The 48,455-nt window shown below is 68.6% G+C and carries 49 protein-coding genes (2 of these 49 only partly in view); 21 read left to right on the top strand and 28 right to left on the bottom strand.

The genetic code is table 11. From position 1 onward, the window contains the following. A partial coding sequence (locus MFF55_RS12160; RefSeq protein ID WP_238244351.1) for a porin occupies positions 1-331 on the bottom strand: 331 nt, incomplete at its 3' end. Between the two features lie 548 nt (positions 332-879). Further along, positions 880-1,515, bottom strand: a complete 636-nt coding sequence (locus tag MFF55_RS12155; RefSeq protein ID WP_238244350.1) for a helix-turn-helix domain-containing protein — start codon at positions 1,513-1,515, stop codon at positions 880-882. Positions 1,516-2,661: 1,146 nt separating this feature from the next. Between MFF55_RS12155 and MFF55_RS12150 the strand changes: the two genes are divergently transcribed. Genes MFF55_RS12150 through MFF55_RS12140 form a run of 3 tightly spaced genes read left to right on the top strand, consistent with a single transcriptional unit; the run spans position 2,662 to position 3,581 of the window. Beyond that, on the top strand, positions 2,662-2,892 hold the full coding sequence (locus MFF55_RS12150; protein ID WP_238244349.1) for a hypothetical protein: 231 nt from the start codon (positions 2,662-2,664) through the stop codon (positions 2,890-2,892). A gap of 57 nt (positions 2,893-2,949) precedes the next feature. Further along, a complete protein-coding gene (locus tag MFF55_RS12145) occupies positions 2,950-3,285 on the top strand; it encodes an SH3 domain-containing protein (protein WP_238244348.1) in 336 nt (111 codons plus the stop codon). 32 nt (positions 3,286-3,317) lie between these two features. After that, positions 3,318-3,581 carry a hypothetical protein gene (locus tag MFF55_RS12140; protein ID WP_238244347.1) on the top strand — a complete coding sequence of 88 codons (264 nt, stop codon included), beginning with the start codon at positions 3,318-3,320 and terminating at the stop codon, positions 3,579-3,581. A 104-nt stretch (positions 3,582-3,685) separates the two neighbouring features. Here MFF55_RS12140 and MFF55_RS12135 read toward each other — a convergent pair whose 3' ends face one another. Beyond that, on the bottom strand, positions 3,686-3,943 hold the full coding sequence (locus MFF55_RS12135; RefSeq protein WP_238244346.1) for a DUF6894 family protein: 258 nt from the start codon (positions 3,941-3,943) through the stop codon (positions 3,686-3,688). Positions 3,944-3,953: 10 nt separating this feature from the next. Continuing rightward, positions 3,954-4,196 carry a hypothetical protein gene (locus MFF55_RS12130; protein WP_238244345.1) on the bottom strand — a complete coding sequence of 81 codons (243 nt, stop codon included), beginning with the start codon at positions 4,194-4,196 and terminating at the stop codon, positions 3,954-3,956. Positions 4,197-4,314: 118 nt separating this feature from the next. On the opposite strand from MFF55_RS12130, the gene MFF55_RS12125 reads away from it, so the two are divergent. Together MFF55_RS12125 and MFF55_RS12120 are read left to right on the top strand one after the other, a co-directional pair. Next, positions 4,315-5,601 (top strand): cation:proton antiporter, encoded by a 1,287-nt coding sequence (locus tag MFF55_RS12125; protein WP_238244344.1) that lies wholly within the window; start codon positions 4,315-4,317, stop codon positions 5,599-5,601. 212 nt (positions 5,602-5,813) lie between these two features. Further along, positions 5,814-6,206 (top strand): hypothetical protein, encoded by a 393-nt coding sequence (locus tag MFF55_RS12120; RefSeq protein WP_238244343.1) that lies wholly within the window; start codon positions 5,814-5,816, stop codon positions 6,204-6,206. A 45-nt stretch (positions 6,207-6,251) separates the two neighbouring features. On the opposite strand, the gene MFF55_RS12115 is transcribed toward MFF55_RS12120, so the two are convergent. Further along, a complete protein-coding gene (locus MFF55_RS12115; RefSeq protein ID WP_238244342.1) occupies positions 6,252-6,788 on the bottom strand; it encodes a phosphoglycerate mutase family protein in 537 nt (178 codons plus the stop codon). 653 nt (positions 6,789-7,441) lie between these two features. On the opposite strand from MFF55_RS12115, the gene MFF55_RS12110 reads away from it, so the two are divergent. From MFF55_RS12110 to MFF55_RS12095, 4 genes are all read left to right on the top strand, one after another. Next, positions 7,442-7,624 (top strand): DUF2735 domain-containing protein, encoded by a 183-nt coding sequence (locus MFF55_RS12110; RefSeq protein WP_238244341.1) that lies wholly within the window; start codon positions 7,442-7,444, stop codon positions 7,622-7,624. Positions 7,625-7,748: 124 nt separating this feature from the next. Next, on the top strand, positions 7,749-8,165 hold the full coding sequence (locus MFF55_RS12105) for a YciI family protein (RefSeq protein ID WP_238244340.1): 417 nt from the start codon (positions 7,749-7,751) through the stop codon (positions 8,163-8,165). Continuing rightward, positions 8,162-9,361 (top strand): RNA polymerase sigma factor, encoded by a 1,200-nt coding sequence (locus tag MFF55_RS12100; protein WP_238244339.1) that lies wholly within the window; start codon positions 8,162-8,164, stop codon positions 9,359-9,361. Before MFF55_RS12105 ends, MFF55_RS12100 begins: the two co-directional genes overlap by 4 nt. Before the next feature lie 155 nt (positions 9,362-9,516). Beyond that, a complete protein-coding gene (locus MFF55_RS12095) occupies positions 9,517-10,662 on the top strand; it encodes an endonuclease/exonuclease/phosphatase family protein (protein WP_238244338.1) in 1,146 nt (381 codons plus the stop codon). A 23-nt stretch (positions 10,663-10,685) separates the two neighbouring features. Here the strand turns inward: MFF55_RS12095 and eat are convergent, their stop codons facing one another. Continuing rightward, complete coding sequence (gene eat / locus MFF55_RS12090) at positions 10,686-12,053, bottom strand: ethanolamine permease (RefSeq protein ID WP_238244337.1); 1,368 nt, start codon at positions 12,051-12,053, stop codon at positions 10,686-10,688. An 81-nt stretch (positions 12,054-12,134) separates the two neighbouring features. After that, entirely contained in the window at positions 12,135-13,295 is a 1,161-nt protein-coding gene (locus tag MFF55_RS12085) for a ceramide glucosyltransferase (protein ID WP_238244336.1), read from the bottom strand. A gap of 203 nt (positions 13,296-13,498) precedes the next feature. Here MFF55_RS12085 and MFF55_RS12080 point away from each other — a divergent pair, with 203 nt between their 5' ends. Together MFF55_RS12080 and MFF55_RS12075 are read left to right on the top strand one after the other, a co-directional pair. Next, positions 13,499-14,452 (top strand): NAD(P)/FAD-dependent oxidoreductase, encoded by a 954-nt coding sequence (locus MFF55_RS12080; RefSeq protein ID WP_238244335.1) that lies wholly within the window; start codon positions 13,499-13,501, stop codon positions 14,450-14,452. Then, positions 14,449-15,348 carry a histone deacetylase family protein gene (locus MFF55_RS12075; protein ID WP_238244334.1) on the top strand — a complete coding sequence of 300 codons (900 nt, stop codon included), beginning with the start codon at positions 14,449-14,451 and terminating at the stop codon, positions 15,346-15,348. Before MFF55_RS12080 ends, MFF55_RS12075 begins: the two co-directional genes overlap by 4 nt. Before the next feature lie 36 nt (positions 15,349-15,384). Here the strand turns inward: MFF55_RS12075 and MFF55_RS12070 are convergent, their stop codons facing one another. From MFF55_RS12070 to MFF55_RS12045, 6 genes are all read right to left on the bottom strand, one after another. Beyond that, the gene (locus MFF55_RS12070) at positions 15,385-19,500 is read right to left on the bottom strand and encodes a PAS domain S-box protein (RefSeq protein ID WP_238244333.1); all 4,116 of its coding nucleotides are present in this window, start codon (positions 19,498-19,500) and stop codon (positions 15,385-15,387) included. A gap of 145 nt (positions 19,501-19,645) precedes the next feature. After that, positions 19,646-21,451 carry a sensor histidine kinase gene (locus MFF55_RS12065; RefSeq protein WP_238244332.1) on the bottom strand — a complete coding sequence of 602 codons (1,806 nt, stop codon included), beginning with the start codon at positions 21,449-21,451 and terminating at the stop codon, positions 19,646-19,648. A gap of 477 nt (positions 21,452-21,928) precedes the next feature. Beyond that, positions 21,929-22,915, bottom strand: coding sequence for a tripartite tricarboxylate transporter substrate-binding protein (locus tag MFF55_RS12060; RefSeq protein ID WP_238244331.1), 987 nt, complete (start codon positions 22,913-22,915; stop codon positions 21,929-21,931). A gap of 42 nt (positions 22,916-22,957) precedes the next feature. Beyond that, positions 22,958-24,463 carry a tripartite tricarboxylate transporter permease gene (locus MFF55_RS12055; RefSeq protein ID WP_238244330.1) on the bottom strand — a complete coding sequence of 502 codons (1,506 nt, stop codon included), beginning with the start codon at positions 24,461-24,463 and terminating at the stop codon, positions 22,958-22,960. A 15-nt stretch (positions 24,464-24,478) separates the two neighbouring features. Beyond that, a complete protein-coding gene (locus tag MFF55_RS12050; RefSeq protein WP_238244329.1) occupies positions 24,479-25,138 on the bottom strand; it encodes a tripartite tricarboxylate transporter TctB family protein in 660 nt (219 codons plus the stop codon). Between the two features lie 143 nt (positions 25,139-25,281). Then, positions 25,282-26,277 carry a Bug family tripartite tricarboxylate transporter substrate binding protein gene (locus MFF55_RS12045; RefSeq protein ID WP_238244328.1) on the bottom strand — a complete coding sequence of 332 codons (996 nt, stop codon included), beginning with the start codon at positions 26,275-26,277 and terminating at the stop codon, positions 25,282-25,284. Between the two features lie 183 nt (positions 26,278-26,460). Between MFF55_RS12045 and MFF55_RS12040 the strand changes: the two genes are divergently transcribed. Then, positions 26,461-27,591 (top strand): asparaginase, encoded by a 1,131-nt coding sequence (locus MFF55_RS12040; protein WP_238244327.1) that lies wholly within the window; start codon positions 26,461-26,463, stop codon positions 27,589-27,591. 36 nt (positions 27,592-27,627) lie between these two features. Here the strand turns inward: MFF55_RS12040 and trpS are convergent, their stop codons facing one another. From trpS to MFF55_RS12015, 5 genes are all read right to left on the bottom strand, one after another. Next, positions 27,628-28,689 carry a tryptophan--tRNA ligase gene (gene trpS / locus MFF55_RS12035; protein ID WP_238244326.1) on the bottom strand — a complete coding sequence of 354 codons (1,062 nt, stop codon included), beginning with the start codon at positions 28,687-28,689 and terminating at the stop codon, positions 27,628-27,630. A 128-nt stretch (positions 28,690-28,817) separates the two neighbouring features. Beyond that, a complete protein-coding gene (locus tag MFF55_RS12030; protein ID WP_238244325.1) occupies positions 28,818-29,609 on the bottom strand; it encodes an endonuclease III domain-containing protein in 792 nt (263 codons plus the stop codon). Between the two features lie 83 nt (positions 29,610-29,692). Beyond that, a complete protein-coding gene (gene ycaC / locus MFF55_RS12025) occupies positions 29,693-30,337 on the bottom strand; it encodes an isochorismate family cysteine hydrolase YcaC (RefSeq protein ID WP_238244324.1) in 645 nt (214 codons plus the stop codon). 42 nt (positions 30,338-30,379) lie between these two features. After that, positions 30,380-31,009, bottom strand: a complete 630-nt coding sequence (locus MFF55_RS12020; RefSeq protein WP_238244323.1) for an alpha/beta hydrolase — start codon at positions 31,007-31,009, stop codon at positions 30,380-30,382. Between the two features lie 62 nt (positions 31,010-31,071). Continuing rightward, on the bottom strand, positions 31,072-32,001 hold the full coding sequence (locus MFF55_RS12015; RefSeq protein WP_238244322.1) for a ring-cleaving dioxygenase: 930 nt from the start codon (positions 31,999-32,001) through the stop codon (positions 31,072-31,074). A 124-nt stretch (positions 32,002-32,125) separates the two neighbouring features. Between MFF55_RS12015 and MFF55_RS12010 the strand changes: the two genes are divergently transcribed. Further along, positions 32,126-33,046, top strand: coding sequence for a LysR family transcriptional regulator (locus tag MFF55_RS12010; RefSeq protein WP_238244321.1), 921 nt, complete (start codon positions 32,126-32,128; stop codon positions 33,044-33,046). 12 nt (positions 33,047-33,058) lie between these two features. Here MFF55_RS12010 and MFF55_RS12005 read toward each other — a convergent pair whose 3' ends face one another. Continuing rightward, on the bottom strand, positions 33,059-33,787 hold the full coding sequence (locus tag MFF55_RS12005; RefSeq protein ID WP_238244320.1) for a GyrI-like domain-containing protein: 729 nt from the start codon (positions 33,785-33,787) through the stop codon (positions 33,059-33,061). A gap of 231 nt (positions 33,788-34,018) precedes the next feature. On the opposite strand from MFF55_RS12005, the gene dapF reads away from it, so the two are divergent. The 5 genes from dapF (at position 34,019) to MFF55_RS11980 (ending at position 39,487) form a co-directional block, all read left to right on the top strand. Then, on the top strand, positions 34,019-34,906 hold the full coding sequence (gene dapF, locus MFF55_RS12000; RefSeq protein ID WP_238244319.1) for a diaminopimelate epimerase: 888 nt from the start codon (positions 34,019-34,021) through the stop codon (positions 34,904-34,906). Further along, positions 34,907-36,139, top strand: coding sequence for a tRNA (N(6)-L-threonylcarbamoyladenosine(37)-C(2))-methylthiotransferase MtaB (gene mtaB / locus MFF55_RS11995; RefSeq protein ID WP_238244318.1), 1,233 nt, complete (start codon positions 34,907-34,909; stop codon positions 36,137-36,139). Between the two features lie 116 nt (positions 36,140-36,255). Beyond that, positions 36,256-36,939, top strand: a complete 684-nt coding sequence (locus MFF55_RS11990) for a hypothetical protein (protein WP_238244317.1) — start codon at positions 36,256-36,258, stop codon at positions 36,937-36,939. A 183-nt stretch (positions 36,940-37,122) separates the two neighbouring features. Next, on the top strand, positions 37,123-38,841 hold the full coding sequence (locus MFF55_RS11985) for an L-lactate permease (RefSeq protein WP_238244316.1): 1,719 nt from the start codon (positions 37,123-37,125) through the stop codon (positions 38,839-38,841). Positions 38,842-38,959: 118 nt separating this feature from the next. Further along, positions 38,960-39,487, top strand: coding sequence for a GNAT family N-acetyltransferase (locus MFF55_RS11980; RefSeq protein WP_238244315.1), 528 nt, complete (start codon positions 38,960-38,962; stop codon positions 39,485-39,487). Between the two features lie 66 nt (positions 39,488-39,553). Here the strand turns inward: MFF55_RS11980 and MFF55_RS11975 are convergent, their stop codons facing one another. The 9 genes from MFF55_RS11975 to coxB all read right to left on the bottom strand — a co-directional run bounded on the left by MFF55_RS11975 (position 39,554) and on the right by coxB (position 46,664). Continuing rightward, positions 39,554-39,970 carry a DUF4864 domain-containing protein gene (locus MFF55_RS11975; protein WP_238244314.1) on the bottom strand — a complete coding sequence of 139 codons (417 nt, stop codon included), beginning with the start codon at positions 39,968-39,970 and terminating at the stop codon, positions 39,554-39,556. A 95-nt stretch (positions 39,971-40,065) separates the two neighbouring features. Next, the gene (locus MFF55_RS11970; protein ID WP_238244313.1) at positions 40,066-40,830 is read right to left on the bottom strand and encodes an SURF1 family protein; all 765 of its coding nucleotides are present in this window, start codon (positions 40,828-40,830) and stop codon (positions 40,066-40,068) included. Next, positions 40,827-41,165: a DUF983 domain-containing protein gene (locus tag MFF55_RS11965; RefSeq protein WP_238244359.1), complete on the bottom strand. Its 339-nt coding sequence runs from the start codon at positions 41,163-41,165 to the stop codon at positions 40,827-40,829. Before MFF55_RS11965 ends, MFF55_RS11970 begins: the two co-directional genes overlap by 4 nt. Positions 41,166-41,328: 163 nt before the next feature. Next, on the bottom strand, positions 41,329-42,186 hold the full coding sequence (locus MFF55_RS11960) for a cytochrome c oxidase subunit 3 (protein WP_238244312.1): 858 nt from the start codon (positions 42,184-42,186) through the stop codon (positions 41,329-41,331). A 101-nt stretch (positions 42,187-42,287) separates the two neighbouring features. Then, entirely contained in the window at positions 42,288-42,890 is a 603-nt protein-coding gene (locus tag MFF55_RS11955) for a cytochrome c oxidase assembly protein (RefSeq protein WP_238244311.1), read from the bottom strand. A gap of 14 nt (positions 42,891-42,904) precedes the next feature. Further along, positions 42,905-43,078 carry a cytochrome c oxidase system small membrane protein gene (locus MFF55_RS11950; protein WP_238244310.1) on the bottom strand — a complete coding sequence of 58 codons (174 nt, stop codon included), beginning with the start codon at positions 43,076-43,078 and terminating at the stop codon, positions 42,905-42,907. After that, positions 43,075-44,025: a heme o synthase gene (locus tag MFF55_RS11945; RefSeq protein WP_238244309.1), complete on the bottom strand. Its 951-nt coding sequence runs from the start codon at positions 44,023-44,025 to the stop codon at positions 43,075-43,077. Before MFF55_RS11945 ends, MFF55_RS11950 begins: the two co-directional genes overlap by 4 nt. A 114-nt stretch (positions 44,026-44,139) precedes the next feature. Then, positions 44,140-45,765, bottom strand: coding sequence for a cytochrome c oxidase subunit I (ctaD, locus tag MFF55_RS11940; RefSeq protein ID WP_238244308.1), 1,626 nt, complete (start codon positions 45,763-45,765; stop codon positions 44,140-44,142). Between the two features lie 59 nt (positions 45,766-45,824). Beyond that, a complete protein-coding gene (gene coxB, locus MFF55_RS11935) occupies positions 45,825-46,664 on the bottom strand; it encodes a cytochrome c oxidase subunit II (RefSeq protein ID WP_238244307.1) in 840 nt (279 codons plus the stop codon). Positions 46,665-46,950: 286 nt separating this feature from the next. On the opposite strand from coxB, the gene MFF55_RS11930 reads away from it, so the two are divergent. Then, entirely contained in the window at positions 46,951-47,859 is a 909-nt protein-coding gene (locus MFF55_RS11930; protein WP_238244306.1) for a LysR family transcriptional regulator, read from the top strand. 124 nt (positions 47,860-47,983) lie between these two features. Then, positions 47,984-48,455: the 5' portion of a formate dehydrogenase subunit gamma gene (locus MFF55_RS11925; protein ID WP_238244305.1), read on the top strand. It continues 2 nt past the right edge of the window; the window shows 472 of its 474 coding nt (coding positions 1-472); its start codon is at positions 47,984-47,986; its stop codon straddles the right edge of the window (only 1 of its three bases is visible, at position 48,455). Continuing rightward, on the top strand, positions 48,454-48,455 hold a 2-nt sliver of the coding sequence (locus MFF55_RS11920) for a formate dehydrogenase beta subunit (RefSeq protein WP_238244304.1). It continues 1,558 nt past the right edge of the window; just 2 of its 1,560 coding nucleotides fall inside the window; only part of the start codon is in view: it crosses the right edge, with 2 bases visible at positions 48,454-48,455; its stop codon lies beyond the right edge, outside the window. Before MFF55_RS11925 ends, MFF55_RS11920 begins: the two co-directional genes overlap by 4 nt.

Raw genomic sequence — 48,455 nt, 5'->3', positions numbered from 1 at the left:
GACGCGTGAAGGCGCGCAGCGTGCCGTAGCCGGTCTGGGTGCGGGCATCGAGGTTGATGCGGGCGAGGCCGCGGTAGCCAACGAGATCGCCGTTGCCGGTACCGGTCCGGCTGTCAGTCGGCGCGTAACCGACCTCGAAGCGGGCACGGCCCGAAACGCGAAGGCAGGTGTCGGTGCCCGGGATGTAGAAGAAGCCGGCTCCGTAGGCGGAGCAGACGCGGACGTATTCGACCGGCACGGCCTTCTTGACCGGCAGATCAGCTGCTTGCGCTCCGGCTACCGCGACAACCCCCGCGACAGACCCAAGGAGCGAGCTCTTTAAGAGCCTCATTGTTATCTCCAGAGTTTTCGAGACCAAAGGAACCGCGACGGCCGACAACGGACTGTGTCTTCGAGACGGCGTTACGGGTGTTATTGTCCGACGAGCCTCGCCGGGTTTGTTGTCCACGCTGGTGATGCCCCAGTGCCGTCACACTCTGACTGATGCCCCCGGTGCGGAGCAACACGGATTCGTGACTCCGGCCGAGGTTGTCGGCCAATGTTGCCGCCCTGCAACGGAGTTGAGGCGACTAACAGCCTTCGGCTCTTGAGGGATTTCGCGTTTTGGTGAGGCTGGACAAGCGCTTGAGGAGACTCTGGTATGCCAAGTCGATGAGTTGCCATTTCTCATCGAGGTCAGCAGGCCAGCCGCCGTTTGGTCTTATGCCGTTCGAGATTGGGTGGGCGGACGCGATGAGCGTCGTCACTTCGGGAAGGTGGCAGACCAGTGGCTTTTTCGAGCCCTGTTGATTTTTCTAATGGTCCTCAGGACCGGGCGACACTTCTGGCGAGCGACTTGCCTATTCGTATATGGTCGCGGAATGATCCTCCTACTCACGCTCAATCGCTCTTGCGTTCCCAACCATTCTTCCGTTTTTTCGTGCCACCAAGTACTGTGAGGTAGTTCTTCGAAGATCTGTCTTGGGAGAATGGAACGCAAACCCTGATGATTTTAGCTCCTTTGTCTGAGCTTATGTCGTACGCTTGCCGATTGCCAGGCAAGGTAAAAATCTCACCGGCAGAATAGTCTTCTTCAAGGCCATTCTGATAAACTATTTTGCAGCTACCCTTAATTACGAGTATATTCTCTTCAAAAGCTCGCCTCAGTTGCAGGCTTACGGTAGACCCTGCTTCCACTTCCTCTACTTCCGCTGCAACTGCTGCACGTCCCGTGAAGTTCATTCGCTGAAACTTAAATCCATTTCCCAACTCTCCCGTGTCAACTACTGCGTTGGTAAATTTATTTGCCCTATCAGGGAGAAAAAAGTCAGTAGTAACGGACATAAACTTATACAATCGCACGAATGTTTCAAATGATGGCGCAGTTTGGCCGTTTTCTATTCTAGACAAAATTGATTTGGAAATGCCTGTTTGCTTTGTAATTCCTTCGTAACTGAGCTGCAGCTTATTCCTGTGATGGCGCAAGTTGGCACCAAAGATCGTTAAGTATTCCAGAAGTTCATCCTTGGTCAGCATTAACTTACGTCCTATGCGGTCGCATACTCAGGCCGCAACACTCGCGGCATTCTTGGAAATGGACCTAGCCTATCGGTACTAGAGCTCTGGGAATATGAATCTCACGCACCGGCCCGAAGCTCCTCGACCGTCACGACGGTAAAGCGATCCGTAGTGTGTAAGAAGTACCGTTGAACAGGAGCGTGTCCAGCTTCATGGTGACAGGTGAAGCGGCGCCGGCCCTTCGTCCTAGCCATGCTTAGCAACCTGGCTTAGATCCTCGCTGCGGATACGGGCACCGCCGCCGGATTTTTAGGGCGGTAGGTCACCCCGCTTTGCTGGCCATCGCGCCATCGATGGTCGGAAGCCCAATCACGTCACAGGACGGATGTCCGGGAGCAATTTGGCCCTGGAACGAGCGACCTCGTCGGTCAGAATATGCGAGAGGCGGCCCTGCATCATCTCTGACGCTTCAGTCCGCATGAGGCCTTAATCGAGGACGACCCGAGTCATGGCGCGTGCAGCCATCTCGATCATGACGACGGGCGGTTCAAGCGGACCATGATAGGCGGAATCGAAGAGGTGCGAGATCAGCCAGCCGCCATGATTGGCTCAGCTGCCACAGTTGTAAGCTATGGAGGCAGCTTCAACGGCGCGCCGCTAAGGTAGCGATCAGCCACTTTCCAGCCGGCACGCAACGTGGTACACAGAGGCAATCAGTTTCTGGCACAAAGCGTCGATTTTGCTGAATAAATTTCTTTGCGAACACAATCCTTTCCTGGGCACCAATCGCTGAAATCGCTCCCGATTTCCTTTGCGGTTTTCCTCTTGAAGGTCCTGCTGCCCCGCGAAGTTGGGGGAAGACGGACGGACTTTCATCCCTTACGATCCAAGTTGATCCGGTGCATGGCACCGCCGCCGAGACTCCTCTGCTCGATCTTACGAAGGAATGCGCGGCCGTCTTTGCGCTACGCCGCCCTGCATCGCCGTGAGCTCCCGTTCAGTCAGAGGTGATGGCGGCGATGGCTGCCGCCTCGGCGCGGCCGATCCGGATCATAGCCTCGGCCAACCGGCTATGATGCCGTCATGAGCAATGTGATTCGACCAACCTTCGGAGGCAGGAAGCCTTCCGAAGCGCCATCACCTGGGGAGTACGCCCCGCTTCGCGTGTTCGGTGACGCCGCAGGCTATGCGGTGGCGATGATTCGGGACGAAGCCGCACCGGAAGGTCCTGCGATCCGGGTCGTGGTCGGCGCGCTCTCCGGAAACGAGGTCGAGCCGGTGGCGACCTATCCGGCGACCCCGGAGGGCGAGGCGGATGCTGAGACCGCCGCCTTCGCGATCCTGCGAACGCTGGAGCTGGTCGGGACTCGCGGGGAGGCGCCGGATACGGCCTGACGCTGCCGGCGGAAATGGCATATGAGGCGTGAGGATGCCGTTCTGGGGAAGGTTGGAATGAACCCCTTTGTGCGGGCCGCTGCGATAGCGGTCTCTCTCACGGTCGCGACCGGTTCAGAGGCACAGGTCACCCTGCGGGTCATCGACACCGCGCCCAACGACGTGCTGAACGTCCGGGAATTGCCGACGACGGATTCCCGCATCGTCGGCGTCATTCCTCCGGACGGGCGGGGGATCGTTCCGAGCGGCGAGCGGAACGGCAACTGGGTGTTTGTCCGCTACCGGAAGGTCGAGGGTTGGGTGTCGAGCCGGTTCGTGTATCCGGAGGCCCCGCCCGTGCGGCGCGGGCGCAATCTCGACGAGGGCAACGCGGCCGGAACGCCGGCGGAGTAGCACCCGTTGACGGCACCACCTGAAGGCGAGGGTTGTTCGACGTGAGCGGCGGGACGGGTGAGGGGTCGGGTGCGCCCACGGACGCGCGGCTGTCCGAAATCGTCCGCCTGACGAACCTTCTTGCCGACCGCGTGCTCGATGCGCGGATCATGGGCGACCCGGTTGACGAGGCCGACATCGAGGCGCTGCTGAAGGCCTCTCTCCTGCTGAGCGAATTCGGACAGGAAGCCCCCCCGTTGCTCGACCGGCTCATCCGGAATCTCAGGGCGGAAGTGGCCGAGCGGGAACCCCGATGACGACGGCACCCTGATCATGCGGGGAGCCCATCTGCATGGGCTGGCAAGCGCGTCCTCCAAGGCCGCACCCTCGCGATAGGCCGGATGCTTCCGCGGATGAGGGCCTAATGGACGGTGGGGTCCCTCGGGCCGGGCGGCATGACGGCCTCCGCGAACGGAAATTCGAAGACCACCTCGCCGGCTTCGTCCGTCACGACGAGGCTGGCGGTCATCAGTCTCGTCTGGTTCTTCGGGTCGCTGAGGCTGGCCCGGATGGTGGCCCCGGCAGCCTCCCAGGCACGATCCGCATCGGCGAGCTCCGCCCCGTTGAGATCGGCGATGACGTCCTCGCCGATATGGGTGTGGAAGAAGTAGCGAGGCATGCGGCGTCCCCTATCGTCCGCCGCCTCTCATGCTCCTGAACCGGCAGGTGCGGCCGTTATCCTCGTAGCCTGCCGGACAGCGACGAACGCAGGCGCCCGCCGCGAATTTCAGGGGCGGGGGGCACGCCCGGCCGAGCTGCTGCTCCTGGAACAGGTAGGACTTGGACGGGCTCTGCGCCGCGGCCGGGATCGTTGTGCCGAGGGGCGACGCGACGGCGAGCAGGAGGAGGGCTGCGGTGAGAGGGCGGATCATGGATCGTTCCGGGGATGAGAGCGGATGATCAACCCGCATCGGCGCGGCATGTTCAACCTCGAACGATGCCCGAACCGGAAACGGGGAACTCCCGTTGCCGGCTCGGGTTCGCGGTTCAATGGAAGCCTACATCATCGCCCTGGCCGGGTTCGGAGCGCTCGTCCTTCTCACGGCCTGGCTGCCGATGGTGCTGCGGCAACTGCCCCTGTCCCTGCCGATCTTCTGCGTCGGGATCGGTGCGGCGCTCTCCACCGTCACCGTCGCCTCGGGCCTGACGCCCCATCCCCACTTGCACCTGCCGGTCGTCGAGCGCCTGACGGAACTCGTCGTCATCGTCTCCCTCATGGGGGCGGGGCTGAAGCTCGATCGTCAGATCGGCTGGCGGCGATGGATCGTGACCTGGCGCATGCTCGGCCTTGCCATGCCGCTCACGATCCTGGCCCTGGTTGGCCTGGCCTCGACCCTGCTGGGTCTCGGATTGGCCGCGGCGCTGCTCCTCGCCTCGGCGCTCGCGCCCACCGATCCCGTTCTCGCCTCCGACGTCCAGGTCGGCCCGCCCTCGGAGGGCGAGGAGGACGAGATGCGCTTCGCGCTGACCTCCGAGGCGGGATTGAACGACGGCCTGGCCTTCCCCTTCGTCCATCTCGCCATCGCGCTCGCCTCGGCCAGCGCGTTCGGCGCCTGGGAGCTGGGGCAGTGGTTCGCCCTGAACGTCGTCTGGAAGATCGCCGTCGGCGTTGCCCTCGGCGTGCTCATCGGCCGAGGGCTGGGCTGGCTCATGTTCCACCTGCCGAACCCGGCCCGGCTGTCGCGGACCGGTGACGGCTTCGTCGCCCTCGGCGTGACCTGCCTGACCTACGCCGCGGTGGAGGTGGCTCATGGCTACGGCTTCATCGGCGTCTTCGTGGCGGCGCTGTCGCTGCGCGGGACGAAGCGCGGCCACGAGTACCACCAGAAGCTCCACGAATACGCCGAGGAGCTCGAGCGGCTCCTGATGATGGTCCTGCTGGTCGGGTTCGGGGCCGCTCTCCTCGGCGGCGGATTGCTCAAGGCGCTGACATGGCCGAGCGTCGCCTTCGCGCTGCTCGCCCTCTTCGTCGTGCGGCCCTTGAGCGGCTGGATCAGCCTCCTGGGTTCGGGGCGCCCCACGGACGAGCGGGTCGTGATCAGCTTCTTCGGCATCCGCGGCCTCGGTACGGTCTATTACCTGGCCTACGCCCTCAACCACGCCCCGTTCACGCAGGCCGACATTCTCTGGAGCACGGCCGCGCTGACCATCCTCGTCTCGATCGTCCTGCACGGGACCACGATCACGCCGGTGCTGCGCTTCATCGACCGCCGCAGCGGGCGCGATACGGAGAGCGCGCAGCTCGACCTGAAGCTGCCCTCCGCCAAGAGCGCGTAGCCGCGCAGGCGACGCTCGGCCGGTGCGTTAGCCGCTCAGTCCTGTCGACGGCGTTTCGCAGGATGCGTTAACGGAGCCTTAACCATGTTCCCCGAGGTTCTTCCTGTCCTGGGACAGGCAATCGTCGCAGGCCACGGTTCAGCGATGCCCCGAAAGGCCGGGTGTTCGTCGAGATCCGCATCGCACCAACATCCACGAAGGGGAGATGTTGAATGCCCGCCCGTCGACCCGCCCTGGGCAGGAGATCCCTGCTGGCGCTGATCGGAGGCGCAGCCGCGTCGCCGCTTGCCGCGCTCGCCGAGGAGCGGCCGCCGCCGCGCGTCGGGCGCTGGTTCATCCAGGTCTGGTTCGAGGGCAATTTTCCGATCGAGCTCGACCCCTCGGCAAATCCCGGCCGCTTGGAGGTTTCCATCGGGGGCGAGTTCGTCGCCTGCGCGCTCGCCGGGGTGGCGCAATCGAAGCAGGGGCAGATGTGGCTCGCGCCCCTCTCGATCGGCGCCTCCGCCCTCGGCCGCCGGGAGGACATCAAGGTCGAGGTCTTCGGCGAGCTGAAGCGGGTCGCCCGGCCCGTCATCAAGATCACGGAGATCGAGGGGAAGGCCTGAGGCCTACCGGGCTTCGGGATAACCGAGCGCTCCCTCAATCAGGGATCACAGCCGCAGGCGCGAGACGATTGGCGCTTGCCCCTGACGGGGAACGACGAACCAGAGCCCGTTGAACTCCGTCTTCCCCACCGGCGCCGCCGTCGGGTGACCCCAGAGCTTGAGCAAGGCGGGAATCGTGTCGGAATGCGCAACGATGAGGACGGTGTCGCTGCCGTGCTCCGTGCGGAGACGTTCCGACAGCGCCGTCAGGTCATCCTTCGGCGCGGTCCGGACCTCGAGGTTGAGCGCCTGCGCCAGGGGCGCCGCCGTCTCCCGCGAGCGCAGGTACTGGCTCGCATAGATCGCGCTGACGCCCGCATCCTTGAGCAGGCCGACCAGGGATTGGGCGCGCCGCGTCCCGTCCTCCGTGAGCGGCGGGTCGCCGTCCATCATCCCGCCGACGAGGGCCTGTTCCGCGTGACGCACGAGGATGACCGCCTGCTGCGCGAAGGCGGGCGCGAGGCCGGTTCCCAGCAGCAGTGCAGCGAGGAACGCGCCTCGGACGGTGCGGGTCCCAAGGATCGGTGAGACAGAAGGCTTCAAGTCCGACCTCCACCCTACGGACCGAGGCCGAGGCAGAACGACTCGGATCGCCCGCGACGCTACCACAGAGCCGGATACCTGTCCCATCGACCGCAAAGCCGCCCGGGAGCGGATCGACGTTGGTGACCAGGGCCAAGGGACCGCGCGGACGACCCTCCGTCAGCCTGATGCGGTCCGCCGGAACCAACTCTCCCCCTCTCGCCTTTCCCGCGAGGGCGTGCAGGGGCGCCTCCGCAAGCCTTTGGCCCAGTCAAAACGCCGGGCAACGCGGCGCATGTATGTCTACGTCCGAAACGACAGAAATAAAATTGTAGTATTTCTTGGATCGACGGGGCATGCGACGCATAGGGTGCGTCAAACGAAAAACAGGCTTCCAGGCGCATAGAGGCGCGTTTCGGAGCCAAAAAAACGGAAAACTGGTGGCTGTCTTGACCGGATCGGCGTCGGACCGGCACGAAAACCGCGATTTTCATCCCGGAAGCGCGAAAGCACCCGGTCGACACTGCGTCCAAATGCAATCGAATTCATCACGCACATAATGCTGGCACCGGTCGATTTAGACTGTGCGTATTCTGGAAATCGGCGAGGTGGGCTGCTATATGCGCGAGAGACGCCGCACGCGAATGTGCGGCCTCGCGTGAAAGGGACGCCCGATGGCCATGGGTTCGCAGCAGGAGACGGCAAGAATCTACGATTTCGCCAAGGCGCGCGCCCGCCGCGACGCCGTCAGGCCCGCCTCCGATCCGCAGGCGCCGAAGGTCGTCGCGAGCGATTTCGGCAGCGGCTGGTACCACGAGGCCGCCATCCAGGAGGCCGATCGGCCCCGCAAGAACTAGCGGAATTGGGGGCAGGCGAAGAAAATCTCGCCGCGTCTGTCGATTTCCCTCCGTCTCCCGGCTCATCTCCTGCAAGCGCGGATGGTCTGCGCTGACGGGTCAGCTCGCCGAGAGGAAACGCATCGTGCCGTTCTCATCGGCCGCCCGGCCCGGTCCATACTGGAAGGTGGGAATCGAGCCGATGCAGTACATGCTGATCTACAAGGAGACCGACGCGCAATTCGCCGAGCGTGAGGACCCCGAGAAGGCGGGCCCCTATTGGGGTGCCTGGACGGCCTATATCGGCGCCATTGCCCAGGCGGGCGTGATGGTCAGCGGCAACGGCCTCCAAGGTCCCCATGCGGCTACGACGATCCGCGTGCGCGATGGGCGCCGCGAGGTCCAGGATGGTCCCTACGCGGATGCCAAGGAGCAGCTCGGCGGCTACGTCATCGTTGAGGCGCCCGATCTCGACGCGGCCCTCGAATGGGCGGCCCGCGCGCCGAGCGCCGCTTACGCCTCCGTCGAGGTGCGACCGGTTCTCCCGCCACCGGCCCCGTGATGGCCGACGCGCGCCAGGCCGCCGAGGGCGTGGCGCGCGCCTCCTACGGCCGGCTCGTCGCCCTGCTCTCCGCGCGGACCCGCGACATCGCCGCGGCCGAGGACGCCCTCGCGGAGGCGTTCCGCGCCGCCCTGGAGACCTGGTCCGTTCGGGGCGTCCCCGAGCGGCCAGAGGCCTGGTTGTTGATCGCGGCCCGGCGCGCGTTCGGTCACACGCTCCGCCACCGCGCCGTCCGTGATGCCGCCGCGGCGACGCTGAGCCTGCTCGAGGCGGAGACCCACGGCGAGGCCTCTCCCGTCTTCCCCGACGAGCGGCTGAAGCTGCTCTTCGTCTGCGCGCATCCGGCGATCGATGGGGCTGCGCGCACGCCCCTCATGCTCCAGACGGTGCTCGGCCTCGATGCCGGCAGGATCGCGGCGGCCTTCGTGACCGCGCCCGCGACGATGGCCCAGCGCCTGGTGCGAGCCAAGGCGAAGATCCGCGATGCCGGCATTCGGTTCGAGGAGCCGGACGCCGACGCGCTGCCGGCGCGCCTCGCCTCGGTCCTCTCGGCGATCTATGCGGCTTACGGCACGGGCTGGGACGAGGGGCTCGGCACCGGCCTGACCGGTGAGGCGATCTTCCTCGGGCGCCTGCTCGTGGCGCTTCAGCCCGATGCGCCGGAGGCGCGGGGTCTGCTCGCGCTGATGCTCCATTGCGAGGCGCGGGCGCAGGCCCGACGAGGCCCGGATGGCGCCTACGTGCGCCTCGCCGAGCAGGATACCCGACTCTGGTCACCGGAGCTCATCGCCGAGGCCGAAGGACATCTGATCGTGGCTGCGCGCCGGGCAACCTTCGGCCGTTTCCAGACCGAAGCCGCCATCCAGTCGGTGCATGCGCAGCGCGCCGTGACCGGCACCACGGATCTGCGCGCGCTCTGCACCCTTTACGATCTTCTCGCCGAGCATGCGCCGACGATCGGCGTCCTGGTCAGCCGCGCCGCCATCCACGGCGAGGCGAGCGGGCCGGAGATCGGGCTCGCCCTTCTCGACGCACTCGATTCGGACAGGGTGGCGAGTTACCAATCCTTCTGGGCGGTGCGGGCACATCTCTTGAGAGCCGCAGGTCGGCGGGCGGAAGCGGCGCCGGCCCTCGACCGCGCCATCGGCCTCTCGGACGACCCGGCCGTCAGGGCCTACCTTGCCAGGCAACGCTGAGCGGCGGGAAAGCCGGCTCAATATTTCGCAATACTGCCGAGAAGGGACCGTGCAGCCGCCAGAGAAGTCGAAATCGGGTCGATGGATGCGCTTTACGCTGGCGAATACCATCCATCGTGCTAGGCTCAACCGCAGCCGGTCAAAGCGAGGCCAGCATGCGAGTCGTCGCCTTCAACGTTGAGAACCTGTTCGAGCGGGCCCGGGCCCTGAACCGGGACGAGTGGGTCGACGAGCCGGGCTCTGATCCCTCGCGATGGTCGGCCGGACGGGCTGCCCTGGAAGGCTATTCCAAGCTGAATGCCCTCCTGCGCAAGACGACCTACGACGCTGCCGACAAGGCCGCGATCGTGGAGCACCTCAAGGCGCTCGGGCTGGAGCGGAACGACGAGAGCAAGCTCGTCGTCCTGCGCAAGAACAGGGGTGCGCTCCTCAAGCGTCCGCGTAGCGGCGGGATCGAGGTCGTCGCCAACGGCCGGGACGATTGGATCGGCTGGCTCGAACTGAAGCGGGAGCCCGTCGACGAGGTCGCGACCCGCAACACGGCCCGGGTGCTCGCGGCTCTCGATGCCGACGTCGTCGTGGTGGTCGAGGCGGAGCACCGCATCTCGCTGTGCCGGTTCAACGAGCAGGTCATCGAGGCGGTAGGCGGCCGGCCCTACGACCACGTCATGCTGATCGACGGCAACGACGAGCGCGGGATCGATGTCGGCCTGATGACGCGGGCCGGTGCCGCCATCGATCACGTCCGCAGCCACGTCGACGACCGGGAGGGCAAGCAGACGATCTTCAGCCGCGACTGCCCGGAGTTCCACCTCCGGCTGGCCTCGGGCGAGCGGCTCGTGATCCTCGCCAACCACCTCAAGAGCAAGGGTTATGGCGGCGCCGCGCAATCGGCGGCTCGGCGCGAGATGCAGGCCCGGCGGATCCGCGGGATCTATGACGGGCTGCGGGCCGACGGCATCGAGCACGTCGCGATCGCCGGCGACCTCAACGACACGCCCGACAGCAAGCCGCTGGCACCGCTCCTCGCCGACGGGTCCGACCTCAAGGACATCAGCGCCCATCCGAGCTTCGACGACGGCGGCCGCCCCGGCACCTACGGTAACAGTACCAAGAGCAACAAGATCGATTACATCCTGCTCTCGCCCGCGCTCTTCGCGAAGGTGACGGCCGGGGGCATCGACCGCCGCGGCGTCTGGGGCGGCAGGAACGGCACGCTCTGGCCGATCTTTCCCGAGATCACCGAGGCCCACGAGGCCGCCTCCGACCACGCCGCGATCTGGGCCGACCTGGACATCTGACCTCGCCTGCGCTCACGCCGAGGTCAGATCGCCGGATCGAAGCTCGCGCCCGCTGCGCCCCCGGCCCTGAGGCGGGAGGCGAGGACGGCGACGGTCATGATGGTGGCGAAGATCGCGAAAATGATCGGATTGAAGATCACCAGTGCGACGAAGCAGATCGCCGCCATCGCGAGCGCGAAGGCCGGCGCGGCGGGATAGAGCGGCGCCCGGTAGGGCCGCGCCAGGTTCGGCTCCGAGTGGCGCAGCTTGAACAGGCTCGCCATGCTCATCGCGTACATGACGAGCGCCCCGAACACCGCCATGGTCACGATGCTGGCGGTGAGCGACTGCCCGGCGATGGTGATGAGATTGTCGCTGTAGATCGCGCCGATCCCGATCGCGCCCCCGGCCAGCGTCGCGATGTGCGGCGTCCGGAAGCGCGGATGCACGCGCGCGAGCACCCGCGGCAGGAAGCCGGCCCGCGACAGGGCGAAGATCTGGCGGGCATAGCCCATGATGATGCCGTGGAACGAGGCGACAAGGCCGAACAGCCCGAGCCAGACCAACATGTGCAGCCAGCCGCTCGACTCGCCGACCACGCCTTTCATCGCCTGGGGGAGGGGGTCGTTGAGGTTGCTGAGCGCCTTCCAGTCGCCGGCCCCGCCCGCGAAGATCATCACGCCGAAGGCGAGCACCGTCAGGGTCAGGACCCCCGTGATGTAGGCGATGGGAATGGTGCGCTTCGGCTCCTTCGCCTCCTCCGCCGCCATTGCGACGCCCTCGATCGCCAGGAAGAACCAGATCGCGAAGGGGATGGCCGCGAAGATCCCGCCGATGGCAGCCGACCCGAAGGTGTCGCTGCCGGCCCAGCCCCCTGCCGTAAAGTTGGCGAGGCTGAAGGCCGGCGCCACGACGCCCATGAAGACGAGGAGTTCGCCGACGGCCAGGACCGTGACGAAGAGCTCGAAGGTCGCGGCGATCCGCACCCCGACGATGTTGAGGGTGACGAAGAGGATGTAGGCGCCGAGTGCTGCCAGCTTCGGGTCGAGGCTCGGAAACTGGACATTGAGGTAAGCGCCGATGGCGAGCGCGATGGCCGGCGGGGCGAAGACGAACTCGATGAGCGTGGCGAAGCCGGCGATGGCGCCGCCCGTCGGCCCGAAGGCGCGCAGGCTGTAGGCGAAGGGCCCGCCCGCCTGCGGGATCGCGGTCGTCAGCTCCGTGAAGCTGAAGATGAAGGCGACGTACATCGCCGCGATGAAGATGGTCGTGATCAGGAAGCCCAGCGTGCCGGCGCTGGCCCAGCCGTAGCTCCACCCGAAGTACTCGCCCGAGATGACGAGGCCGACGGCGATGCCCCAGAGGTGGAAGGCGTTCAGGCTCTTGTCGAGGGCAGGGGTCTGACTCTGCATGCTCGGGTCCTCGCTCGGCCGTGTTCGGCGATAAGGCCAAGCAAGAGTGCTGCCGCGCCGAGCGCGGCGCAAGCGCGGCGTTCAGGCTGCCGTGGCGCGGGGGCGGAGGCGGCCCGTCTCCTTCGGCCGGATCTCCATGGTGTTGCCGCGCCAGACGATGGCGCTCTGCATCCAGGCGCTCGCCCACATCGCCGGGAACACGACGTCGCGCACCAGGAAGGCGAGGACGAGGCGCGGCGAGCGGAACCAGCCGGCGCGGATCGCCAGCGCATATTCGGCGCCGTACCAGAGGAAGGCGAGCGCCAGCAGGCAGAGGCCGACCGTGAGGGTCGGCACCGCCGCGAAGGCGATCAGGAAGGGCAACACCGCGCCGGTGCCGATCTCGGGAGCGAAGAACAGTGGGAAGGTGACGCGGCGCAGGCGCGCCCAGCGCACCTGGCGCGACCAGATCTCCGCGAAGGTGCGGCGCCCCAGCGGCTGGTCGAAGGGCGAGGCGACGAGGTGGACGCGGCGCCCGGCCTGGCGGACGAGCTTGGTCGCCGCGGCATCCTCGGCGATCTCGGCGGCCAGCGCCCGGATGCCGCCATGCGCCTCGAGGAAGGGCTTGTGCCAGAGCATGCTTTTGCCCTGCGCGAAGCCGAGGCCCAGGCTCTCGCCGGTATATTGCCAGCGCGCCTGCAGGGTGTTGAGGAAGGCGCATTCGAGCTCGGCGAAGAAGCCGTAGGGCCGCGCGCCCACCGGCGTCGAGCAGACGAGGCCGGTCTCCGCCCGCCAGGCGGCCTGGAGCTGCTGCAGGTAGTCCGGTGGCATCAGCACGTTGGAATCGGCGAGCACGACCCAGTCGTGGCGCGCCGCCTCCCAGCCCCGCACGCAATTGTTGAGCTTCGGATTGTCGCTCACCCGCTCGTCGCCGACGATGAGGCGCGCCGGCACATGCGGGTGCGCCCTCATCAGGCGGTCGAGGAGGGGCACGATCGGGTCGGCGCCGTCGGCCACGCAGAAGATGAGCTCGTAGGTCGGGTAGTCCAGGCGGAAGCCGTGGGTCAGCATCTCCTCGCTGAAGGCTTCGAGGCCGCAGACTGGGCGGACCAGGGAGACGGGGGCGCCGGTCGGGAAGGTCGAGGTGCCGCGCTTGCGCCCGAGCCTTCGACCCGCGATGGCGAGGCTCGTCAGGTTGATCAGCGTCAGGACGGCGCACAACGACAGGGCGAGGATGGTGCCGCTCTCGACCTCGCCCGTCATTCGCCCTCTCTCCCTTCGCCGGGACGCACCGCGCCCGTTCCGCTGCGGCGGTCCGCGATGTCTTCGAGCCCGGGCGTCGTCGAGACCCAAGGTTGCCCGTGGCATCCGACGTCGCGCAATCCAACGCCCCTAACAGGCGCGGTGTTTCAGTCGTATGACAAGCTGTTGACCGGCGAGGGCTGCCGGCGCGTGGAGGCCAAGGCTTGGGCAAGCTGACGAGCGTCGCCGTCCTGGGGGCGGGCCTTTCCGGCGCGGTCGCCGCCCGCCGGCTCGCCGAGGCCGGCCTCGCCGTCACGGTCCTCGACAAGGGGAGGGGCGTCGGCGGGCGCCTGGCGACCCGGCGAAGTTCGGACCCCGCACTCGCCTTCGATCACGGCGCGCAGTTCATGCGGGCGCGCGGACCCGCCTTCGCCGCATGCCTCGCCGACTGGGAGGCCCGGGGCATCGTTGCGCCCTGGAGCGAGTCCGGCCGCTTCGTCGGTACGCCGGGAATGACGGCACCGGTGCGCGACCTCCTCGCCGGCCTCACGGTTCGGTCCGGACTGACCGTGACGGGCCTGACCCGGGACGCCGACGGCTGGAGCCTCGCGACGACCGAGGCACCGCTTCCGGGCCGCTTCGACGCCCTCGTCGTCAGCTTTCCCGCGCCGCAGATCCGCCGCCTGCTGGAGTCGAGCGGCCGCTCGTTGCCGGGGCTCGGCATCCCGGTCTATGCACCCTGCTGGTCGCTGATGCTCGCCCTCCAAGGGCCGGCTCCGTTCGAAGGGCCCGACCTGGCATTCGAAGCCGAGCCGATCGCCTACGTCGCGCGCGACGATTCCAAGCCGGGCCGGCTGCCGGGGCCGGTCCGCCTCGTCGTCCACGCCGCGCCGGACTGGTCGCGAACCCACCTCGAGGACGACCGGGACAGCGTCGCGACCGCCCTGGTCCACGAACTCGGACGCCTGCTCGGCGCGCCGGTGACGCCGATCCATGCGAGCGTGCATCGCTGGCGCTACGCCATGGTCGAGACGCCGCTCGGCCAGGATTGCCTCTACGATCCCGGCCAGCGCCTCGGCGCCTGCGGGGATTGGTGCCTCGGCGGACGCGTCGAGGCGGCGTTCGACAGCGGCGCGGCCGTGGCGGCCCGGCTCCTCGCCGGCCACGAGGCGGGATGACGCCCCCGATCGTGTTTCACCCGGCCTACGAGGTGGCCCTCCCGGAGGGACACCGCTTCCCCATGCGCAAGTATGGCCGCCTGGCCGAGGTGCTGCGCGCCCGGGGTCTCGCTCCCAACGGCTTCGTTCGTCCGGAGCCCGCGGATGCAGCCCTGATCGCGCAGGCGCACGATCCGGGCTACGTCACTTCCGTCTTCGATCTGACGGTGCCGAGGGCGGTCGAGCGGGAGATCGGCCTGCCGATCGATGCCGGCGTCGCGGCCCGCGCCCGCGCCTCGGCGGGGGGAACGCTCGCCGCCGCGCGCCTCGCCCTGGCGGAGGGGCTCGCGGGAAGCGCCGCCGGCGGCAGCCACCACGCGAGGCGGGACAGCGGGGCCGGCTTTTGCATCTTCAACGACGTCGCGGTCGCCGCGCGCGCCCTCCAGGGCGAGGGCGCGATCCGGCGCGCGCTGATCGTCGATCTCGACGTCCACCAGGGCGACGGCACCGCCGATTGCCTCCGCGACGCCCCCGACCTGTTCACGCTCTCGCTCCACGGCGAGAACAACTATCCCACGCGCAAGATCCCCGGCGACCTCGATATCGGTCTGCCCGACGGTCTCGAGGATGCCGGCTACCTCGCCGTGCTCGAAGCCCGCCTGCCGCCGCTCCTCGACGCAATCCGGCCCGAACTCGTCTTCTACAATGCCGGCGTCGATCCCCATCGCGACGACCGGCTCGGGCGCCTCGCGCTGACCGATGCCGGCCTTGCGGCCCGGGACCGCTTCGTCGTGGCCTCCGCTCGCGGCCGATCGATCCCGCTGGTCGCGGTGATCGGCGGCGGCTACGGCAACGACATCGATGCGCTCGCCGGGCGTCACGCCCTGGTCTTCGAGGCGATGGCGGGCCTCGCCTGAGGCGCGAGCTCGGCCCGGCGCCTGCTCGGTCCCATGCTACGCGGCGACGCGCAGCGCCTCGATTTCGATGAGGGCGCGGTGCCGAGCCAGGCGGACGGAAGCCAGGGTTCGCTCCAGATCGCTGCCCTGCTTGCAGGCCTCTTCGAGCTCCCGGCAGAGGTCGGACAGCTCACCAAAGCCGAGGAGGCCCGCGGAGGAGACGAGCCTGTGCGCCTCGCCGGCGAGGCGGTCGCGATCGATCTTCGCGAGATGCGCCTCGCCCAACCCGGCCTCGATCTGCTTGGCCAGGCCGTCGAGAAGATCGCCCATCCGCCGCTGACCCATCAGCTCGGCCAGCTCGTCGTAGACCGTCCGGTCGATCGCATGGGTGGCATGGTGCATCGGTGCGACGGGCTCCTGCGACGGCTTGTGAGCGAGGGGATCGCGCATCCACCGCTCGATGGCGGCGTAGAGCGCGTCACGGCGGAACGGCTTGCCGACATGGTCGTCCATGCCGGCGCCGCGGAACTCCGCGATCTGGGCCGGCAGCACGTTGGCGGTCATCGCGATGATCGGGATGTCGCACAGGGGCGCCGCCAGGGCGCGGATGTGACGGGTCGCGGCGACGCCGTCCATGCCGGGCATCTGGATGTCCATCAGGACGACGTCGTAGGGTTTCGACTGGACGGCCACGATCGCCTCCAGGCCGTCATTGGCGATGTCGACCTTGTGGCCGGCCCGTTCGAGGACGGCGCGGGCGAGCTCCTGATTGATCACGAGGTCCTCGACGAGGAGGATCGTCGCCGGGCGGATCTCCCCGGGCGGCGCCGTGGCAGCCGCCTCCTCGGGGCGGGCCGCGGATTCGGGAAGCCGCAGGGCGAACCAGAAGGTCGAGCCCTGGCCGAGCGTGCTTTCCACGCCGATCGTGCCGCCCATCAGCTCGACGAGGCTCTTGGAGATGGCCAGCCCGAGGCCGGTCCCGCCGAACTCCCGTCGGATCGAGCCGTCGATCTGGCTGAAGCGCCGGAAGAGCTGCGCCTGCTTGTCCTCGGGGATCCCGATGCCCGTGTCGGTGACGGCGAAGCGAAGGCTCGACTTCCCGCCCCGCGGCGTCGGCGCGACGCGCAGGGTGACGCTGCCGCGCCGGGTGAACTTCACCGCGTTGTTGAGCAGGTTGAGCAGGATCTGCCGAAGGCGGTTCTCGTCGCCGAGCACCATCGCGGGGAGGGCGGGGTCGAGGTCGATCCGCAGCGCGATCGCCTTCTGCTCCGCGAGGCCGCGAACGATCGCGGCGGCGTTCTCGACGAGGCTGTCGAGCCTGAAGCTCGTCTGGTCGAGCTCGACCTCGCCGGCCTCGATCTTCGAGAAGTCGAGGATGTCGTTGACCACCGTGAGCAGGGCCGAGCCCGCGCATTGGATGCGCTCGGCCCGCTCCCGCTGCTCGGCGCCGAGATCGCGGTCGTCGAGCAGGAGCTCGGTGTAGCCGATGACGCTGTTGAGCGGCGTGCGGATCTCGTGGCTCATGGAGGCGAGGAAATCCGTTTTCGCCTGGCTCGCCTGTTCCGCCTGGATGCGAGCCCGCTCGGTGTGGTCGCGCGCGGCGCGCAGCTCGGCCTCCACCGCCTTGCGGGCGGTGATGTCGCGCGCGACGTCGATGAAGCCGAGCACTGCGCCGGTCCGCTCGCAGAACAGGACCGTGGGGTTGACTTCGAGCCAGACGGGATGCCCGTCCCTGTGCATCATCCGGTACTCGAACTTGGCCCGTCCACCCGGCCCGGCCGCGACCAGCGCGCGGAACGCGGCCTGCACGGACGAACGATCCTCGGCGTGGATGAAGTCGAGGGGCGAGCGCCCGAGCATCGCCTCGGAGGCGTACCCCACCACCGCCTCGACGGCCGGCGACAGGTAGCGCAGGAGGCCGTCCGGATCGATCCGCGCGATGATGTCGCTCGTCTTCTCCGAGAGCAGGCGGTGAAGCGCCTCGCTCTCGCGGAGCGCGTCGTGCGCGGCGCGCCGGGCCGTGATGTCGCGCGCCGTGACGACGACCGCCTCGTCGGGCGCGCCCGGCTTCGTGAGCTGGAAGACCGCTTCGACCCAGACGTAGTGCCCCTGCTTGTGCCGGACGCGGTGCTCGCTCGTGACCTGCGGGCTCGCGGCGGTCAGGCCGCGGTACTCGGCGGTGACGCGGGGAAAGTCGTCGGGATGGACGTACTGGTCGGTCGGGAGCGCGGCGAGTTCCTCGGGCTCCCATCCGACCACGTTGCGCGAGGCCGGAGAGACGTAGGCGCGCCGCCCCATCAGGGTGGGCTTCAGGGCGATCAGGTCGCTCGTGTTCTCCGCGAGCAGGCGGTACCGGTCCTCGGCGCCCCGCCGCTCCGTGATGTCGGTGTAGGTCCGGACGACGCCCCCGTCGGGCGTCGGGTTGATCCGGATCTCGAGAACCTGTCCGTCGGCGTTGCGCCGCTCGTAGCGCACGTCCTGCGAGCGCCGGTCCTCGTCCAGGGTCCAGCGGGAATCGTCGTCGACGAGCTTGCCCCAGCGGCTCGCCTGGCGGGCATGCGCGCGCACCGCGCCGTAGCTCGGGCGCTCCGCCATCAGGCCGGGGGGAAGTTCGAGGAGCTCGATCGCGCGGCGGTTGGCCACCTGCACCGTGCCGCCCCCATCGACCATGATCAGGCCCTGATCCATCGCGTCGAGGGTCCGGGTCAGGAGCGCCGTCGTCCGCGACAGGGTTTCCTCCGCCCTCCGGCGCTCCGTCACGTCCAGGACGGCGCCGAGCACGGCGACGAGATCGCCCCGCGCATCCCGCTCGACGACGGGGCGGACCAGAATCGTCCGCATCTCGCCCGCCGCGGTGATGATGCGATGCTCGCAATCGGTGCCTTCGCGCCTCTCCACGACGCCCCGCCACCATCGATGGACCCGATCCCGGTCCTCGGGATGGAACATCGGGCCGAACGTCGCGAAGGAGGGCCTGAAGGTCCCCGGCTGGACGCCGTAGATCCGGTAGAGTTCGTCCGACCACCGGACCTCGGGGCCGTCGCCTAGGATGTAGAAATGCCCGACCTCGGCGACGCGCTCGGCTGCCGCATGCAGTTGGTTGGTCTCCCGCAATGTCGCCTCGTTCCGCGCGAGCACCCGGTGCATCGCGCCGAGCTGCGTCTCCCGCCGACGGCCCCGTTCCAGTTCCCGCAGCAGCAGGATGATGAGCGCCCCGACGATGGCCGTCGTGCCGGCGCCGACGGCGAGCGCGCGGTTCCGTTCCATCGCGAAGGGCGCCATCACCTCGTCGAGGGATTTGCCCACCGTCACCACCAGGGGGTGGGCGGCCAGCGTCCTGTAGCCGAAGATCCGCGTATGCCCGTCGAAGGCGGAGCGCGCCTCGTAGGACCCGGTCAGGCTCCGCTTGAGATGCGCGAACACGCCCATGAAGGGCTTCTTGCCGCCCGACAGCGTCGCGGCGTTGATGTCGTACATGCCCTCGTTCACGGGGTGGCGGGCGCGGACGAAGCCGTCCACCCCGAAGAGCGCCACGCTTCCAAAGGTGCCGACGTCGAGCGCCTCGAATTGTTGCGACAGGAAGAGCGGATCGAGGGAGATGACGACGACGCCGGCGAAGGTTCCATCCCAGTGGCTCAGGCGTCGGGCGAGCTGCAGCACGTAGCGCCCCGTGATCCGCCCTTTCAGCGTCCGGTCGACGTAGAGGCCGATCTCCGGTTCGGCCGAGAGCGCGCGGAAATAGTCGCGGTCGCGGATGTTGAAGCGCGGCATGCCCGGAGCGAGCGGCGTCTTCGAGGCGATGAGCTCGCCCTCGGCATCGTACATCGAGACCTGATTCGCCACGGCTCCGATGGATGCGGCGCGACGGATCCAGGCGGCGGGATCGAACATCTCGTTGTCCCGCCTGAAATCGTCCTGGATGAAGCGCATCACCTGGTCGACGTTCACGAGCAGGCGCTCGACCTGCTGCTCCATGGCGACGGAGAGGTTGCGGACGTCGTGATGGGATTGCTGCCGGATCGTCTCCGACCGCAGGTGGAGGTGGTAGAGCAGGCCGGCCCAGAGCAGCGCGACGAGGATCAGCCCGGCACCGACGACGCAGGCCTGCAGCCGACGTCCCCGTCCCCGTGGCGCCCTTCCGCCCTCCGCCCCCTCACCGTTTTCGACAAGCATCAGAGCCGCCCCGGCATGCGTGCCTTCGCCCTCCGGGCGCGGCCCGCCGATCCGTATCGCCCGGGCGGAGTTTAGGCGCGCACGGGTTAAGGATCCTTGCGGTCGCTCACCCCGCCGACATGCGGCCCTGCGTCCGGCCGCCGCCTCAGGTCGCGAGGGGCGCACGGATCGAGCAGGCGACGCCGTCGGGATCGTAGCGGATCTCCGTATGGCCGCCGAGCTCCGCGGCGAGGCCGCGCTCGATCAGGCGCGAGCCGAAGCCCCTGCGGGACGGCGTCTCGACGAGCGGACCGCCGCGCTCCTGCCAGAGGAGGTCCAGCCGCTGGTCGTCGCGACCTCCCTCGGTGGTCCAGCGGATCTCGACCCGTCCGCCCGGGACCGACAGGGCGCCATACTTCGCCGCGTTCGTGCACAGCTCGTGGAGCCCCATGCTGAGCGCCAGGGCGGAACGCGGCAGCAGGCGGACCCGCGGCCCCTCCACGACGAAGCGGGAGGCATCGTCCTCGGCGTAGGGACGGATCACCTCGGACACGATCGCCCCCAGCTCGGCGCCGGCCCAGCCCTCGCGGGTGAGCACGTCATGGGTGCGCGCGAGCGCGAAGAGCCTGGCCTCGAAGATCGGTCGCGCCAGGGCGCCGTCGCCCGTGAGGCCCCGGAAGCTCTGGGCTGCGATCGCCTGTACCGTGGCGAGGGTGTTCTTCACCCGGTGGTTCAGCTCGTCGACGAGCAGCCGCCGGGTCGTCTCCCGTCCGCGCAGCTCGGCCGAGGCGGATTCCAGCGCGGCCGCGATCAGCCGGCCCTCGCGGACCGGCGCCGCCGAGAGCGTCGGCAGCGGCTTGTGCTGCCCCAGGGCGGAGGCGGCCTCGGCCAGCTCGTGGAGCGGCCTGGCGATCCGGCCCGCCAGCAGCCAGGCGAGGAGGGCCGCGGCCAGGGCCACGACGCTGCCGGACAACAGGATGTTCCAGCGCAGGTCGGACACGGGAGCCAGCGCCTGGGCGGCCTGGTGGCGGACGACGACCGACCATTCCAGGCCCGGGTAATCCCGGTAGCCGCGGGTCGGCGCCGCGGCGGTCACGTAGGGTTCCGTGCTGTCGGGCCAGCGCTGGGTCGTGCTCCCCAGTCCATCCGCCGACGCCAGGCGAGCCACCTCCGCCGGCGCCGGACGTCCCTCGAGCCGCGGGGGCCCCAGCAGCACGGTACCGTCGTGGCCGAGCACCATGATCTCCGCACCCTGTCGACGCCCCCGCAGGCTGGCCGCGAGGGCGCGCTCCGTACCCCGTGCCCAGCGCCAGTCGAGATGGGCCGCGATCACGCCGACGAGTTCGCCGTCGGCGCCGCGAACCGGCGCGGCGAGGTCGACGAGGCGCAGGGGCTCGCCGTCGGGACGCGGCAGGAGCCTGGCGAGCAGGATCGCATCGTGGACGTCCCCGACGAACGGCCCCTCGCGGCCGGCGAGGAAGTAATCGCGGCGCGAGACGTCCGTGCCCTCGATCAAGCGATTGCTCGTGGCGAGCAGGCGGCCCGCCGGGTTGATGAAGGCGAGGATCGCGTAGTCCGGATAGGTCCGGTGCATCCGCTCCAGGATCGCGCGCCGCGCGTCGTTGGAGCCGTTCGGATCGCGCAGCGTATCGTTGGCGGCGGCGATCTGCAGGTCCCGCCAGCGCTCGAACATGCCGCGGTCGAGCATCTGCGTCGTATGCTCGGCGAGTTCCTTGAGCTGGGCGGCGATCTCGACCTCGAGCCGCTTCGTCGCCTCGTGACCGACGGCGACGGACAGAACGAGCGTCGAAGCGAGGCCGAGGGCTCCCAGCGCCATGGCGAGGACGAGCCGCAGGGAGGGAAGCTTGGAGCGCAACCCGGAGAGGCCGTCCACGGCCTGCCGGATCCAACCTGCCTGCTGCGCCACGCTGGCAGGCGTCGCGGGCGGGGCGAGATCGGTCGCGAAACGCATCGACACCCTCCCTGGATCAAAGGATGTCAACGCATCCGATGTCACCCGTTAAGAAACGGTTAACGATGCGCGACCTCAAGACTTTCGAATTAAGACTGCATCAGTGTTGAAAATGTTGTCTGCCAACATCGAGCGATCGCGAACCTGAAGGCCACGGTCCGGATCGACCTCGTCCCTTGAGGAGATGCCGCTCGCAGCATCTTCAAGATCATATCACGACGGCGAAACAGTCAAGCTTCCCCGCGATGCTTGAGACGTGGGGATGGTTTCGCCCGAATGACTACGACCATTCACATTCCTGTTATCGGGCGCTGTAGGCCCTGAAATCGCGCCGCAAAGCTCCCGGGCCGTGCTGCGCTCGCGCCCTGCCCAACCCGATGCGTTCTCGCCTCACGCAGGACGAACGAAGAAGGTCCCGGGTTGAGCCCGGGACCTTCATGACGTCGGGATGCCGCGGACGGCGCGTGTCGAACGACGTTACTGGCTGCCGTCGACGGCGGCCCTGAGCACCGGCGTCCAGCGCGCGACCTCGCTCTCGACGAGCTTCTGCAGGGCGGCGGGGCCGCGCTCGGCCTGGGTCGGAACCGTGCCGCCGAGCTCGAGGATGCGCTTCTTGGTGTTGTCGTCCTCGAGCGCCTTGGCGAGCGCCGCGTCGAGCTTCGCCGCGACGTCCTTCGGCAAGCCCTTCGGCGCGAAGACCGCGTTCCAGGCGCTGACCTCGTAGCCCGGCAGACCTGCCTCCTTGGTGGTCGGCACGTTGGGCAGGGCCGGCGAGCGCTCGGGCGTCGCGATGGCGTAGGCCTTGATCGTACCGCCCGTGATCTGGGGCGCCACGTTGACGATCTGGTCGGTCATGAAGTCGACTTGGCCGGCCATCATGTCGTTGAGCGCCGGACCGGTGCCGCGATAGACGACGAGCGTCGGCTTGGCGCCCACGATCGAGTTGAACAGGATGCCCGTCGAGTGCGAGACCGAGCCCACGCCGGCATGGGCCTGGTTGATCTTGGCGCCGCCGCTCTTCACCGCCTCCAGGAAGGTCTTGAGGTCGGGCGCGTCGAAGTTGTTCTTGGCGACGATCACGATGGGCGTGCCGGCGGCGAGGCCGATCGGGTCGAAGCTCTTGGCGGGATCGTATTTCAGGCCCTTGAACAGGGCCGGGGCGGCGCCGTGGGTGCCCATATGGCCCATCATGATCGTGTAGCCGTCGGGCGTGGCCTGCGAGGCCCGGGTGATCCCCGTCGTGCCGCCGGCGCCCGCCACGTTCTCGATCACCACCTGCTGGCCGAGCGAGCGGGACATGGTCTCGGCCACGAGGCGCGCGATCACGTCGGTGGGGCCGCCCGGCGCGAAGGGCACGATCATGGTGATGGGGCGCTCGGGGTAGCCTTGCGCCGAGGCCGGGCCTGCGAGCGCCGCGGCGGCGAGGCCGAGGACGGCGAGCCTGCGGGTGAGAATGCTCCTCATGACGTTTCCTTCTCCATGCGTGTTCTGGCGTTCCCGGTCGCCTCAGGCTTCCGTGAAGACTTCGTCGCGGCTCTTGCGCAGGGACGGCAGCAGGGCGGCGGCGAGCACCACGGCCGTGAGCAGCAGCAGCCCGGCGGCGACCGGCCGCTCGAGGAAGACGATCGGATCGCCTCGCGACAGCGTCAGGGCCCGGCGCAGATACTCTTCCATCAGCCGCCCCAGCACGAAGCCGAGAAGCAGCGGCGCCGGCTCGAAGCCGAGCTTGATCAGGGCGTAGCCGACGATCCCGAAGAAGGCGATGAACATGACGTCGGTCGGCACCGAGTTGATGGAGTAGATGCCGATCGAGCAGAACATCAGGATCGCGGGGAACATCAGCCGGTAGGGCACCTTCAGGAGGCGCACCCAGAGCCCGACGAGGGGCAGATTGATGATGAGCAGCATCAGGTTGCCGAGCCACATGGAGGCGATCATGCCCCAGAACAGGTTCGGGTTCTTGGTCATGACGCCGGGCCCCGGCACGATGCCGTGGATGGTCATGGCGCCCACCATCAGGGCCATGACGGCGTTCGGCGGGATGCCGAGCGTCAGGAGCGGGATAAAGGAGGTCTGCGCGCCGGCATTGTTCGCGCTCTCGGGCCCCGCGACGCCCTCGATGGCGCCGTTGCCGAAGCGGGATGGATCCTTCGCGATGCGCTTCTCGATCGCGTAGGAGGCGAAGGGGCCGAGCACGGCGCCGTTGCCGGGCAGGATGCCGAGCGTCGAGCCGATCACGGTCCCGCGCAGCACGGAGGGCGTCGCCTGCTTGATGTCGGCCCGCCCCGGCAGCAGCCGGCCGATCTGCTGGCGGACGACGTCCCGGGTCTCGGTATGGTCGAGGTTGCGCAGGATCTCGGCGATGCCGAACAGGCCCATCGCGAGCACGGAGAAGTCGACGCCGTCGGCGAGGAAGGCGAGGCCGAAGGTCATCCGCTCCTGCCCGGTCTCGAGGTCGGTGCCGACCGAGGCAAACAGGATGCCGACGAGGATCATCGCCACGGCCTTGAGGATCGAGCCGCGCGCCAGCACCACGGCGAAGACGAGGCCCATCACCATGAGCGCGAAGTACTCGGCCGGTCCGAACACCAGGGCGAGCTTGGTCAGCGGCGCGCCGAGCGCGGCGATGAGCAGGGTCGCGACGGTGCCGGCGAAGAACGAGGCAATCGCCGCGGTGCCGAGCGCGATGCCGGCCCGGCCCTGGCGGGCCATCTGGTGGCCGTCCAGCGTCGTGATGACGGAGGTGGCCTCGCCGGGAATGTTGACGAGGATCGCGGTGGTCGAGCCGCCGTATTGCGCCCCGTAATAGATGCCCGCGAGCATGATCAATGCGCCGACGGGATCGAGCCCGAAGGTGATCGGCAGGAGCATCGCGATCGTCGCGATCGGCCCGACGCCGGGCAGCACGCCGATCAGCGTGCCGACGAGGCAGCCAAGGAAGCAGAGCGCGAGGTTCTGCAGGCTCAGGGCGATCGAGAAGCCGAGGCCGAGATTGGCGAGGAGGTCTGTCATGGCTCGCGCCGCCGCTCAGGTGGTCATGGAATGCGGGGCGACGTCGACGCGGCGGCCACTGCCGCGGCCGAGCGCCAGGCCGAGGAGGCCGCCGAGCGTCAGCAGGCCGGCGGCGATCCGGAGCAGGACGCGGGTCGAGATGCTGCCCGAGATCGCCTCGATGACGAAGGTCGGGAAGATTGGGATCGGCAGGTTGAGCAGGTCGCCGAACAACAGCATGCAGCCCGCCGTCAGGAACAGGGCCAGGATCACGAGTTCCCGGAGGCGCGCCTCCGGCGTCGCGTAGCCGCCGATCAGGATGGCGAGCGGGCCGGCGACGATCAGGCCGAGGCCTGGCGTCGTGACGGGGCCGAGCGCGAAGGGACGGATGGTCAGCGCGAAGGCGAGGATCGCGGTGACGACCACGAGCATGCCGCGCCAGGCGACCGGCGGCAGGGGGTCGCCCCGCTTGACGAGGCCCGCCACGACGAGCGCGACGCCGCAGGCAGCCACGCCGATCGCCAGCCAGCGGGGCATCAGGCCGGGGCCCATGGCTCCAAGCGTTCCCTGCGGGAGGTCCCCGCCCGCCCAGATCGCGAACACACCGAGCGCGACGAGGCCGAGGCCGCCGACCACGCTTTGCGGCCCGCGAATGGGACCGTTCGACCGACCCGAGCCGCCGATAGGCTCGCTCATGACCTCACCTCCCGTACCGCCATTCTTTTCGTCCGCCGCTCCGGGCAAATGGGCCTTCCTTGTGTCATGTCTCGGCGCCCGCGTCTCGCGCGATCTCTTTGAGATCGCTGCCCAAAACCCAAGAAAACATCACGGCGAGGGGGTCATTCCGTCGTGACGCCGGCCTCCTTCACCACCGGCGCCCACTTCGCCATCTCCGCCTTGACGTGCTCGCCGAGCGCCTCCGGCGTCGAGCTCACCACGGTGGCGCTGAACGCCTTCATCCGCTCGATCAGGTTCGGATCGGCCATCGCTTTGCGCGCGGCGGCATTGAGACGCTCGATCACGGCGGGCGGGGTCTTGGGCGGGGCGAACAGCGCGTTCCAGGTGTAGGTCTCGTAGCCCGGCAGCCCGGCTTCCGCGATCGTCGGGATGTCCGGGAAGGAGGACGCCCGCTCCTTCGTCGTCACCGCGAGGCCGCGCAGGCCGCCGGACTTGATGAACTCAGAGGCCGAAGGGAGGTTGTCGAACTGGATCGGGACCTGTCCGGCCACGACGTCGTTCAGGGCCGGGCCGGAACCCCGGTAGGGGATGTGCTGCATGCTGACCCCGGCCATGCTCTTGAAGAGCTCGCCCGACAGGTGCAGCGGGGTGCCGAGGCCGGATGAAGCATAGTTGTACTTGCCAGGCTCCGCCTTGAGGAGGGCGATCAGCTCCTTCACGTCCTTGACCGGCAGCTTCGGGTTCACCACCAGCACGTTCGGGATGACGGCGAGCAGCGAGACCGGCGCGAAATCCGCGATCGGATCGTAGGGCTTGCGCTTGAGCATCAGCGGGTTCAGCGCGTGCGTCGCGACCGTGCCCATCAGGATGGAATAGCCGTCGGGGTCGGCCTTCGCGATGCGCGCGGCGCCGACATTGCCGCCGGCGCCGACCACGTTCTCGACGATCACCTGCTGTCCGAGCTCGTCCGACATCTTCTGGGCCACGAGGCGACCGACCACGTCGGTCGATCCGCCGGCCGCGAAGGGAATGACGAGGGTGATCGGCCGGGTCGGGTACCCCCCTTGCGCGCGGACGGGACGGCCCGCGGCGGCCAGCGTCGCCGCCGCGATCGAGCCGAGCAGGACTGACCGGCGGGCCGGGTAGGAGTGGCTCATCTGTTTCCTCCGAAATCTTTTCTGTTGCCGGCACCTTACACGCAGATAGGTCGGAGGGAACGGGCCTCCGTGATCTCCCGGTGGATCGCGAGCCCTCCGGCACGCGGGAGGTGTTTTTGCGCTGGGCGCGGCGAGGATCGACCGCCAGAATGGCGCTCCGAGCCACGATTCAAGGACGACCCGATGCGACGCCTGCCGCCTGCCGCCTCACGCCGAACCCTGATGCGCGCTGGAGCCCTTGCGCTCCTGCTCGGGGCCGCCTCTCCCGTCCCCACTCTCGCCCTGCAGGGACCGGAGCCAGCGAAGCCGGGCGAGACCGCGGCAGCCAAGGCCCGCATCGTGATCGTCGCCACCGGCGGCACCATCGCCGGCGCCGGCGCGGATGCCAGCAACAGCGCGACCTATCAGGCGGCCAAGGTGCCGGTCGACAAGCTGATCGCCGCGGTGCCGGCCCTGTCGAAGGTCGCCGAGGTGCGCGGCGAGCAGGCCTTCCAGATCGCGTCGGAAAGCTTCACCAACGTGCAGCTCGTCCAGCTCGCCAAGCAGGTCTCGAAGCTCCTCAAGCAGGACGACGTCGACGGCGTCGTCATCACCCATGGCACCGATACGGTGGAGGAGACCGCCTACTTCCTCGACCTCGTCGTGCGCAGCGACAAGCCGATCGTCATGGCGGCCGCGATGCGGCCCTCCACCTCGCTCTCGGCCGATGGCGCCCTCAACCTCCTCGACGCCGTCACCGTGGCTGCGAGCAAGGAGGCGCGCGCCAAGGGCGTGCTGCTGACCATGAACGACGAGATCCAGGCGGGCCGCGACGCGACGAAGCGCGTCAACATCAAGCCCTCCGCCTTCTTCAGCCAGTGGGGGCCGCTCGGCATGGTGGTCGAGGGCAAGACCTACTTCTTCCGCGCGCCGGTCAAGCGCCATGGCACCGCCTCGGAGTTCAACATCGACGAGATCGAGACCCTGCCCGAGGTCGCGATCGTCTACGGTTCCGGCAACATGAGCCCAGCCGCCTACACCTCCGCCGCTCAGGGCGGTGCCAAGGCCATCATCCACGCCGGCACCGGCAACGGCTCGGTCGCCGGCTACCTCGTCGACACCCTCAAGGGCATCCGGGGGCAGGGCGTCCACATCGTCCGCTCGTCGCGCGTCGGCGACGGCTTCGTGCTGCGAAACGCCGAGCAGCCCGACGACACCTACGACTGGGTCGTGGCCCACGACCTCAATCCGCAGAAGGCCAAGATCCTCGCCGCCGTGGCGTTGACGAAGCCGGTGGACGCCAAGGAGCTCCAGCGGATCTTCTGGGAGTATTGAGGCCGCGACACGACGGCGGTGACGGGATCGCCGCCCTCAGACCGAGCGCAGGCTCGGACCTTTGCGCACGAAGCCGACGATGTCCTTCACCGCGTCGAGGGTCGGGGCCGCGATGGCCTCGGCCCGGGCTGCCCCATCGGCGAGCACCGCGTCGATATGGGCCGGATCGGCGATGAGGCGCTTCATCTCGGCGCCGAGCGGCGCGAGCTTCTCCACCGCGAGCTCGACGAGCGCGCCCTTGAACACCGAGAACTGCGCCCCGCCGTAATCGCTCAGGACCTCGTCGCGCGTCGCGTCCTTGAGCGCGGCGAAGATGCCGACGAGGTTGTCGGCTTCCGGCCGACCGCTGAGCCCGGCGGCTTCCGAAGGGAGGGGTTCCGGGTCGGTCTTCGCCTTGCGGACCTTCTGCGCGATAGCGTCCGCGTCGTCGGTGAGGTTGATGCGCGAATTGTCGGACGGGTCCGACTTCGACATCTTCTTGGTGCCGTCCCGCAGGGACATCACCCGGGCCGCCGGACCGCCGATCAGAGGTTCGGTGATCGGAAAGAAATCTTCACCGTGCCCATGCGCGGCGATAGACCCTGAGAAATCGTTGTTGAACTTCCCGGCGATGTCGCGGGTCAGTTCGAGGTGCTGCTTCTGGTCCTCGCCCACCGGCACGTGGGTCGCGCGATAGGCCAGGATGTCGGCGGCCATCAGCACCGGATAGGCATAGAGCCCGACGCTCGCGTTCTCGCGGTCCTTGCCGGCCTTGTCTTTGAACTGCGTCATGCGGTTGAGCCAGCCGAGGCGGGCGACGCAGTTGAAGATCCAGGCGAGCTCGGCGTGCTGCGGCACCTGGCTCTGGTTGAACACGATGGAGCGCGCGGGATCGATGCCGGCGGCGAGGAAGGCGGCCGTGACCTCGCGGATCTGGCCCTTCAGCTCGGCCGGGTCCTGCCACAGCGTGATCGCGTGCAGGTCGACGACGCAGTAGAGGCACTGCGCGTCGCGCGCCTGCATCTCCACGAAGCGCTTGATGGCGCCGAGATAGTTGCCGAGATGCAGGTTCCCGGTCGGCTGGACGCCGGAGAAGACCAGTTCGTTGAACGCGGCCATCTCGCCTGTCCCCGTGCCGTTCTGTGTGGAGGGCCGCGCACATCGAGACGTCCCGAACGGCGCGCAGCCGCGGGTTTCTGAACCGGGCGCTGGGGCGGGTCAAGATCGGGGCCGAGCGCGTCCCGCGATCAGGAGGCGCCGCGGCTCGTCGCCATCCGTCGTTCGTCCTGACGGGCGCGACCCGTCGGGCATAGGTCGAGGAGGACGCAGCGACCGCAGGCGGGATTGTGGTGGAAGCAGACCTGCTGGCCGTGCAGCATCAGGAGTTCGTGGTTGTCGTAGAGTTCCTGCGCGCTCCAATCCGCCGGAAGCTGCGCCCGCAGGATCGGGTGGGAGGGCCCGACATCGACCCGCGATCCGATCAGGCCGGTGCGTTGCGCGACCCGGTGATGATGGCTGTCGACGGGCAGCGCCGGCATCCGCAGCACGCTGAAGGAAAGGACCGCGGCGCTCGTCTTCGGCCCGATCCCGGGGATCGCCTCGAGCCAGGTGCGGGCGGCCTCGACGTGCATCTCCGCCAGGAAGTCGAGGGAAAGCGCGCCGCGGCGTTCCTTGACGGTACGCAGGATGGCCTGGATGCGCGGCGCCTTGAGTTCCGGCCAGGTGACGCCGGCGATCGTGGTCTCGAGGTCCTCGACGGGCGCGTCGAGCAGGGCCTCCCAATCCGGGTAGCGGGCCCGCAGAGACTTGAAGGCCCGGCCTGAATCTGCGTTGCGGGTCCGGTGCGAGAGCAGCGAGGAGACAAGCTCGCTCAAGGGATCGAGGCTGTGGAAGTAGGGAATGGGGCAGCCGTAGACGGGGCAGAGCCGCCGATGGATCTCGAGCGCTTTGTCGGCGAGCCCATCCGGCGCGGGACCGGCCTGGGGCTTGGCGCGTCTCGCCGAGGAGTGGAGATGATGGTGTCCGGGTGCGGTTGCCATCGTGATCGAATCCGCAAAGCGCCGATGCGGTTCCCCGCCGAGACGCCCGGCCTGCGTCCTTCCGGAGGCCGGGCGTCAGGCGTTCACGCCGCCTGAGGGTCACGGTGAGCGCCTTTGAAGGCGCCGTAGCTCGTCATCAGGTTGCGGTAATCGGGGATGTGGTTGGCGAGCAGGGTCGCCAGACCTTCGACGTCGCGGCGCCAGTCGCGGTGCAGCTCGCAGGCGACGCCGAACCAGTTGATCAGCTGCACGCCGGCGCTCGACATCCGGTTCCAGGCCGCATCCCGCGCCACCGCGTTGAAGGTGCCGGAGGCGTCCGTGACCGCGAAGACCTCGTAGCCCTCCGCGATCGCCGAGAGCGCCACGAATGCCACGCAGACCTCGGTCACGACGCCGGCGATGATGAGCTGCTTGCGGCCGGTCGCCTTGATGGCGGCGACGAAGTCGGGGTTGTCCCAGGCGTTGATCTGGCCGGGACGCGCGATGTAGGGCGCGTCCGGGAACTGCGCCTTCAGCTCCGGCATCAGCGGGCCGTTCGGGCCTTCCTCGAAGCTCGTGGTCAGGATGGTCGGCAGCTTGAAGTAGGCGGCGAGGTCGGCCACCGCGAGCACGTTGTTCTTGAACTGGTCCGGCTGGAAGTCGCGCACCAGGGAGAGGAGTCCAGCCTGGTGATCCACGAGGAGGACGACGGCCTGGTCGATATCGAGACGATTGTAGGGCTTGCTCATGAGAGTCTCCTGATCTGGGGCTGAGTGGCGGGTCGATGCTGGCTATTGCGGTGCGGGTGGGTTCGCCTCCTTCATCCAGGTCCCGACGCGCGCGACGTCGGCCTGGGACAGGCCGTGACCGGTCGGGAGGATCATGTGCTCCACCACGGCGCCGGCCCGGCCGAGCAGGTCTGCGAGCGCCTCGGCGTTCTCCGCCGGGACGATCGGGTCGAGGGCGCCGGAGAGCATGAGCACGGGCTTTGTTCGGAGGTCGGGCTCCGGCGGCGCGGCGAGCGGCATCATCGGCCGCAGGAGCACCGCGCCGGCGAGCACCTCCGGGTGCAGGAGCAGCAGGGCCGCGGCGATGTTCGCCCCGTTCGAGAAACCCAGCGCCAGCGGCGCTTCGAGGCCGTAGGCGGCGCGCGCCTCGGCGACGAAGCCGGCGAGGTTGCCGGCCCGGCGGCGTAGATCGTCCTCGTCGAACACGCCCTCGCCGAGCCGGCGGAAGAAGCGCGGCATGCCGTTCTCCAGCACCTGCCCGCGCGGCGAGAGCAGCGCGGCGCCGGGCGCCACCGCGCGGCCGAGGGGCAGAAGATCCGTCTCGCTGCCGCCGGTGCCGTGCAGGAGCAGCAGCGGCCGCGCGGCACCCGCGCCAGGCTCGAAGGCATGGAGGAAGGAGAGAGATGCCGTCATGATGACAACCTCGTGAAGCGTGAGGGGTGTCCCCATCCCGGGCTGCGGGATGGGGGTTTGCGTCAGGCGATCGGGGGCAGCACGGCTTCGATCCGAGCCCGTTGCGGTTCGAGGAAGGCGGGCAGCTTGAGGGCGCCGCCCAGCGCCTCGGGCGGCTCGTCCACCGCGAAGCCGGGCTCGTCGGTGGCGATTTCGAACAGGACGCCGCCGGGCTCGCGGAAATAGACCGAGCGGAAGTAGTTGCGGTCCCGCTGCTCGGTCACGGCGAGGCCGTGGCCCTTCGTGAGCCGGGCCACCATCGCTGCCTGCGCCGCGTCGTCCGCCGCCCGGAAGGCGACGTGGTGGACCGAGCCCGCACCCGGCCGGCCCCGCGGGAACTCGCCGACCTCGCGCAGGGTCACGAAGCCGCCGAGGCCGGCCCCGCTGGAGTAGCGGGTCGACGCGCCCTCGCGTCCGGTCTTCGCAAAGCCGAGCACGTCGGTGAGGACCGCGGCCGTCGGGGCGGCCTCGCCGAGCAGGAGCGTGACACCGTGGAAGCCGCGGATCGCGTGCTCGGCCGGGACCTCGCCGCCGTCGCAGACCCCCGCTCCGCCGGCCTCGTCCACGCCGACGAGAGCCAGCATCATGCCGTCGGGATCGCGGAAGCGCAGAACGGGCGCGCCGAAGGCGTGGGCGATGGGCTCGTGCGCCACGCCCTTCTCGACGAGGCGATGCGTCCACCAGCCGATCGAGGCGGCGGGCAAGCGGAAGGCGGTCTCGCTCGTCTCGCCAACCCCGACCCGGCCCGGCGCCGCATGGGCGACGGGGAAGAAGGTCAGGATAGTGCCGGGGCGCCCGGCATCGTCGCCGTAATAGAGATGGTAGGTTCCCGGATCGTCGAAATTGACGGTCTTCTTCACGAGCCGCAGCCCGAGCACCCGCGTGTAGAAGTCGAGGTTGCGGTGAGCGGGGCCGGAGAAGGCCGTGACGTGATGGATGCCGTTCTCGGACATGATGATGTCTCCCGAGTGCCCCACCGCTTCGAGACGGGGGCGGTGTTCGATGGAGACAATCTGATCCTTGCCGATCAGGCGCGAAATAGAAACAATGGAAACTCATCGTTTCCGCTGAGTGCCCATGAGACTGCCAGATTTCGAGGCCTGGGCCATCTTCGCCAAGGTGGTGGAGGCCGGTTCCTTCGGACGAGCCGCCGCCGATCTCGGCTTGTCGAAGGGCACGGTCTCGAAGGCGATCGGGCGGCTCGAGGCGCGGATCGGCGCCCGGCTGTTCCATCGCACCTCCCGCAAGCTCGCGTTGACCGAGGCCGGGCGCGCCGCACGGACGAGCGCGGCCCGCATCCTGGCCGAGGGAGAGGCGGCGGAGGCCGAGGCGACGGCGGGCGCCGCGATCCCGCAGGGGCTGGTGAGGCTCGCAGCGCCGATGTCCTTCGGGGTGCTGCACGTGGCGCCGCTCCTGCCGGACTTCCTCGCGCGCCATCCCGGCCTCGCCATCGACCTGCATCTCAGCGACGCCGTGGTGGACCTCGTGGGCGAGGGCTTCGACATCGGGCTTCGCATCGCGGCGCTCGCCGATTCCTCCCTGCGTGCCCGCCGCCTCTGTCCGGTGAACCGGTCGCTCGTGGCCACGCCCGGCTATCTCGATCGGCACGGCCGCCCCGGGCACCCGAGCGACCTTGCGCGCCACGCCTGCCTCGGCTACGCCTACCTGCCCACGCCCGACCGCTGGCACCTGATCGGCCCCGACGGCGCGGAGGCGGTGGTCACGCCCGCCGGTCCCCTGCGGGCCAACAATGCCGACGCGCTCACGCCCGCGCTGAGTGCTGGCCTCGGCATCGCGGTGCAGCCGGATTTCATGGTCTGGGAAGACCTCGGCGCCGGCCGGCTGGAGCGCGTCCTGCCGGGCTGGGCGCCGCCGACGATCGCGCTTCACCTCGTGACGCCGCCAGGGGACCCGCGCCCGGCGCGGGTGAGGGCGCTGATCGGATACCTGGCTCAGACCTTGTCCGCCGCGTCCTGGGCGCGGCAGGCGGGACCGTGACTGGAGGGGCGCCTATTTCGGCAGCGCGTAGATGTTCACGTCGAGCTGGTCGTCCGCCTTCTCCGAGAGATCGGTGACGTATTCCTCGATGAAGCGGTCCTGGACCACGACGTCTTTGGCATCGAGATAGGCGGTCAGCGTCTCGTAGGTGCCGTCGATGGCGTCGTAGGACCCCTTGTGCGGGAAGCGCAGCGCCCGGCCGCTCGGCGTCACGCCGTAGCGCAGGCCCTCCGCCTCCGCGGGCTTCGGGTCGGGCATCGCCTCGATCGGGATCATGGCCTCGAACTGGAAGCCCTCGTCGTCGGTCTTGGCGAAAACGGCGATCGGCCGGCCCGTCGGGCGGATGCCAGCCTTGGCGAGCGACGCCTCGATCTTCCCGAAGGCCCCGCGCAGGGTCGGCACCGCCTCCTCCCACTTGGCCCGGCCCGGCAGGATCGCGGCGGGTTTGGCCGGCAGCGAGACCTCGTCGACGTCGTTGGCATCGCCCGGCACCTCGACGAGCGTCTGGCGGGGCGAGGCCGGCGGCGTGCCGGCGGGCGCGGCGCCCGATTGCGCCGGGATCGGCACCGGCTGCGCCGGGCCCGGCGCCCCAGGGGTCGGGACCCGCGAGGGATCGGGGACCGTCGTCGTGGGGAGCGGGTTCGTCACCGCCGGGGACGCGGGTGCCGGCTCCTGCGCCCGGGTCGCCGCAGCGGGGAGAGCGAGACATCCAGCGAGTACGATGGCACGGAGACGGGTCACGGCTTTGCTCCGAGATGTCCGACACGCGGCGTCGCGCCGAGTCGGCCCTGAAACCTAGTGACGAAGCACAGGGCCTGCGAGCCGGGCCGGCTGTCCGCAGGGCGATCTTGTGCCGGCGCGACCGTTCTGCAACGCCCCGCCTCGCAGTGCGGGCGGGTTTAACCTATATCCGGGCGTCGGCCGGGATGCGGCCACCACCCCCCCCGCGACAGGCAGATCTTGCAGCCAAGCATGAGCGCGCTCGCCCAACGACGTTTCCTGAAGATGCACGGTGCCGGCAACGCCATCGTGGTGATGGATCTGCGCGGCTCGTCCATTCGCGTCAGCCCCGCCGAGGCGCGCGCCATCGCGGGCGACCCGCGCTCGGCCTTCGACCAGCTCATGGCGGTCCACGATCCCGTGACGGAAGGCACCGACGCCTACCTGCGCATCTACAACACCGACGGCTCGGAATCCGGCGCCTGCGGCAACGGGACCCGCTGCGTCGCCTTCGCCATGCTCGACGATCCCGCCATGGCCCGGCCCGCCGAGAGCGGCCGCCTCACCCTCGAGACCTCGGCCGGCCTCGTCTCGGTGAAGCGCGTCGCGGATCGCTCCTTCACCGTCGACATGGGCCGGCCGGGCCTGCGCTGGGACGAGATCCCGCTCCGCGACCCTTTCCAAGACACCCGGCGGATCGAGCTGCAGATCGGCCCGATCGACGATCCCGTCCTGCACTCGCCCGGCGTCGTGAGCATGGGCAACCCGCACGCGGTGTTCTTCGTCGACCGCGACCCCGACACCTACGATCTCGGCCGGATCGGACCCATGCTCGAGGGCCATCCGATCTTCCCGGAGCGGGCCAACATCTCGCTCGCGCAGGTGACCGGGCGCGAGGCGATCAAGCTGCGGGTCTGGGAGCGCGGCGCGGGCCTTACCCTCGCCTGCGGCTCGGCGGCCTGCGCGGCGGTCGTCGCGGCCTCGCGGCTCCGGATGATCGGCCGACAGGCCCATGTCAACCTGCCCGGCGGCACCCTCTTCATCGAGTGGCGAGCCGACGACCACGTCCTCATGACGGGCCCCGTGGCCCTCGAATGGGAGGATTCTCTTCGGCCGGAACTCTTCACCGGCCTGAACTGAATGGCCGTCGAGACCCTGACCTTCGGCTGCCGCCTCAACGCCGTCGAGTCCGAGGTGATGCGCGGCCACGCCCGGGGCGGCGAGCGAGACCGGGTGATCGTCAACACCTGTGCGGTCACTGCCGAAGCCGGCCGGCAGGCCCGCAAGGCGATCCGCCGGATCGCGCGCGAGCGGCCGGACGCCGAGATCGTGGTCACCGGCTGCGGCGCACAGGTGGAGACGGAGACCTACGCCGCGATGCCGGAGGTGGCGCACCTCGTCGGCAACGATTCCAAGATGCGGCGCGAGACCTGGGTGACGCAGGACCCCCAGCGCGTCGCCCCCGACGACATCATGGCGGTTCGTGCGGCGCCGCCCACCCGGATCGCGACGATGACCGGGCACACTCGGGCCTTCGTCCCCGTGCAGAACGGCTGCGACCATCGCTGCACCTTCTGCGTGATCCCGTTCGGGCGCGGGAATTCCCGCTCGGTCGATCCCGTCGACGTGGTCGATCAGGTCGCCCGGATCGTCGATCACGGCGGCCGCGAGGTCGTGCTCACCGGCGTCGACCTCACGGCCTATGGCCGCGACCTGCCGGAACCGATGAGCCTCGGCCGCCTGGTCCAGGCCATCCTGGCCGCAATCCCCGGCTTGAGCCGCCTGCGCCTGTCTTCCATCGATTCGATCGAGGCGGACGAGGCCCTGATGGAGGCGATCGCGGGCGAGCCCCGGCTGATGCCCCATCTCCACCTTTCGCTTCAGGCCGGCGACGACCTCATCCTCAAGCGGATGAAGCGGCGGCACGGTCGCGCCGACGCGATCCGGTTCTGCGAAGAGGCGCGGCGCCTGCGCCCCGGCCTCGTCCTCGGCGCCGACCTCATCGCCGGCTTCCCGACGGAGACGGAGGCGCAGTTCACGCGCTCCCTCGACCTCGTCGCCGAGTGCGGCCTGACGCACCTGCACGTCTTTCCCTACTCGCCCCGCCCCGGCACCCCGGCCGCGCGGATGCCGGCCGTGGCGCCGGACATCGTCCGCGAGCGAGCCGCCCGCCTGCGCGAGGCCGGGGACGCGGCCCTCCTGCGGCACCTCGCGGGCGAGGTCGGGCGGGTGCACCGGGTGCTCACGGAACGCGGCGGGATCGGCCGTACCGAGGGCTTCACCCCGGTTCGCCTGCCCCCTGAGACCCCCGCCGGACTGCTGCGGGAGGTGAGTATTCGTGGTCATGACGGGCGCGCCTTGCTGGCGGTCTGAGCGTATTTCCCGAAGGCCGAAAGACCTTCTCGGAAGTTCGGGAACGCTTCGGCCAAGCCCAGGTTTAAGGGAGGTCGTCCCGCCGGTGCCGGGATCCATGCGAGGGGACCCTGGCTTTGATCGAGATCCTGCCTGTCCGCCGCACCACGCTCGCGGCCATCGCCTGCCTCGGTTGCCTCGTCGGTACTGCCCTCACGACGGCGCGCGCGGCGGAGGAGCCGGGTGTCGGCGGCCTCTTCCAGCGCTTGTTCTCGCCCACGCCTCCGCCTGCGCAGGAGGCGGCTCAGCCCCCGGCACAGGTGCAAGCGCCGAGCGCGACGGCTGCGGGATCCTACGCCCAGCGTCGCAGCCAGAGAGCTGAGGCCAGCCGCTCGCGACCCCGCATCCGCTACGCGGCCCTTCCCAAGGCCGAGCCGCTGAAGCTTCGCGTGACCGACCGTCAGACGCCGCTCGACATGAAGGCCGGCCCGGTCGCCGCCTTCCTCCGGGACGAGACCCTGCAGCCCGGCGACATCGTCGTGCTCAAGGGCGGCGCCCGGGTTTTCACCGGACAGCCGGGCCGCAAGCACAGCCTGCGCGATTTCGAACCGGCGCAGGTCTCGAGCCTTCTCGACAAGCGGACGCGGATCCTGCTCGGGGCGATGATCCAGCCGACCGGTGCCCGCCCGTCCGAGGCGGCGCGGTCCCTGAGGGCGCGCTTGCGGGCCGTGCCCACCCCCGTCGCCGCCACCATCGCTGCCGCTCCGCAGATGGAGAGTTCAGCGATGCGCGTGGTCTACCCGGCGAATTTCACACGCTGACGTTGAGGGAATCCGGCACTTCGCCGGCGTTCAACCCGTCCAGGATGCTTTCTGGAGTGCATCCACGGTAACCCGGTTGTGCCTGAACGGTCGCGTATCCGCCGTTGAGCCGCGTAACCTCCTCTGCTAGCCCGGGCCCCCGAAACCGCCCAGCGAGCGGATCGGATGGGAGGAGTTGCGTCCGTGAACACCTGGAACCAAGTCTACGACCCGTTCGGGAACGTCTGGCTATCGACCCTGGCCGCCTCCGTCCCCGTCATCGCCCTGCTCGGCATGATCGCCAGCGGCAAGGTGCAGGCGCATATCGCGGCCGTTCTCTCCCTTGGCATCGCGCTCTTCATCGCCATCGTCGCCTTCGGGATGCCGACCGACCTGGCGCTGCGCGCCTCCGCTTACGGCGTGGCGCTGGGCCTCTTCCCGATCGGCTGGATCATCCTCAACGTCATCTTCCTCTACCGGCTGACGGTGGAGAAGGGCTGGTTCGCGACCCTCCAGCAATCGGTGGCCGGCATCACCGCTGACCGGCGCCTGCAGCTCCTCCTCGTCGCCTTCGCCTTCGGTGCCTTCTTCGAGGGCGCGGGCGGGTTCGGCACGCCCGTCGCCGTCACCGGCGCCATCCTGATCGGGCTCGGCTTCTCGCCGCTCGCGGCCTCGGGCCTCTCGCTCATCGCCAACACGGCGCCGGTCGCCTACGGCGCGCTCGGCGCGCCCATCGCCGGCCTCTCGTCGGTGACGGGCTACGATCCCTACGTGCTCGGCGCGATGATCGGGCGGCAGCTGCCGTTCTTCTCGGTGATCGTGCCTTTCTGGCTGATCTGGGTCTTCGCGGGCTTCCGCGGCATGATCCAGGTCTGGCCGGCGATTGCCGTCTGCGGCGTCTCCTTCGCGGTCGCCCAGTTCGCGATCTCGAACTACGTGAACCCGTGGATCGTCGACATCGGCGCCTCGCTGATCTCGATGGGCGCGCTCGTCCTGTTCCTGAAGACGTGGCGGCCGGCCACGATCTGGATCTCGCCGGCGCTTCGCGGCAACGACCCCTCGATCGGCTACACCTCCGAGCCCCGTCCGGCGGCTCTCGGCGCCGGCGTTCCCGGCGACATGCCGCGCGTGCATACGGGTGAGCGCACCGCCACTTCGAGCGAGATCGCCTGGGCCTGGGTGCCGTGGATCGTCCTCTCGGTGATCGTGGCGATCTGGGGCACCGGCTGGTTCAAGGGGATCGTGAACCCGATCTTCACCTGGAAATACGAGGTGCCGGGCCTGCACAACGTGATCATGAAGGTGCCGCCCGTCGTCGGGACGGCTCACCCGGAAGCGGCGGTCTTCAACTTCACCTACATGTCCTTCACGGGAACGGGGGTGCTGTTTGCCGCGATCATCTCCGGCCTGATCATGCGCTTCTCGCCCCTGCGCCTGATCACCGCCTATCTCGAGACGATCTGGGTCCTGCGCTACTCGATCATCACCATCGCGGCGATGCTGGCACTCGGCGTGCTCACCCGCTACTCGGGCGTCGACGCGACGCTGGGCCTCGCCTTTGCCGGGACGGGCATCCTCTACCCGTTCTTCGGTACCCTGCTCGGCTGGCTCGGCGTGGCGCTGACGGGCTCCGACACCGCCTCGAACGTGCTCTTCGGCAACCTGCAGAAGATCACCTCGGAGCAGCTCGGCCTGTCGGGCATCCTCATGGCCTCGGCGAACTCGTCGGGCGGCGTCATGGGCAAGATGATCGACGCCCAGTCGATCGTCGTCGCCTCCACCGCCACGGGCTATTACGGGCAGGAGAGCAAGATCCTGCGCTTCGTGTTCTGGCACTCCATCGTGCTCGCCTGCCTAGTCGGCGTGCTCGTGATGCTCCAGGCCTACGTCTGGCCGTTCACCGCGATGGTGCTGGCGCCCTGACGGACGGATCTTCGGCGGACGATCGCCCGCTCCGGTCCGACGGGGCGGGTTTTTTCGTTCTGCTCTCTCGGGTGCGAGACGCCTTTCCGTGGGAGGCGCTTAGCACCACCTTGGTGGGATGTTCTTCCGAAAGCTCGCCTCGCGCTACAGCCTCTCCGGCCTGCCGGTAATCCAGACTGCCCGCCTGCGCATCGAAACGCTGGTGCCCAAGGACGCCGAGGGCGTTCGTGCGCTCACCGATGATCCCGCCATCACGGGCGCCGTGGACTTCCTGCCCGACCCGTTCACGCTCCGCGACGCGCAGCGGCTCATCGCCGGCAACAAGGCCGTCGGCGACCGCTTCCTCGGCATCCGCGACGAGTCAGGCGCCCTGGTCGGCGTCATCGGCACGCATCTGCGCGGGGATCAGGCCGTCGAGATCGGCTACTGGATCGGCGGCGCGGCCCGTGGCCGAGGCTACGGCAGCGAGGCGGTCGCCGGACTAGTGGCGCTCCTGCGCCGGCGCTTCCCGCACCGGCTCATCGTCGCGGAGTGCCGACCGGAGAACACCGCCTCCTCGGGGCTCCTGCGCAAGGTCGGCTTTCGCGATACCGGCGACGAAGGCCACCGGCCCGGCCGCCGCATCTTCGTGATCGAGCCGACCTGACGAGCGCCGCTGCCGGTCGCTGGCCCAACCGGCCTGCCTCGGACTTCCACCCGGCGATGCGCCCTTTCAGGCGTTGCTGCCCGGCGCCTTCACCAGCTGGCAGCCCGAGATGCGCCAGGCGCCGTCCGGCTGCCGCTCCAGGCTGTAGAGCGCGACCCAGTCGACGCCGTTCTCGTCCTGCAGCCTCACGCCCAGCGCCAGACCGTCCTCACCGACATCCTCGATCCGCTCGACGCTGAAGCTGCGGGCCCGGTAGACGGCGGCGTAGCCCTTCTTCACCATCGCGATGAAGGTTTCGGGCGATCCGAACATGCCCTGAATCGCCGGCGCGGCCTGAGCGTAGGCGGTCGCCGCGTCGTCCTTGCGGAAGGCTTCGATCTGCCGCTCGATGGTGGCGCGGGCGGCGGAGCGACCCGCCTCGTCGGCGGCCTGGAGCGGGGTCAGCAGGAGGCCGAACGTGAACAGAGCGAGGACGGCGCGCATCGGGCACACTCCACGGCGGGATCGACCGAACCGAGAGTAGCGCGGCCGGACCTTCCTGCAAGACCTCCTTGCGGGTGCAAGGTCCTTGCCAGGGCTCACGACGGCGCCGCCTCGGTGTCGCGGAGCCGGCGCCAGGCGAAGGCCGCGAAGACTCCGAGCAGGCAGGCGGCGATGGCGAACCACGTGAAGGCGTATTGCAGGTGGTTGTTGGGCAGGTCCACCCGCAGCTGCCCGCCCTTCGGCCAGCCGCCGGGATTGGGCGTCGCGTCGGCCTCGACGAGATAAGGCTTCGCATCCGTCAGCCCGCGCGAGGCGGCAATCCCCGCGATGTCGCGGTGGAACCACTCGCCCCTGGCCGGCTCGGGCGGCGGCACGAACATCGTGCGCGCCTCCGGCCCGCGCAGGATGCCGGTCACACTCGTCTCGCCCTGGATCTCGCCGGCCTTACGCGCGCCAGGGTCCTTCAATTCGGTCGGAATGAAGCCGCGATTGACCAGCACCGTCCCGCCCTCCGCCAGCTTGAGGGGCGTCAGGACGTAGTATCCCTGCAGAGCGCGTCCCGGCGTCGTCCCGGCGGCGAGGCCGTGCACCAGGGTCTCGCTCGCGTGCAGGAAGGTGCCCGTGGCGCGTACCCGGCGGAACTCGTCCTGCTCCGGGTTCCACTCCTCGGCCCGCGGGAGCGCGGCCGGCGGCTCGACCCGCGCGCGGGCGATGATGCGCGCGATGAGCGCCTCCTTCTCGGCCTTGCGCTGCAGCTGCCAGGTGCCGAGCGAGAGCAGGATGGCGAGGCAGACCAGGGCGGCGACCCCGGGCACCGCCAGGCTTCGCCAGGCACCGTCTGGGGTACCCTCGCGCGTCACCGGAAGCGTCCCTGCTCGGCCTTGTTCACGAATTGCAGGGCCGCGAGCACGCCCTTGAGAGGCCGGACCAGGAGAAGGCTCAGGCCGATCGTCAGGGAGCCGGCGACCAGCGCGTGGACCCAGATCGGCGGCTCGTAGGCGATCTCCATCCAGAGGGCCAGGCCCACGACGATCACGCCGACGATCGACATGACGAAGAAGGCCGGCCCGTCGCCGGAGTTGAAGCCGGAATAGTCGAGGCCGCAGGCCTCGCAGGACGGCCTGAAGGTCAGGAAGCCCTGGAACATATGTCCCTGGCCGCAGCGTGGGCAGCGGCCGCGAAGGCCGGTTGCCATTGGGGATCGGCGTTCGAATGTCTGGACCAAGATCTCGTGCTCCTCGACCTCGCGGATGTCGAAGGCCAATGCGGATATGGGATGGGCGTGCGCGCCGGACATGAAAAAGGGCGGCTCGCGCCGCCCTTTCGAGGTTCCCCGCGCTGCGTCGGATCGCTGCGGCTCAGTGCGCCCCGCCGCCGGGGCCGGCGCCCCAGACGTAGATCGCGGCGAAGAGGAACAGCCAGACCACGTCGACGAAGTGCCAGTACCAGGCGGCGAACTCGAAGCCGAGATGCTGCTGGGGCGTGAACTGGCCGAGATAGGCGCGGTAGAGGCAGATCGCGAGGAAGATCGTGCCGATGATGACGTGCGCGCCGTGGAAGCCCGTCGCCATGTAGAAGGTCGAGGAGTAGATGCTGCCCGAGAACCCGAAGGCGGCGTGGCTGTACTCGTAGGCCTGGCAGGCGGTGAACAGCACGCCCAGGATGATGGTCAGCCAGAGGCCGTACTTGAGGCCCTTGCGGTCACCGTGGAGCAGGGCGTGGTGCGCCCAGGTCACCGTCGTGCCGGAGGTCAGCAGGATCAGCGTGTTCAGGAGCGGCAGGTGCCAGGGATCGAAGGCCTCGATCCCCTTGGGCGGCCAGGTGCCGCCCGTGAAGTCGAGGCGCGTCGCCTGGATCGGGTCGGCGGTGTAGAGGGCGGCCTCGAAATAGGCCCAGAACCACGCCACGAAGAACATCACCTCCGAGGCGATGAACATGATCATGCCGTAGCGGTGATGGAGCTGGACGACGCGGGTATGGTCGCCGGTCTCGGCCTCGTGGACGACGTCCCTCCACCAGGCGATCATCGTGTAGATGACGCCGAGCGTTCCGGCGCCGAACACGTAGGGTCCGACGGCGAGGGTGCCGATGGTCAGGCTCTTCATCCAGAAGACGGCGCCGAAGGCCATCAGGAAGCCGGAGAACGCGCCGATCAGCGGCCACGGGCTCGGCGCCAGAATGTGGAAGTCGTGATTCTTGGCGTTCGCCTCGGCCATCGGACCTTTTCTCCTGAACCCTTGGATCGAGTGCCGCCCGGCGCCCCGATCCTGACCGGAACCCATAATGTGACGGACGCGGCGTTGTCACGCCGCCGCACTCAAAAATTCGACTTCGTCCCCGTGCCGCCCGTTGTCGCAAGCGCGGCCGTGGGCTGGCCGTTCTTCGACGCGAAATAGGTGTAGGACAGGGTCATCTCCGAGAGATGGCTCGTGTTCGAATCCGCGCGAAGCGCCGGATCGAGGTAGAACACGACGGGGAAGTCCATCGCCTCGCCGGGCTGCAGGGTCTGCTCCTTGAAGCAGAAGCACTCGACCTTGACGAAGAAGCCGCCCATCAATCCCGGCTGCACGTTGAAGGTGGCGATGCCGGTGGACGGCGTCGTGCCGGTGTTCCGCACCCGGAAGAAGACCGTCTTGGTCTCGCCCAGCCGCGCTTCGACCTGCCGCGTCTCGGCGTGGAACCGCCAGGGCAGGGTGCCGGAGACGTTGGTGTCGAAATGAACGACCATGCTGTCGTCGCGCACAGCCTCGGTGGACGCGACCCCCACGCGGGGCGTCCCATCGAAGCCGGTCGCCTTGCAGAACAGGTCGTAGAGCGGCACGGCGGCAAAGGCGAGACCGGTCATCCCGAGCACAAGGGCGGTGCACCCGGCGACCGTCCAGGTCGTCGTGCGCTTCGCCGATGTCCTGCGGTCGGTCATGGCTGAGCCTTTCCTCACAAGGGACGGCTCATGATCTGGGGTCCGAGCTTCGCGATGGTCAGGACATAGAAGATCGCGACCAGGGCCCCGAGCACGAGGGCGATGGCGATCGACCGCTTGCGCCGCCGCTGGGTCTCGTCCGGCGTCAGCGCGCGCGATCCGGGGTCCTGGTCCGGCACCGGGCTCATGAGAGCACCGCCCGGAACAGGCCCAGCCCCTGCTCGGCCAGGAGCGCCGAGAACAGCAGGAACAGGTACAGGATCGAGAAGCCGAACATGCCGAGCGCCGCTCGCTTCTCGCCCTCGCCCTCCCGCTGCCTGAAGACCTGCAGGCTGAAGGCCAGCATGCCGAGGCCCCCGATCACGCCGGTGACCGCGTAGAGGAGCCCGCCGAAGCCCAGCGCCACGGGAGCGAGCCCGATCGGAAACAGCAGCAGGCTGTAGCCGACGATCTGCCGGCGAGTGGATTGCGGCCCGGCGACGTTCGGCATCATCGGGATGCCGGCCTTGGCGTACTCGCCCGACTTGATGAGCGCCAGCGCCCAGAAATGCGGCGGCGTCCAGATGAAGATGATCAGGAACAGCACGATCGACTCGATGCCGACCGAGCCCGAGACTGCGGCCTGGCCGATGATCGGGGGCAGGGCGCCGGCGGCGCCGCCGATCACGATGTTCTGCGGTGTCGCCCGCTTCAGCCACATGGAATAGATCACGGCGTAGAAGACGATCGTGAAGGCGAGCAATCCGGCCGCGAGCCAGTTCGCGGCGAGGCCCAGCACCATGACGGAGCCCGCCGAGAGCACGAGGCCGAAGGCGAGCGCCTCGCCGGGCGCGATCCGGCCATCGGGGATCGGGCGCTTGGCCGTGCGCGTCATGACGGCGTCGATGTCGGCGTCCCACCACATGTTGAGGCAGCCCGAGGCGCCGGCGCCGACCGCGATCATCAGGAGCGAGATCGTCGCGATCACGGGCTGGACGTGAACGTGCGAGACCACCATCCCGACGAGCGCGGTGAAGATCACCAGCACCATCACCCGCGGCTTCAGGAGCGCGAAGAAGTCCGAGACCTCGCCCCCGACCTGGTGGAGGGACGGCGTCCGCGCATCGGCGGGAAGGCTGTTCGACAGGCTCGTCATTGTGACCGTGCTCGTGTCCATGGTCGCGCGGCGCTGGGCCGCTCCAGATCGACCGTTAAAGAACGAGGACCGCCGGAGCGGTCCTCGATAGCCCTTGAAGGGTGTCCGCCCCGATCAGTGACCGGGTTCGTCGACGATCTTGGGGAGCGTCTCGAACTGGTGGAAGGGCGGCGGCGAAGACAGCGTCCACTCCAGCGTCGTGGCGCCCTCGCCCCAGGGATTGTCGGCCGCGCGGGTCTTGGACCGGAAGGCGAGCACGACGCCGATGATGAAGACGATCATGCCGAGCGCGAAGATGTGCCCGCCATAGGTCGAGACCTTGTGCCAGCCGGCGAAGGCCTCCGGATAATCCGCGTAGCGGCGCGGCATGCCGGCGAGGCCGAGGAAGTGCATCGGGAAGAACAGGACGTTCGCGCCGATGAAGGCCAGCCAGAAATGCAGCTTGCCGGCCCATTCCGGGATGATGTGCCCGGTCATCTTCGGAAACCAGTAGTAGACGCCCGCGAAGATGATGAACACGGCGCCGAGCGAGAGCACGTAGTGGAAGTGGGCCACGACGTAGTAGGTGTCGTGGAGGTACTTATCGACCGCTGCGTTCGCGAGCACGACGCCCGTGACGCCGCCGACCGTGAACAGGAAGATGAAGCCCACGGCCCAGTGCATCGCCGCGGTGAAGCGGATCGAGCCGCCCCACATCGTCGCGATCCAGGAGAAGATCTTCACGCCCGTCGGCACCGCGATGACCATGGTCGCGAAGACGAAGTAGGACTGCGTCTGCAGCGACAGGCCGACCGTGTACATGTGGTGCGCCCACACGACGAAGCCGACGACGCCGATCGCGACCATCGCGTAGGCCATCGCGAGATAGCCGAAGACGGGCTTGCGCGAGAAGGTCGAGATGATGTGCGAGACGATGCCGAAGGCCGGCAGGATCATGATGTAGACTTCGGGGTGGCCGAAGAACCAGAACAGGTGCTGGTAGAGCACCGGATCGCCGCCGCCGGCCGGGTCGAAGAAGGTCGTGCCGAAGTTGCGGTCGGTCAGCAGCATCGTGATCGCGCCGGCCAGGACCGGGAGCGACAGGAGCAGCAGGAAGGCGGTCACCAGCATCGACCAGGCGAAGAGCGGCATCTTGTGCAGCGTCATGCCCGGGGCGCGCATGTTGAGGATGGTGGTGATGAAGTTGATCGCGCCCAGGATCGAGCCCGCGCCGGAGAGGTGCAGGGCGAAGATCGCGAAGTCCACCGCCGGTCCGGGGTGACCCTGCGAGGACAGCGGCGGGTAGACGGTCCAGCCCGTGCCGGCGCCGACCGCGCCCGGCGCGCCCTCGACGAACAGCGAGCAGACGAGGCTCGCGAAGCCGGCGACGGTGAGCCAGAAGGAGATGTTGTTCATGCGCGGGAACGCCATGTCCGGCGCGCCGATCATCAGGGGCACGAACCAGTTGCCGAAGCCGCCGATGAGGGCCGGCATCACCATGAAGAACACCATGATGAGGCCGTGGCCGGTCACGAAGACGTTGTAGGTCTGCGGATTCGAGAAGTACTGCAGGCCGGGCGCCTCCATCTCCATCCGGATGCCGAAGGAGAGGAACGCGCCGACCATGCCCGCACAGAAGGCGAAGAGCAGGTAGAGCGTGCCGATGTCCTTGTGGTTCGTCGAGAGGAACCAGCGGGCGAAGAAGGAGGGCTTGTGGTCGTCGTGGGCGTGATGCCCGGCATGTGCTGCGGCGGTAGCCATTCGATGCAGACCTTGTTCCGGTGTCTTCTAGAGTCGTCGAGCGAAGCGTCGGCGGCGCCCTAGCGGGCGTCGGCGAGCTTGGATCCGTCGTCGAGGCGGGCGAACTTCGTCTTACCTTCGGCGAGCCACTGGGCGTATGCCTCCTCGCTCACCACCCGCACGGTGATGGGCATGTAGGCGTGGCGGGTGCCGCAGAGCTCACGGCACTGGCCGTGGTAGGTTCCCTCGCGGTCGGCCTTGAACCAGGTCTGGTTGAGGCGGCCCGGAACCGCATCCGTGGTGAAGCCGAGTGAGGGCATGCCCCAGGAATGGATCACGTCGGCGGAGGTGACCTGGACCTTCACCACCTTGTTCACCGGCACGACCATCTCGTTGTCGGTCGCGAGGAGCTTGGGCTCCTTCGACTCGTCGAGGTTGGCGTCGAAGGTGAAGCCGCCGCCCTTGTCGGTCTGCGGGTACTCGTAGGACCAGTACCAGGCGTGCCCGATCACCTTGACGATCACGTCGGCCTTGGGATCGGCCAGCTGCGTCCGCAGGAGGCGGAACGAGGGGATCGCGACGGCCACGAGGATCAGCACCGGGACGATCGTCCAGGCCACCTCGATCATCGTGTTGTGCGTCGTCTTCGAAGGCGTCGGGTTGGTCTTCTCGTTGAAGCGGAAGATGCACCAGAGGATCAGGCCGAGGACGAAGACCGAGATCACCAGCGAGAGCCAGTGCAGTCCGACCTCGAAGCTGTGGATGTCGCGGGCGTTCTCGGTGACGCCGACCTGCCGGCCCATCTGCCACGGCTCCGGCTGACCGATGCCGGCGGCGAAGGCCGAATGGCAGGAGACGAGGAGCCCGCTCACCGCGGCCAGTCCCGATGAAAACCGTCGTTGCGCCTGCGTGGTCCGCATCTGCCTCTCGTGGCTCCGTCCGAATCGTGATCAGTCCCGCGCCTTTGACGATCTCTGCGGACGAGCGCAAGGCCGTTCAGCGCGTTCTTGGCTATTCGCAGGCTCGAAACCTGGGAATTGCCGGTGGCCGTGTCAGACCACAACGTCGGATGAGGCGCAACGGAAACAGCGTCGCATCGGGCGGGGCATGATATCCGGCCGGGTATGGGCGAGGCTCGAGCCGTAACCGTTCCGGGCAGGCGACGAGGCCTCGTCCAGCCGAGGTTCTAGGCTTGCGGAGGCAGCGTTGATCGAGCGGCTCGAATTCATCCTGGCGCTCGCGCGGGAGCGGCATTTCGGCCGGGCCGCGCAGTTCTGCAACGTGTCGCAGCAGACGCTGTCCGCCGGGGTGAAGCAGCTCGAGGAGCGGCTCGGCGTCATGCTCGTGCAGCGCGGCTCGCGCTTCCAGGGCTTCACGCCGGAAGGCGAGCGCGTCCTCGAATGGGCGCGCCGCATCGTCGGCGACACCCGGGCCATGCGCCAGGAGGTCGCGAGCCTCCGGCGGGGCCTCTCGGGAATGCTGCGCCTGGCGGCGATCCCGACCGCGACGCCCATCGTCGCGGCCCTGACGACACCCTTTCGCGCCCATCATCCGGAGGTGCGTTTTTCGGTGCAATCCAAGACCTCGGGTGAGATCGGCCGGCTGCTGGCCGACCTCGAGATCGATGCCGGGATTACCTATCTCGAGAACGAGCCGCTCGGCCGCGTCACCGCGGTGCCCCTCTATCGCGAGCGTTACCGCCTGTTGACGGCCGTCGACGGCATCTTCGGCACGCGCGACACGGTGACCTGGGAGGAAGTGGGACGCGTGCCCCTCTGCCTGCTCACCCCGGACATGCAGAACCGCCGCATCATCGATCGGCACCTCACCAATGTCGGTCGGGCGTCTGAACCGCTCCTCGAATCCAACTCCATGATCGTGCTACTCACGCATGTAAGGACTGCGAAATGGGCAAGCGTGATGCCGGCCGTGCTCGCGGACAGCTTCCGCCTGAGCGAACGCGTGCGCTCGGTCCCCATCGTCGAGCCGGACGTCAGCCACGTTATCGGCCTCGTCGTGCCCGAGCGCGAGCCGATGACCCCTCTCTGTGCCTCCCTGATCGTCGAGGCGCGGGCCGCCGCGCCGACGATCGCGGACGACATCGCGTCACTTTAGATTTTTGCGGCGCAATATGGATTTGTAACAAAATTCCGTTGTCGTCTGACCGAACCGCGCGATTGATTCAGATCTGGCGATAAACCACCTTGGAATGACAACAAGGTGAGCCGGGTTAGGAACAATGGTGCAACGCGAGCCCTGGAGCGAGGCGCGGGCGACTGCGATCATCGCCGAGCACGTGCATCTGGAGGGCGCAACGCTTCCGATCCTGCATGCCCTGCGGGAAAACTTCGGCTACGTGGACGAGGGCGCCGTGCCGCTGATCGCCGACGCGCTGAACGTGTCCCGCGCCGAGATCCACGGCTGCATCACCTTCTATCACGACTTCCGTCGGGCCCCGGGCGGCCGGCATCACGTGAAGCTCTGCCGTGCGGAGGCTTGCCAGGCCATGGGTTCGGACGCCCTTCACGCCGAGATCCTCGCCGGATGGGGCATCGACTGGCACGAGACCACCGCCGACGGCCGCGTGACCGTCGACCCCGTCTACTGCCTCGGCCTCTGCGCGAACGGCCCTGGTGCCCTCGTCGATGAGATGCCGGTGGCTCGTCTCACCAGGGACGGTCTCCAGGCGGCCCTGACGGAGGTGTCTCGGT

The sequence above is a fragment of the Methylobacterium iners genome (assembly GCF_022179305.1).
Classification (GTDB): domain Bacteria; phylum Pseudomonadota; class Alphaproteobacteria; order Rhizobiales; family Beijerinckiaceae; genus Methylobacterium; species Methylobacterium iners.
This window is presented reverse-complemented; position numbering and strand designations above follow the sequence as displayed.

Excerpts from the sequence above, each read along its gene's own strand:
- MFF55_RS12155 (WP_238244350.1), bottom strand. The coding sequence starts at position 1,515 with ATGCTGACCAAGGATGAACTTCTGGAATACTTAACGATCTTTGGTGCC.
- MFF55_RS12145 (WP_238244348.1), top strand. The coding sequence starts at position 2,950 with ATGAACCCCTTTGTGCGGGCCGCTGCGATAGCGGTCTCTCTCACGGTC.
- MFF55_RS12135 (WP_238244346.1), bottom strand. The coding sequence starts at position 3,943 with ATGCCTCGCTACTTCTTCCACACCCATATCGGCGAGGACGTCATCGCC.
- MFF55_RS12130 (WP_238244345.1), bottom strand. The coding sequence starts at position 4,196 with ATGATCCGCCCTCTCACCGCAGCCCTCCTCCTGCTCGCCGTCGCGTCG.
- MFF55_RS12125 (WP_238244344.1), top strand. The coding sequence starts at position 4,315 with ATGGAAGCCTACATCATCGCCCTGGCCGGGTTCGGAGCGCTCGTCCTT.
- MFF55_RS12120 (WP_238244343.1), top strand. The coding sequence starts at position 5,814 with ATGCCCGCCCGTCGACCCGCCCTGGGCAGGAGATCCCTGCTGGCGCTG.
- MFF55_RS12110 (WP_238244341.1), top strand. The coding sequence starts at position 7,442 with ATGGCCATGGGTTCGCAGCAGGAGACGGCAAGAATCTACGATTTCGCC.
- MFF55_RS12095 (WP_238244338.1), top strand. The coding sequence starts at position 9,517 with ATGCGAGTCGTCGCCTTCAACGTTGAGAACCTGTTCGAGCGGGCCCGG.
- eat (WP_238244337.1), bottom strand. The coding sequence starts at position 12,053 with ATGCAGAGTCAGACCCCTGCCCTCGACAAGAGCCTGAACGCCTTCCAC.
- MFF55_RS12085 (WP_238244336.1), bottom strand. The coding sequence starts at position 13,295 with ATGACGGGCGAGGTCGAGAGCGGCACCATCCTCGCCCTGTCGTTGTGC.
- MFF55_RS12075 (WP_238244334.1), top strand. The coding sequence starts at position 14,449 with ATGACGCCCCCGATCGTGTTTCACCCGGCCTACGAGGTGGCCCTCCCG.
- MFF55_RS12070 (WP_238244333.1), bottom strand. The coding sequence starts at position 19,500 with ATGCTTGTCGAAAACGGTGAGGGGGCGGAGGGCGGAAGGGCGCCACGG.
- MFF55_RS12065 (WP_238244332.1), bottom strand. The coding sequence starts at position 21,451 with ATGCGTTTCGCGACCGATCTCGCCCCGCCCGCGACGCCTGCCAGCGTG.
- MFF55_RS12060 (WP_238244331.1), bottom strand. The coding sequence starts at position 22,915 with ATGAGGAGCATTCTCACCCGCAGGCTCGCCGTCCTCGGCCTCGCCGCC.
- MFF55_RS12055 (WP_238244330.1), bottom strand. The coding sequence starts at position 24,463 with ATGACAGACCTCCTCGCCAATCTCGGCCTCGGCTTCTCGATCGCCCTG.
- MFF55_RS12050 (WP_238244329.1), bottom strand. The coding sequence starts at position 25,138 with ATGAGCGAGCCTATCGGCGGCTCGGGTCGGTCGAACGGTCCCATTCGC.
- MFF55_RS12045 (WP_238244328.1), bottom strand. The coding sequence starts at position 26,277 with ATGAGCCACTCCTACCCGGCCCGCCGGTCAGTCCTGCTCGGCTCGATC.
- MFF55_RS12040 (WP_238244327.1), top strand. The coding sequence starts at position 26,461 with ATGCGACGCCTGCCGCCTGCCGCCTCACGCCGAACCCTGATGCGCGCT.
- trpS (WP_238244326.1), bottom strand. The coding sequence starts at position 28,689 with ATGGCCGCGTTCAACGAACTGGTCTTCTCCGGCGTCCAGCCGACCGGG.
- MFF55_RS12030 (WP_238244325.1), bottom strand. The coding sequence starts at position 29,609 with ATGGCAACCGCACCCGGACACCATCATCTCCACTCCTCGGCGAGACGC.
- ycaC (WP_238244324.1), bottom strand. The coding sequence starts at position 30,337 with ATGAGCAAGCCCTACAATCGTCTCGATATCGACCAGGCCGTCGTCCTC.
- MFF55_RS12020 (WP_238244323.1), bottom strand. The coding sequence starts at position 31,009 with ATGACGGCATCTCTCTCCTTCCTCCATGCCTTCGAGCCTGGCGCGGGT.
- MFF55_RS12015 (WP_238244322.1), bottom strand. The coding sequence starts at position 32,001 with ATGTCCGAGAACGGCATCCATCACGTCACGGCCTTCTCCGGCCCCGCT.
- MFF55_RS12010 (WP_238244321.1), top strand. The coding sequence starts at position 32,126 with ATGAGACTGCCAGATTTCGAGGCCTGGGCCATCTTCGCCAAGGTGGTG.
- dapF (WP_238244319.1), top strand. The coding sequence starts at position 34,019 with ATGAGCGCGCTCGCCCAACGACGTTTCCTGAAGATGCACGGTGCCGGC.
- mtaB (WP_238244318.1), top strand. The coding sequence starts at position 34,907 with ATGGCCGTCGAGACCCTGACCTTCGGCTGCCGCCTCAACGCCGTCGAG.
- MFF55_RS11980 (WP_238244315.1), top strand. The coding sequence starts at position 38,960 with ATGTTCTTCCGAAAGCTCGCCTCGCGCTACAGCCTCTCCGGCCTGCCG.
- MFF55_RS11975 (WP_238244314.1), bottom strand. The coding sequence starts at position 39,970 with ATGCGCGCCGTCCTCGCTCTGTTCACGTTCGGCCTCCTGCTGACCCCG.
- MFF55_RS11965 (WP_238244359.1), bottom strand. The coding sequence starts at position 41,165 with ATGGCAACCGGCCTTCGCGGCCGCTGCCCACGCTGCGGCCAGGGACAT.
- MFF55_RS11960 (WP_238244312.1), bottom strand. The coding sequence starts at position 42,186 with ATGGCCGAGGCGAACGCCAAGAATCACGACTTCCACATTCTGGCGCCG.
- MFF55_RS11955 (WP_238244311.1), bottom strand. The coding sequence starts at position 42,890 with ATGACCGACCGCAGGACATCGGCGAAGCGCACGACGACCTGGACGGTC.
- MFF55_RS11950 (WP_238244310.1), bottom strand. The coding sequence starts at position 43,078 with ATGAGCCCGGTGCCGGACCAGGACCCCGGATCGCGCGCGCTGACGCCG.
- MFF55_RS11945 (WP_238244309.1), bottom strand. The coding sequence starts at position 44,025 with ATGACGAGCCTGTCGAACAGCCTTCCCGCCGATGCGCGGACGCCGTCC.
- ctaD (WP_238244308.1), bottom strand. The coding sequence starts at position 45,765 with ATGGCTACCGCCGCAGCACATGCCGGGCATCACGCCCACGACGACCAC.
- coxB (WP_238244307.1), bottom strand. The coding sequence starts at position 46,664 with ATGCGGACCACGCAGGCGCAACGACGGTTTTCATCGGGACTGGCCGCG.